Annotated in this window: 46 protein-coding genes (2 of these 46 cut by a window edge); 26 read left to right on the top strand and 20 right to left on the bottom strand. The window is 45.7% G+C overall.

All coding sequences use genetic code 11. The features are described from left to right. From VJL_RS06805 to VJL_RS06790, 4 genes are all read right to left on the bottom strand, one after another. A protein-coding gene (locus VJL_RS06805) for a LysM peptidoglycan-binding domain-containing protein (RefSeq protein WP_439654150.1) crosses the window boundary here: on the bottom strand, positions 1-657 show its 5' portion. It extends 1,755 nt beyond the left edge of the window; the window shows 657 of its 2,412 coding nt (coding positions 1-657); the start codon lies at positions 655-657; its stop codon lies off the left edge, out of view. 62 nt (positions 658-719) lie between these two features. After that, positions 720-1,313 carry a DUF4123 domain-containing protein gene (locus VJL_RS06800; protein WP_038876703.1) on the bottom strand — a complete coding sequence of 198 codons (594 nt, stop codon included), beginning with the start codon at positions 1,311-1,313 and terminating at the stop codon, positions 720-722. After that, entirely contained in the window at positions 1,295-3,553 is a 2,259-nt protein-coding gene (locus tag VJL_RS06795; protein WP_038876701.1) for a type VI secretion system Vgr family protein, read from the bottom strand. Before VJL_RS06795 ends, VJL_RS06800 begins: the two co-directional genes overlap by 19 nt. 404 nt (positions 3,554-3,957) lie before the next feature. Next, a complete protein-coding gene (locus VJL_RS06790; protein WP_050568824.1) occupies positions 3,958-4,827 on the bottom strand; it encodes a Vmh family MBL fold metallo-hydrolase in 870 nt (289 codons plus the stop codon). 160 nt (positions 4,828-4,987) lie between these two features. On the opposite strand from VJL_RS06790, the gene VJL_RS06785 reads away from it, so the two are divergent. Further along, positions 4,988-5,881: a LysR family transcriptional regulator gene (locus tag VJL_RS06785; RefSeq protein ID WP_038876694.1), complete on the top strand. Its 894-nt coding sequence runs from the start codon at positions 4,988-4,990 to the stop codon at positions 5,879-5,881. 101 nt (positions 5,882-5,982) lie between these two features. Here VJL_RS06785 and VJL_RS06780 read toward each other — a convergent pair whose 3' ends face one another. Continuing rightward, a complete protein-coding gene (locus VJL_RS06780) occupies positions 5,983-8,856 on the bottom strand; it encodes an MGH1-like glycoside hydrolase domain-containing protein (RefSeq protein ID WP_038876692.1) in 2,874 nt (957 codons plus the stop codon). Positions 8,857-9,085: 229 nt separating this feature from the next. Here VJL_RS06780 and VJL_RS06775 point away from each other — a divergent pair, with 229 nt between their 5' ends. From VJL_RS06775 to VJL_RS06765, 3 genes are read left to right on the top strand one after another with little or no spacing between them, the layout of a single operon-like run. After that, entirely contained in the window at positions 9,086-9,997 is a 912-nt protein-coding gene (locus tag VJL_RS06775) for a LysR family transcriptional regulator (RefSeq protein WP_038876690.1), read from the top strand. A gap of 19 nt (positions 9,998-10,016) precedes the next feature. Next, positions 10,017-10,391 carry an MmcQ/YjbR family DNA-binding protein gene (locus VJL_RS06770; protein ID WP_038876689.1) on the top strand — a complete coding sequence of 125 codons (375 nt, stop codon included), beginning with the start codon at positions 10,017-10,019 and terminating at the stop codon, positions 10,389-10,391. Between the two features lie 5 nt (positions 10,392-10,396). Then, complete coding sequence (locus VJL_RS06765) at positions 10,397-10,939, top strand: nucleotidyltransferase family protein (protein WP_038876687.1); 543 nt, start codon at positions 10,397-10,399, stop codon at positions 10,937-10,939. Positions 10,940-10,946: 7 nt separating this feature from the next. On the opposite strand, the gene VJL_RS06760 is transcribed toward VJL_RS06765, so the two are convergent. Continuing rightward, entirely contained in the window at positions 10,947-11,870 is a 924-nt protein-coding gene (locus VJL_RS06760; protein WP_038876685.1) for a LysR family transcriptional regulator, read from the bottom strand. 121 nt (positions 11,871-11,991) lie between these two features. Here VJL_RS06760 and VJL_RS06755 point away from each other — a divergent pair, with 121 nt between their 5' ends. The 5 genes from VJL_RS06755 (at position 11,992) to VJL_RS06735 (ending at position 16,121) form a co-directional block, all read left to right on the top strand. Beyond that, the gene (locus VJL_RS06755) at positions 11,992-12,660 is read left to right on the top strand and encodes an SDR family oxidoreductase (RefSeq protein ID WP_038876682.1); all 669 of its coding nucleotides are present in this window, start codon (positions 11,992-11,994) and stop codon (positions 12,658-12,660) included. A 101-nt stretch (positions 12,661-12,761) separates the two neighbouring features. Further along, the gene (locus VJL_RS06750) at positions 12,762-13,949 is read left to right on the top strand and encodes an MFS transporter (RefSeq protein WP_038876679.1); all 1,188 of its coding nucleotides are present in this window, start codon (positions 12,762-12,764) and stop codon (positions 13,947-13,949) included. A 79-nt stretch (positions 13,950-14,028) separates the two neighbouring features. Continuing rightward, on the top strand, positions 14,029-14,658 hold the full coding sequence (locus tag VJL_RS06745) for a GrxB family glutaredoxin (protein WP_038876677.1): 630 nt from the start codon (positions 14,029-14,031) through the stop codon (positions 14,656-14,658). A gap of 10 nt (positions 14,659-14,668) precedes the next feature. Beyond that, positions 14,669-15,760, top strand: a complete 1,092-nt coding sequence (locus tag VJL_RS06740) for an alkene reductase (RefSeq protein ID WP_038876675.1) — start codon at positions 14,669-14,671, stop codon at positions 15,758-15,760. A gap of 163 nt (positions 15,761-15,923) precedes the next feature. After that, positions 15,924-16,121, top strand: coding sequence for a hypothetical protein (locus VJL_RS06735; RefSeq protein ID WP_038876674.1), 198 nt, complete (start codon positions 15,924-15,926; stop codon positions 16,119-16,121). Between the two features lie 141 nt (positions 16,122-16,262). Here the strand turns inward: VJL_RS06735 and VJL_RS06730 are convergent, their stop codons facing one another. Genes VJL_RS06730 through VJL_RS06710 form a run of 5 tightly spaced genes read right to left on the bottom strand, consistent with a single transcriptional unit; the run spans position 16,263 to position 25,629 of the window. Next, positions 16,263-17,321: a toxic anion resistance protein gene (locus tag VJL_RS06730; protein ID WP_038865067.1), complete on the bottom strand. Its 1,059-nt coding sequence runs from the start codon at positions 17,319-17,321 to the stop codon at positions 16,263-16,265. A gap of 15 nt (positions 17,322-17,336) precedes the next feature. After that, positions 17,337-18,041 carry a phospholipase D-like domain-containing protein gene (locus tag VJL_RS06725; RefSeq protein ID WP_038876671.1) on the bottom strand — a complete coding sequence of 235 codons (705 nt, stop codon included), beginning with the start codon at positions 18,039-18,041 and terminating at the stop codon, positions 17,337-17,339. Continuing rightward, positions 18,042-22,904, bottom strand: a complete 4,863-nt coding sequence (locus tag VJL_RS06720; RefSeq protein WP_038876669.1) for a DNA repair ATPase — start codon at positions 22,902-22,904, stop codon at positions 18,042-18,044. A 58-nt stretch (positions 22,905-22,962) separates the two neighbouring features. Further along, positions 22,963-25,050 (bottom strand): flotillin family protein, encoded by a 2,088-nt coding sequence (locus VJL_RS06715; protein ID WP_038865062.1) that lies wholly within the window; start codon positions 25,048-25,050, stop codon positions 22,963-22,965. A 21-nt stretch (positions 25,051-25,071) separates the two neighbouring features. Continuing rightward, on the bottom strand, positions 25,072-25,629 hold the full coding sequence (locus VJL_RS06710) for a DUF1449 domain-containing protein (RefSeq protein WP_227741121.1): 558 nt from the start codon (positions 25,627-25,629) through the stop codon (positions 25,072-25,074). Positions 25,630-26,098: 469 nt separating this feature from the next. On the opposite strand from VJL_RS06710, the gene VJL_RS06705 reads away from it, so the two are divergent. Next, positions 26,099-26,620 (top strand): DUF2058 domain-containing protein, encoded by a 522-nt coding sequence (locus VJL_RS06705; protein ID WP_038876665.1) that lies wholly within the window; start codon positions 26,099-26,101, stop codon positions 26,618-26,620. 70 nt (positions 26,621-26,690) lie between these two features. On the opposite strand, the gene VJL_RS06700 is transcribed toward VJL_RS06705, so the two are convergent. The 3 genes from VJL_RS06700 to VJL_RS06690 form a co-directional block, all read right to left on the bottom strand. Continuing rightward, positions 26,691-27,140, bottom strand: coding sequence for a YHS domain-containing (seleno)protein (locus VJL_RS06700; protein ID WP_038876663.1), 450 nt, complete (start codon positions 27,138-27,140; stop codon positions 26,691-26,693). Between the two features lie 84 nt (positions 27,141-27,224). Then, on the bottom strand, positions 27,225-27,617 hold the full coding sequence (locus VJL_RS06695; protein ID WP_038876661.1) for a ribosome recycling factor family protein: 393 nt from the start codon (positions 27,615-27,617) through the stop codon (positions 27,225-27,227). 4 nt (positions 27,618-27,621) lie between these two features. Next, positions 27,622-28,491 carry a LysR family transcriptional regulator gene (locus VJL_RS06690; RefSeq protein ID WP_038876659.1) on the bottom strand — a complete coding sequence of 290 codons (870 nt, stop codon included), beginning with the start codon at positions 28,489-28,491 and terminating at the stop codon, positions 27,622-27,624. Between the two features lie 107 nt (positions 28,492-28,598). On the opposite strand from VJL_RS06690, the gene VJL_RS06685 reads away from it, so the two are divergent. Further along, positions 28,599-29,855: an adenylosuccinate synthase gene (locus tag VJL_RS06685; RefSeq protein ID WP_005439252.1), complete on the top strand. Its 1,257-nt coding sequence runs from the start codon at positions 28,599-28,601 to the stop codon at positions 29,853-29,855. 162 nt (positions 29,856-30,017) lie between these two features. Here VJL_RS06685 and VJL_RS27775 read toward each other — a convergent pair whose 3' ends face one another. Beyond that, positions 30,018-30,233 (bottom strand): hypothetical protein, encoded by a 216-nt coding sequence (locus VJL_RS27775; protein ID WP_080774341.1) that lies wholly within the window; start codon positions 30,231-30,233, stop codon positions 30,018-30,020. Positions 30,234-30,630: 397 nt separating this feature from the next. Here VJL_RS27775 and VJL_RS06680 point away from each other — a divergent pair, with 397 nt between their 5' ends. Together VJL_RS06680 and ansB are read left to right on the top strand one after the other, a co-directional pair. Further along, positions 30,631-32,184: an EAL domain-containing protein gene (locus VJL_RS06680; RefSeq protein ID WP_439654151.1), complete on the top strand. Its 1,554-nt coding sequence runs from the start codon at positions 30,631-30,633 to the stop codon at positions 32,182-32,184. 326 nt (positions 32,185-32,510) lie between these two features. Then, positions 32,511-33,575, top strand: coding sequence for an L-asparaginase 2 (ansB, locus tag VJL_RS06675; RefSeq protein WP_038876655.1), 1,065 nt, complete (start codon positions 32,511-32,513; stop codon positions 33,573-33,575). A 116-nt stretch (positions 33,576-33,691) separates the two neighbouring features. On the opposite strand, the gene VJL_RS06670 is transcribed toward ansB, so the two are convergent. Continuing rightward, on the bottom strand, positions 33,692-34,471 hold the full coding sequence (locus VJL_RS06670; protein WP_038876654.1) for an AraC family transcriptional regulator: 780 nt from the start codon (positions 34,469-34,471) through the stop codon (positions 33,692-33,694). A gap of 93 nt (positions 34,472-34,564) precedes the next feature. Here VJL_RS06670 and VJL_RS06665 point away from each other — a divergent pair, with 93 nt between their 5' ends. Then, a complete protein-coding gene (locus VJL_RS06665) occupies positions 34,565-35,782 on the top strand; it encodes an MFS transporter (RefSeq protein WP_038876653.1) in 1,218 nt (405 codons plus the stop codon). 141 nt (positions 35,783-35,923) lie between these two features. Here the strand turns inward: VJL_RS06665 and ppsR are convergent, their stop codons facing one another. Continuing rightward, on the bottom strand, positions 35,924-36,757 hold the full coding sequence (ppsR, locus tag VJL_RS06660) for a posphoenolpyruvate synthetase regulatory kinase/phosphorylase PpsR (RefSeq protein ID WP_038865048.1): 834 nt from the start codon (positions 36,755-36,757) through the stop codon (positions 35,924-35,926). A gap of 180 nt (positions 36,758-36,937) precedes the next feature. On the opposite strand from ppsR, the gene ppsA reads away from it, so the two are divergent. From ppsA to VJL_RS06630, 6 genes are all read left to right on the top strand, one after another. Beyond that, complete coding sequence (gene ppsA, locus VJL_RS06655; protein ID WP_038876652.1) at positions 36,938-39,307, top strand: phosphoenolpyruvate synthase; 2,370 nt, start codon at positions 36,938-36,940, stop codon at positions 39,305-39,307. Between the two features lie 183 nt (positions 39,308-39,490). Further along, positions 39,491-40,270: a lipid-binding SYLF domain-containing protein gene (locus VJL_RS06650; RefSeq protein ID WP_038876651.1), complete on the top strand. Its 780-nt coding sequence runs from the start codon at positions 39,491-39,493 to the stop codon at positions 40,268-40,270. 117 nt (positions 40,271-40,387) lie between these two features. Beyond that, a complete protein-coding gene (locus VJL_RS06645) occupies positions 40,388-41,209 on the top strand; it encodes a LuxR family transcriptional regulator (protein ID WP_038876650.1) in 822 nt (273 codons plus the stop codon). 81 nt (positions 41,210-41,290) lie between these two features. Continuing rightward, positions 41,291-42,547 (top strand): tyrosine--tRNA ligase, encoded by a 1,257-nt coding sequence (gene tyrS, locus VJL_RS06640; protein ID WP_038876649.1) that lies wholly within the window; start codon positions 41,291-41,293, stop codon positions 42,545-42,547. 372 nt (positions 42,548-42,919) lie between these two features. Then, a complete protein-coding gene (locus VJL_RS06635; RefSeq protein ID WP_038865039.1) occupies positions 42,920-45,496 on the top strand; it encodes an AAA family ATPase in 2,577 nt (858 codons plus the stop codon). A 313-nt stretch (positions 45,497-45,809) separates the two neighbouring features. Continuing rightward, a complete protein-coding gene (locus VJL_RS06630; protein WP_038865037.1) occupies positions 45,810-46,106 on the top strand; it encodes a Dabb family protein in 297 nt (98 codons plus the stop codon). Positions 46,107-46,175: 69 nt separating this feature from the next. On the opposite strand, the gene VJL_RS06625 is transcribed toward VJL_RS06630, so the two are convergent. Next, positions 46,176-47,651 (bottom strand): DUF1214 domain-containing protein, encoded by a 1,476-nt coding sequence (locus VJL_RS06625; protein ID WP_038876647.1) that lies wholly within the window; start codon positions 47,649-47,651, stop codon positions 46,176-46,178. Between the two features lie 132 nt (positions 47,652-47,783). Between VJL_RS06625 and VJL_RS06620 the strand changes: the two genes are divergently transcribed. Both VJL_RS06620 and VJL_RS06615 read left to right on the top strand, forming a co-directional pair. After that, positions 47,784-48,809 carry an AraC family transcriptional regulator gene (locus tag VJL_RS06620; protein ID WP_038876646.1) on the top strand — a complete coding sequence of 342 codons (1,026 nt, stop codon included), beginning with the start codon at positions 47,784-47,786 and terminating at the stop codon, positions 48,807-48,809. Positions 48,810-48,934: 125 nt separating this feature from the next. Then, positions 48,935-49,939, top strand: coding sequence for a DUF1214 domain-containing protein (locus VJL_RS06615; protein WP_050568823.1), 1,005 nt, complete (start codon positions 48,935-48,937; stop codon positions 49,937-49,939). A 62-nt stretch (positions 49,940-50,001) separates the two neighbouring features. Here VJL_RS06615 and VJL_RS06610 read toward each other — a convergent pair whose 3' ends face one another. Both VJL_RS06610 and VJL_RS06605 read right to left on the bottom strand, forming a co-directional pair. Beyond that, the gene (locus VJL_RS06610) at positions 50,002-50,916 is read right to left on the bottom strand and encodes a LysR family transcriptional regulator (RefSeq protein WP_038876643.1); all 915 of its coding nucleotides are present in this window, start codon (positions 50,914-50,916) and stop codon (positions 50,002-50,004) included. Positions 50,917-50,944: 28 nt separating this feature from the next. Continuing rightward, positions 50,945-51,304, bottom strand: coding sequence for a DUF6559 family protein (locus VJL_RS06605; RefSeq protein ID WP_038876642.1), 360 nt, complete (start codon positions 51,302-51,304; stop codon positions 50,945-50,947). Positions 51,305-51,433: 129 nt separating this feature from the next. On the opposite strand from VJL_RS06605, the gene VJL_RS06600 reads away from it, so the two are divergent. The 4 genes from VJL_RS06600 to VJL_RS06585 form a co-directional block, all read left to right on the top strand. Continuing rightward, positions 51,434-52,315: a LysR family transcriptional regulator gene (locus VJL_RS06600; RefSeq protein ID WP_020196069.1), complete on the top strand. Its 882-nt coding sequence runs from the start codon at positions 51,434-51,436 to the stop codon at positions 52,313-52,315. 103 nt (positions 52,316-52,418) lie between these two features. Continuing rightward, positions 52,419-53,501 (top strand): efflux RND transporter periplasmic adaptor subunit, encoded by a 1,083-nt coding sequence (locus VJL_RS06595; RefSeq protein ID WP_038876641.1) that lies wholly within the window; start codon positions 52,419-52,421, stop codon positions 53,499-53,501. 9 nt (positions 53,502-53,510) lie between these two features. Then, complete coding sequence (locus tag VJL_RS06590; protein WP_038876640.1) at positions 53,511-56,567, top strand: efflux RND transporter permease subunit; 3,057 nt, start codon at positions 53,511-53,513, stop codon at positions 56,565-56,567. Between the two features lie 2 nt (positions 56,568-56,569). After that, a protein-coding gene (locus VJL_RS06585) for an efflux transporter outer membrane subunit (RefSeq protein WP_038876638.1) crosses the window boundary here: on the top strand, positions 56,570-57,671 show its 5' portion. It continues 383 nt past the right edge of the window; 1,102 of the gene's 1,485 nt are visible here — the first part of the coding sequence; its start codon is at positions 56,570-56,572; its stop codon lies beyond the right edge, outside the window.

Raw genomic sequence — 57,671 nt, 5'->3', positions numbered from 1 at the left:
CTCGCTTTGAATACTTTTGAGGACTTGCTGTCTTAACGCCTCTGTCGAGCCTTCAGCAAAGAAAGTTGTCTTGTGGTATTTTTCAACAAACGCTTTACGCTCTTCTAGCGACTTCTTGGATGAACTCGCTCGCTTTGAATTGAAGTTTACTTGGGGCTGGCTTTCTCTTATTTGTGCCGCTCGTCGGCTTGCTGGATTATTCTGAACCTCTTCTGTTGCAAACATCCCTGCATAATTTGCATCGGCAAGCCAAGCTTCTTTTTTCCGTGTATGCGCTTCCATCGACTCACGAGTGATCTCGTCTCCTTTTGGCGCCGATTCTAGTAGTGTCTTGTAGTTATCCAAAAGAAGGTCCGTATTTTGACTTTCTTGTTCAAGTTCTTTGGCAGCTTTCTCATCTAATAACCAATACTCAAAAGGGCTGTCCCCAGTTAAGAAGATAACATCGTGAACATCAATAGGTTGACAGAGAGGGGGAGCGAATAAGGGGCTGTCCGAAGCCAGCTCTCGCATATCTGAAACTGGCTCTACAGGGTGCTCGGGCTCAACGACTTCTACCGGAGTGTCGTCTGGTAGCGTGAGCGCCTCGCCGATACGGATAAAGTCAGGGTTCGATTGGTATTGGGGGTTCAATTCAAGCAATGTTGTGAAGTCCACGTCTTGCTCAATCGCGATTTTAAGTAGAGTATCGCCTGCGTTGATGGTGTAAGTTTTGCTCATTAGGCGCTCACTCCTTGCCAATGGGCTGAGATTAAGTTCATGGTTTGTATTTGTGACGGCGTTAGATCCCAAGTCACTGGAATATTCTGACTCTTCTCTGGCGTTTGCCATGAAGCGCCCAACCACTGCCGGTCAAACCATTGGATTCGAGTCAGTAATGGGAAGAACTGCTGCCTTTGGTTCGAATTCAATGAACCAATGAACATGACAAGTTTACGAGGCTCATAAAACCGCATCATAGCTTGCGCTTGACCATGCCGGACAAAAAGACGATTTCGTAAAGATGTGGCAAGACTTTCTATATCTATCGAATTTGCGGTAACAACAAGGCAGCCAGAAGGCGTTGCTTCTAGGTGGTTTTGCACAGTCTCTAGCTTCTGTTTCTCGAGAGTTTCCACTAACAGAGGGCCATTACCAACGGCTGCGAATCGAGTTTTAGCAAAAAGTGGAACAGCTTCACTGTCGGATAACGATTCCTCCCACTCAGGCCATAATGTAGGTTCAATCAGCACGTAAAGCTTTTCGTCACCCGACGAGAATAATGGTGGAATAGGTTTAATATCCCATTCAGGGTTTAGCTGTGTAATTGGCATGTTCTTCCACTCCCACAATCACAAATTTCTTGTAGTAAACTGCCTTCCTCAACCAATCCGGCATACGCCGCGGGTGACATCACAGGCATCGGTTTCATCGCCAGCGATGGTTTCCTTGGTCTTCTTGTAGAAACCCTGTTATTACCGTTTGCCGCGCCGCCCGGATTGATGTCTACTTTTCCACCCGTTGCGGTGACACTACTCGCACCATCAATGGTAATGGAGGTGCCGTTTAAATGGATGTTGCCGCTGCTCTTTAGCACTAAGCTGGATGCACCAACGAGGAACTTGATTTCATCCGCTGAGACCACCGCCGTTTCGCCATCAGAGCGGATAGAGGTGTTACCGTTCACTTCGACACTGAGGGTATTGCCGATGCTATGTGTGTCGTCAGCCCCCACATCAATAGAGCGCGATGCCATGATTACCGTGTTTTGGTCTTGCCCTACATCCAGTGAATCATCTTTGCCAATCAAAGTTTGACGATTTTCGTCGATGTACAAATCTCGGTTGTTGGCTATTTTCTCGGATTCATTAGCGTTGTAAGTAACGTGAACATCTTCTTCAACTTGCTCCATAAAGGTTTGCTTAGTGATGGAGGTTTTATGCCCGTCAATCACTTCTTTACGGTCGCCTAAGATATTATTTTCTTGGTTGTTGCCGACTTTTAGCTCCTCATCATTACCGATATCCCGGTAACGGTTATTGAGCACTTTAGTCTTCATGTCTTTTTGAGCGCGGAAATGAACTTCTTCTTGGTTATTCTCATCTTCAAAGTACATTTCGTTGTAACCTTCGGCCTTGTGGCTTTGGGTTCTAAACACAGTGCGCGTTTTATTCTCTGGTAGCGGGTATGGTGGCGTGTGTAAACCGTTGTACACCGCCCCCGTCACTAACGGGCGGTCTGGGTCACCTTCTAGGAAGGTCACAATCACTTCATGCCCAATTCGCGGTAAATACACTGCGCCCCAGTTCGGTGCTGCCATTGATTGACTAACACGTAGCCAACATGAACTATGCTCATCGCTTTGTGCGTAGCGGTCCCAATGGAACTGAACTTTGATGCGTCCATATTCATCGGTGTAGATTTCTTCACCCGCAGGACCAACCACAACCGCAGTTTGAGGACCATCAACGACAGGTGACGCCATTTTAGGCGCACGGAATGTTACGTCTCGAGGTAAGCAGACAAACTGATTGTGATAAGTCGTAGGCTCATCGCTCGACTCTTCTTCGTGCACACGAGGGTTAAAGCCCGTGTGCATCACCGTCAACATGAGGTAATCACGGTTGATGCCTAAACGAGGATGCTGGCTGATATCGAAGCTGTAGCCTGCGGTGAGACGCATGATATCGCTCGCAGCTTCAATCTGATGGCTGTCCACCGTGTATTCGGACATCCACTCCGTTACACGCTGCTGCCCTAAGTCTGGTGAAGTATAACGGCCAAGATAGTCGTAGCGCTGCAAATCAAAGTTCGGGCCTTCATCGGCGCTTTTTCCTTGTGGGATTTTCGGCGTGAGATAGTTGTAATCGCCATAGCTGACGATGCCAGTGCGAGTACAATGCGCTTGTTCGAGGTCGAAGATGTGTTCTCGATCTGGCGTGCCACCACCTTGGGCATGATAAATCACAGGTCCTAGGTAAGAAGCATTAGTAGGTGAACTGATGAGCTCAGGTATCGCATCGTTGCTATCGACAATGACCATGGTATGTCCAGCCTCGTTATGCTCGAAATAATACCAAAGGCCGTGCTCTGCCATTAGTCGCTGTACAAAATGCTGGTCGTTCTCACGGTATTGAAGAACGTACTCTTTCGCTTCGTATTGCGCTGATAGTTCAAAGCGGTAATCGCTCATGCCTGCGTCATCAAAGACCTGACGAATGATGTCGGGAGCAGCTTGCATCTGAAAGATGCGACAGTCCTGACGCTGAGTGAGAAACCAGAGGTGTGGAACCAAGGTAATATGATAACGCGAGAAGCGGCGGCCAGAGCCTAAGTAACGAAGTTCAGAGATACTGCCGTTAAACTGGCGAGCCGTTCCTACACCTTGACCAAACAGGCTCAGGACGCCCATTTTTCGGCTTAAGGCTTCAAACGTGATGGCATCGTCGCCGGACAACACCGTCAGGTTCATTTCAAAGGGAGAAGAGACTGTTTCCGTAATCCGGAAGCTTTCGACTTTAAATGCACCGGAGAACCCAGAAACATAAAAGGTGAAATCCACATCATTTACCATACTGTTCGACTCTTATGACAATGAAGAAGTGTGTTAACACCCCTACAGGCACTAAATTGACCAAACTGTATCAAGTTATATGACGTCCATCACCGTGATGAATTAACAGATAATTTGCACGTTAGACTAGGTATTTATTGGGGAAAAATACACCAATCATCTGTGACACCAAAAATATGACTTTTTGTATGGTTATTTAATCGGTCATGTACCGATTTTGAATGTGTCAGTATGTGACGTAACTCGGCAAGAATTGTTCTGAAGCTTTGAACACGCCTTTAATTACTTACCACTCATCAGCAATCACATCGTAAACCACGTCGACAAGTGGCAAAGCTATTACGACAACAGCCCCTCACAATGAGGGGCTGTTTTTGGGTAGTATGGCAAATAACAGGCTTAGATTAATGCCACTCCATTTCACCACTTAGCACTTTCGCGCCCAGTTCTAAATCGCCTTCTGTGGCAGCAAACTTCGGGTACTTAGCCTTCATCGCTGCCGAAATCTCGCTTGATGATGGCTTGCTTAATTTTTCTAACGTCTGCTCGATGTCTGCGATGTAGTTTATAGTGAATTGAACACCTTCCACACCTTTCGGCATATCACCTAGGTAGTGTCCCGGAATGACGTTTTTTGGTTTCAGTGCTTTCATGCGCTCCAGCGATTGGGACCATTGAGCACGCTCTTGTTTCGACTGAGTGTCCGCCATCCAAACATGAACGCCACTGTAAACCGATACTCCACCAAATACCGTTTCCGCCGAAGGCACCCAAAGGTAAGCATCATGAGTATTGATTTCTTTTACTTCAATGCGCTTACCTTCAAGCGTCAAAGTCGTGTCATTGAGTACAATAGGCACAACAATTTTTGACGGTGCCCCCTCTTCCAAAATAGGTCCCCAGTACGCCAGTTTCGCGTCTTTTGTTCGCTCGATATGTTTAACAACCGCTTCGCTCGCAACCACTTTTACATCAGGGAAGGCCGCAACAATAGGCTCTAAGCCAAAATAATAGTCGGGGTCACCGCTGCTGATGTAAATCATCGACAGCTCTTTGCCACTCTTTTTAATCTGTTCCACTAACTTTTTTCCGTCTTTGACGTTAAATTGTGCGTCAAACAACATCAGCTCTTTTTCACCAGAAACAAGCACAGAGCTTGCAGGAAAGATCGCATTTTCACCGGGGTTGTAGTGGGTAATCGTTAAGTCCGCAGCCGACACATAGTTCGATGCCGCTAGTGCTGTGATCAGTAGAGTAATTGAACGCTTATTCATCATCTTATTCCGTATTAGAGAACCAACTCATGCGGCTCGTTTAGTGTTGAGGCCATCTTATTTGATTGGTTTTAGATGAAATAGACAGCAAATTAACTTTCACTATTGCAAAATCCGGACATATACTGTGACGGTAATTTTCTTAAGGTGAAGCAGCAAAATGGACAGACTTGAGGCAATGAATGTCTTTGTCACGATCGTAGAGCGAGGAAGCTTAAGTGCGGCCGCTGAGCATCTCGATCTTTCGCGAACTAAAGTGACACGTTATTTAGGTGAGCTCGAAAAGTGGATGGATACTCGTTTACTCCACCGCACAACTCGAAGCCTCAGCTTAACCAGTGCAGGGAAAGAGACGCTTGAGATTGCACGAGAGTTACTTGCACTTGAAGAATCCCTAAGCGGAATCCGAAACCAAAATCGAGTGAACCTAAAAGGTCAATTGCGTATTACCGCTAGCTATTCCATTGTGAGTAGCTTCCTCATTGATGCAATCACAAGCTTTGTTGAACAATGGCCTGATGTGGCGATTGATATTGTGTCGACAGATGAAACCGTAAACCTCGTGGAATCACGCATTGATCTTGCGATACGCATCACCAATGAGTTGCCTGCTAATGTGGTAGCAAAGCGATTAGGTGAATGCCGCTCGGTGATATGTGCGTCCCCCAAATATATCGAACAAAAAGGCGCACCGTTAAACGCCCAAGACCTAGGACACCACAACTGTCTGTCCTTTAGCTATTTTGGTCGTTCTGAGTGGATATTCTCTGGACCAAACGGTGATGAATCAGTCTCCATCAAAGGCAATATCAGCGCGAATACCCCGGAAGTACTGCTTGCTGCCGCTTTAAATGGTAACGGAATCAGCTTACAGCCCTTCCCAACCGTGAAAGATTTGATCACTGAGGGTAAACTGATTCAACTGTTACCGGAATGGCACCCAAAAACATTAGGCGTTCATGCCATCTATGGCACACGTAAACAAGTCACACCGTTATTAAGAGCCTTTATCGACCACCTCTCCATTAGCATGTCAGAATCCAAGCGCTGGTGAGCACTTTTCTGAACATTCACGTTAAAACGAACATCCAGTGGTTACTTAAATAGAAAGCCGCTGATCATCTCAGCGGCTTTTTCTTAGAACTTCAATTCACGTTATTGAAGCGGTGTGATGCGGATATCAGCAATCTGCGCTTCATTCATCTCGCCATCTACGCCACCTGAGTAAATGTAGGTTTCATTAGATTTCAAGTAACTCATATTGAAATGGTCTTTGAGAACCAGTCGGTATGATTTGCCTTGTTCCAAGGAAACTTCAATCGGTGTTGAGTAACGCATACCTTTGTTCTCACCAATATGGCCCATTTGAATGTAACCTTTACCAACTGACTGACCAGATTCGTCGAGAACTTCGAGCTCTTTCACTGCGTTAGTAATACCGGTGTTTAGTTGACCTAGGTTATTGTTATACCACGCCGCCAATTGGTATTGCCCGTTGGTAGGGACGGTGAAAGCACTCAGACCATTTACATCACCACTATCTTTGCTGACAGTGACTACCGATACATCGTCTTTTAGCGGTTGGTAATCACCCTCGAGTTTGACGCGAATATCTTCGCCAACACAAACCGGTTCACTTGGGTTAGAACGGAAGCCTTGTTCATTAATACTCTCAGCCAAATAACACGCAAAACCGCTTAAGGTATCGCTGTACTCTTTTCCGTTAACATTACTTTGGATCAGTTGACCATTGCGGTACAAGTTAATGTTGTAGTCACTAGTTACACCAATCGTCACATTATTGTTGGTGCGAGCGACATCGAGCTCAGGCTCTTTTGGAGAAAAGACTTTTTCACTTTCCGTTGCGTAAGGTTTGACTCCATCAACCACTTTTATACTGCTGTCGTCAGCAACAAGACTACCCAAGGTGACTTGGTAGTGGCCATCATCAACCGTCACCTCTTCCACTGGATAGTAACCGTTTGACTCACCTTGTACTTCTGGCAGGTGAACCGTCACAGAGTAGTTTTTCCCCTTGAAGCTAAAGTTCTCCAATGTAATCTGATCTGATTGAGCAAAAAGTTGATTGCGAACCCACCCTGTAATGAACGGTTTAACTTCCAATTGTCCTGTTTCAGTGTGTATACCAAAGATAGTTTCGACCACCATATTGAGGTAACCACCTACCGACCATAGCTGGCGCTGGGAGTTAATTACTGGGCCATCAAGAGAAGCATCTGCACCATGATCGCTATGAATAATGAACGATTTGCCAGACAACCACTCCAAGTTTTCCATATTTGATAAGTTCGTTGCGGTACCGCGAACTAAAGATTGAATCGCATTGTTCGCCGCTTCTACGTTTTGAGTTTGATGTGCAGCGCGCAAGCTATATGCGGTGACAAATGGCCAAATCGCACGGTTATGATACACAGGAACATCAGGTTGTTGAGGGAAGTAAACTGGCACACCAAACTTACTATGAGGGTAGTTTTCCATAATTTGCTTCGCCTGAGCATCACTGGCAATGCCACTTATAATTGCAAGCGCTTCCCCAAGCATGTCATATTTATCGACCGCAATATCCTGCCCATTGTCAAATAGGTAGCTGACGTACATACCGCGGTTCTCATTCCAAAAATGCGTATTAATTGATTGCTTCAACTGATTCGCCCAATCGGTATATTTTACGGCGTTTTTAGAGTCAAATTGTTCTGCCAACTTCGCCGCTAAGCGCATTGCTCGATAGTGAACCACGTTAGTAGACAACGCTTTGCTACTACCAATCGCATTAACATCATCAGGCGTCCACGTAGAGTATGTCTGCTCACGCCAGTCCAAGAACGACTGTTCTCCCGTGTAAAGGCCTGAGTCTTGATCAAACGCCGCTAAACGGTCGGCTTCTAGCGTGTTGCTAACTGCGTTGTAAGCGCGCTCTGCAAATTGGTTGTAAGCTTCGCCATCCAGTGCCGACAGTAAACGTTCTGCGCCTAGCGCCCAAGTTGTTCGATCGGTACTGATCGGCCAACTGCCACCAGTGCCTGTATCTTGGACGATTTGCTCGCCATCGTATTGTTGATCTGTTGAGTCTCGGAAGGCTGATAACTTGAATTCCAAACCGTTTTCAACGCGCGTAGGATTCATCAACGCAAGGGAAAGGTCGGCCGCATATGCCAAATCACGAGTCCAAACGTAATGCCACTTGGCACCTGTCTCAAACACTTCTGCCTTTATTGGTTTGTTGTAGTTGTAATTGCCGTCTTTGATTTCAGACACCGCAAGTTGATCGAGCTCTTTCATAGTCAAAGCGAACAGTGCATCAAACGCGAGATCGCCAGATACAACACGCGGCCCTTCTTTCTCCGTAATCACCATGCCTTGATCCAGAGCGTCTCGCAGTTCCGTCGTGGTAGAGATGCCAAATTCACGCAGATCTGCTTTAGGATCCTTGACTGAAAATGTCACTGTTTCATTGCTGTCATCATAGTTTCGGAACAGTTTTAGTTCTTTATTTTGATGCCCCTCATGCACCATTTCAGGATCCAAAATAGCATCTGAGTAATACTTCTCTGCCTCTTCCTGCGTGGCTTTTGTTACGGTCATCGTCGCGCTGCTTTCATCCGCAAAACTCACAGAGAACTTATAGTAACCTTTATCTTCAAACGTGATTTCCGAATTGCAGTCGTCATTCATACACGCTTCATTCGTTTCTGGTTTTGGTAAGTAGTCCTGAGCCTCATCAAACATCGCAGGCTGTTCAAAATGAGTGTATTGGATTTGCCAGCCAGGATCGGCAATCTTGAATTGATTACTACCTCGCGCTACACGCAGAACCGTCTCATATTCGTTGTTCCCTAAATAGTTCAGCTTCGCGTGTTCCGCAGTCCCCCAATCGCCATTCAATCCGCGCAAGTAAAGATCTTCCGAAATAATGGGTTTATCGACGATCTCCGTGGTATCAGAATCTGAACCACATCCAACTAATCCCATCGTTGCAGCAACAGCAAGCGCAATAAAACTTGGTTTCATGTTCATCCCTTAGATTGTTATTTTGGCGACAGTCTAAGGAACACGCTCTTCAGAGAAAAATAGGTAACAGCGCCAGCTTTATAGACAATATCTATATGTTGCTCACCAATAGTGATTTAGATCTATGAAACACTAATAAATTCAATTATGTCAGATAGCAGATTTGTGATTTATAAAAGAAATTGTGCACAATACCTTCAAGAAACCTTGTTTAAAAAAGGGAATAACAATGGACAAATCTCTACAGCAATTTTTACTGATTGCTCGCTGTCAAAGCATAAGTGCCGCCGCAAGGATGGCCGGACTAAGCCAACCGACAATGACGAGTAATTTAAAAAAGCTGGAAGAGTCTCTTGGCGTCACACTCTTTGAACGCCACCAAAGCGGCATGGTTCTGACCGAGTTTGGTCGTATTCTCTATCGTCATAGCGATGCGATGCAGCACGAATATAATCAAATGATGCAAGGCATTGAAGAAAGGAAGCAGTATCAAGTCGGCAAAATAAAAATAGGAACCGGAGATGCGTGGTGGCCTTTGTTCGTAAAACAAGCCTTAGATGAACATTTATCTCAGCAACCATCCGCATCTACACACGTCGAATTTGGCAATCATTTGGGTTTAATGGATTCTTTGATTAATGAGCAAATTGAATTCTTCATTGGTCATGAAATTGTAGGGTTGTCGTCAAAGTGTGATGTTACTTTTATTCCTTTATTTCAAACTGTTGACGCCTACTTTGTCTCTCCCAATCATCCACTTTTGGGTAAAATGGTGACGAAACAAATGCTCCATGAATACCCCGCCCTATCCGTCACCTATGATGCAAAAAAGTTTAACCATGTTTTAGACAACCCGATTCCCAAGCAAAACGAAAGGGAACGTCAGCAACTTGATAACCGTCCAACTTACGAAGTCGATTCGTTACTTGCGAGTATTGATGTACTAAAAAGCGGCATAGCCGTGATGTCTTATACCAGCTACCTGAGCGATTACTTACAATCGTTAGGGTTGAAAATCTTAACCGTGGAATCACAGCCTAAGCCGGGTACTGTCGGCATCTATCGTCATAGAAGGGAAACCTCAGAATCTCACTTGGCTTTGATTGCACACATCACTAAACTAGCCCAAAATTTAAGCTAATCACTATTGAGGTAACCCAATGACATACGATGAATTTAATCAATTCTGCGGCTCATTCACTGCCACTTCTCATGTTGTTCAATGGGGTGATGCGCACGTTTGGAAAGTAGGCGGAAAGGTGTTTGCTATTGGTGGCTGGAGTAAAGACAAGCAGCCTGCATTTACGTTTAAGACTTCCCCTTTAAACTTCGATTTTTTAAGCGATTATGAGGGTTATATTCCTGCCCCTTATTTCGCTAACCGAGGTATGAAATGGATTCAGCAAACGGAAACCTCCGGACGCCTAGACGAAGATCTAAAGTACTATTTATCAGAATCTTATCGTTTGGTTGCACTTGGCTTGAGTAAGCGAAAACGCGATGAACTAGGCATTGAACTGCCACCAGCGAAATAATACCGATGTTTGAAGAAAAACTTGCCCAGTTGTTGGCAGGAAATCCACTTCGCATTCAAGCATTGGAGTGTGTTCGATCACTGGCTTTGCCAGATTGCTACATTGCTGCGGGCTTTGTGCGAAACTTAGTTTGGGATAACCTTCACCAGAAGCAAAATCCAACACCATTAAACGATCTTGATGTTGTTTATTTCGATCCGAATGAGTTGGCCGAACAAACCTACCTCAAATACGAAGCGCAGCTAAACGCCTTAATGCCAGAGCTCAACTGGCAAGTGCGCAATCAAGCAATCATGCACCTAAGGAATGGTGATAAGCCATACCAAAGTACCTTAGATGCGATGAGTTACTGGCCAGAAAAAGAGACGGCGGTCGCTGCCAGATTGAACGAAAAGAACCAGATAGAGTGCATTTCAGCGTTCGGATTTGAGTCTTTGTTTGAAGGTCAGATTACTTACAACCCCAAGCGAACATGGGCGCTGTTTCAATCTCGGGTAGAATCCAAAAACTGGTTAATCACATGGCCTAGATTACGGGTTGCCGTCTAAGTCTTGCTTATTCCGGAAACTGGTTATGAAAACGCTCAATTAAGAAGTCCAAAAACAAACGAAGTCGCTTGGGTTGATACTGGCGGCTCAGGTAAATCACGTTCAAATCCGCGCCTGCAGAAGAGGTCGATGCGTTGAAGTTCTTCATATAGCCATTTAACACCGTCACTAAACGCTGCTGTTTGATGTCCTCTTGTACATCGAGAATCGATTTCAACGCAATACCGGCCCCATCTAACGCCCATTGACGAATCACTTCGCCATCATCAGAAAAACGCTTCGGTACGACAGTAACAACATTGTGCTGCTCTTCATCTTGAAAGTGCCATGTTTTCAACTCTTCATTGCTGCGAACCATGGCTAAACAATCGTGATGTGCTAAATCTTGTGGCGTGATCGGCGTGCCTTTCTTTGCCAAATACTGAGGAGAAGCACAAAGCACTCGGCGACTGGACGCCAGTTTGCGAGAGATAAGGTTGCTGTCGGCTAGCTCTCCATATCGGATAACAATATCCAAACCGGACTCCGCCAAGTTGGATAAGTTATCGTTCAAATACAGATAAGGGATCACATCAGGATAGAGCTGACTAAATTCCGACAGTATTGGCGAAATATATTGCTTACCAATATCACGAGGAGCCGAGATTTTAAGTGTGCCGCGCACTTCTTTGGTGCCAGTTTGGAGCAAGTTCTCCGTCTCTTTAACGCTGTCGATGATTTCCAAGCATGCCTGATGGTACATAGCGCCAGAGTCCGTCAGTGAAATATGCCTTGTACTGCGATTAAGTAATTTCACCCCATAACGGTCTTCCAGCGACTGCAATCTTGCCGTTACTGTTGCCGGCGATAAGCCGAGCTCTCTGCCAGCTGCCGCCAGCCCTTGGTTCTTCACTATGCTGACAAACAGCGTCATATCCGAAAACTTGTCCACATTCCCTCCTAAAACCTAATTATTCGACTGAACTGAATAATCAATTCAAATATTACCCAATTATCAAATTTCTTCCAATCAATATACTGGCTCCAACGAAACGAGATTGGAGAAACAAATCATGAAAACAGAAAAAACCGTTTATGTAGTACTCGGTGGCACATCAGGTATTGGTGCTGAACTTAGCCAACAACTTGCAAGCGACAATGCGGTTGTCCACGTAGCGAGCCGCAAAACAGGGTTAGACATCAGCGATGAACAGTCGGTTTACCACTACTTCGAAACCATTGGTGCTTTTGACCACCTGATCGTCACCGCAGGTTCTTATGCTCCGGCAGGCAAAGTGGTGGATGTAGAAGTTTCCCAAGCAAAATACGCGTTCGATACCAAGTTTTGGGGCGCAATCAACGCGGCGAAACATGGCGCACGCTACATCAAGAAAGGCGGCTCAATCACGCTAACTTCCGGCATGTTATCGCGCAAAGTTGTTGCTAACACCTACGTCAAAACTGCCATCAACGCGGCCATTGAAGCGACCACGAAAGTACTGGCGAAAGAATTGGCTCCTATCCGAGTAAATGCGGTCAGCCCAGGTTTGACTAGAACTGAGGCGTATCAAGGCATGAACGAAGACGACAGAAATGCCATGTACCAACGCACACAAAATAGCTTGCCCGTAGGCAAAGTTGGCGAAGCCAGTGACGTTGCAAAAGCTTACTTACTTCTGATTGAAAACAGCTACATGACCGGCGCCGTGATTGATGTTGATGGTGGCGCACTGCTTGGCTAACAACACCCGCTTAGCTAACCGCAAATAAAAACAAGGTGCCAGAGCAATAAAAAAGCATGGCACCAATGGGTTCAAACGAAATAAAAAAAAGAGACTCCCCCATGAATAAAGAAAAAATGCCGCTGCAGGTATGGATCCTAACGCTTGCAGCTTTTGCTATCGGTACCGCGGAATTTGTTATTGCTGGAATCCTTCCCCAAGTCGCCAACTCTTTGTCCATCACGGAAGGGCAAGCGGGTTACCTAATCAGTGCCTACGCACTTGCCATTGTGTTCGGCGGCCCACTACTTACGATTTACTTAGCACGCTTTAACAAGAAAGCCGTACTGGCTGGGCTAATGGTGCTGTTTATTCTCGGCAACGTATTGTCCGCTTTCGCACCTAACTACTTTGTGTTGATGGTCAGCCGAGTGATCACGGGCTTGGTTCAAGGCCCTTTCTACGGCATCGGTGCTGTGGTGGCGACCAATTTGGTTTCAGAAAAAATGGCAGGTCGTGCGGTCGGACAGATGTTCGCAGGCCTTACACTGGCTAACGTTTTAGGTGTGCCTGGCGGTACTTGGATTGGCTTGCAATTCGGCTGGCACACCACTTTCTTGACCGTTGCTGCTTTTGGTTTAGTGGCTCTGTTCTTCATCACTTCAGTGATCAAATCGACTGGTCATGGCGAAGCAAAAGATGTCAAAGCGCAATTGGCTGCGTTCAAAAACCCAATGCTACTTATCAGCCTTGCGATCACCGTATTTGCTTGGTCGGGGTTTATGGCTTTGTATGGCTACATCGCCCCTATCGCCATGCACATCACTGGCTTTGGTGAAAGTGCCGTGACTTGGATTCTAGTTATCGTTGGTGTCGGTCTGATTGTCGGCAACACCATGGGTGGTCGTTCATCAGATAAAAACCTACAAAAAGCGTCCATGTTCTGGGCTATCGCGATGATTGTGTCACTGGTACTGGTCGGCCTAGCTGTCGACAGCAAAGTTCTGTTTATTGCCACCGCCTTTGTATTTGGTATTGCGTCATTCGCTAACGTGCCAGCAATGCAGCTTCGAGTAATGAACCACGGTGGTGAAGGTCAAGAGTTAGCAGCGACGGCAAACATCTCTGCGTTCAACTTAGCCAATGCCTTTGGTGGTTTCTTAGGCGGCATGGTGCTCGATAGCCAAATGGGCGCAGGCATGATCCCTTACGCAGCCATCATTGTTCCATTGATTGGTTTGTTATTCATCGCCAAGGCGAACCGCAAAGAAAGCAAACAAACCGACTTAACACCAAGCTTCAACAACTAATTTCATCCCTACTGGTAGCCCTGACTTAACGCCTCCCGAACAAGCGGGGCTACCCAATACAAATCACCAGGAAAACACTATGAAACTCTACATTTACGAACATTGCCCATTCAGTGCTCGCGCCCGCTACGTTGCTGGCATGCTGAATATCCAACTCGACATCATCAATATTGCTTATGACGATGGCAAAACCACAACAGACCTGATTGGAACCAAGCAAGTACCACTTCTTATCAAAGACAACGGTGAAGCGATGGCAGAAAGCCTAGATATCATCGCTTACCTCCTTGAACTGGCTACATCAAGTGAAACAAGCCAACCATCTCAGCAAGCGCTGGATTGGCAAAAAATTGCGTTTCTTCCATTGCAGAAAGTGGGTTACCCACGTTGGTCAAACATGGATTTACCAGAGTTTGCCACTCAGTCTGCACAGCTCGCTTGGCGCGCGAAAAAGGAAACTGAAGCACTCAATTTTGATGCACTTCTGCAAGACACACCAAACATTGCCAAAGAGGTAGAAGTGCTCATCGAACGTGTGAAAAGTGTGTTGAATCTCGATTCCTACCAGCATGTGACGTTGGTAGACGAAGCGATCTTATTTTCTATTTTGCGCGGGTTCTTCAGTGCCGCAGAAATCCAATGGGACAACACCGTGAAAGATTGGATGGAATCGGTAAGCAACAAAACCCAAGTACCACTACTTAAGTAAGGAACCGATCATGAGCAAACTATTTGAACCAGCACAGCTGAAACAACTAACTCTGCAAAACCGCGTAGCCATGGCTCCAATGACCCGAGCACGCACCAGCCAACCGGGAAACATTCCAAACCAAATGATGGCGACTTACTACAAGCAGCGCGCTACCGCAGGGTTAATCATCTCTGAAGCGACCCAGATTTCAGACGATTCGCAGGGTTACTCATTCACACCAGGCGTCTACACTGATGAACAAGTGGCAGGCTGGAAAACCGTCACTCAAGCAGCAAAAGAGCAAGGCGCAGCTATGTTTTGTCAGTTATGGCATGTTGGCCGTGTATCACACCCGACATTCCAAAAAGGCGAACAGCCTATTGCCCCATCAGCACTAAAACCTGTAGAAACCCAAGTGTGGATTGCCGACGAACAAGGCAATGGCAACATGGTCGATTGTGTAGAGCCACGAGCCATGACTCAAGCCGATATTAACCGTGTAGTGAGTGATTTCGCCCATGCCGCGAAACGTGCGATTGAAGCTGGCTTCGATGGCGTTGAAATCCATGGCGGTAATGGTTACCTGATTGACCAGTTCCTACGTACCAATTCAAACCACAGAACTGATAACTACGGCGGAACTCGCGAAAACCGACTTCGCTTTTTGTTAGAAGTGGTCGATGCGGTGAGCGAAGCCATTGGTGCCAACAAAGTGGGAGTACGACTCGCACCTTTCATCACTTTCAAGGACATGAACTGCCCAGATATTGTGCCAACCATCCTTGATGCATCGAAACAACTTCAAGCTCGTGATATTGCGTACTTACACCTGTCTGAAGCGGATTGGGACGACGCACCAGTGATTCCAGAAAGCTTCCGCATCGAGCTGCGCGAATACTTCACCAATACGATTATCGTGGCTGGCAGTTACACCCAAGAGCGTGCCGACGAGGTGCTTGAGAAAGGTTATGCGGATTTAGTCGCTTTTGGACGCCCATTTGTGTCTAACCCAGATTTGGTGGCGCGCTTACAGCACCAACAACCTCTGGCAGAACTGGATAGCTCTACGCTTTTTGGTGGCAATGAACACGGTTATACGGATTATCCGGCGCTTGGTTGAAGGGCTTTACCCGCCTCTGATAGCGATTCATAGCGTGCCGTATTTCTCAAATTAATCAGTTGTTATCCCATAAAGGGAAAAGCGCAACGCAGCTCAACGTTTTCTTCAGTTTGAGTGTAATAAACTGGCTGCATATTCAGAATGCAAATTTAGGAGAACGCTCGTGTCTGATGAAACTACAAAACAAGAAGTGACGGTTGTTGATATTAAGATGCCATTTATGTCGATGGTGATCTTTATGGTCAAGTTCGCTATCGCTTCCATTCCTGCGATGATCATTCTAGGGATCATCTTCAGCATTTTAGGGATGATATTTGGCGGAATGTTCGGTGGCATGTTCCACGGTTCTGGTCACATGTAAGCGCAATCACCGCTGATGTGGTTCTGTAAACTCGGCATGAAACCACGCTGTCTCTTTTACCAAAAAATCACTCCCTATTTTCTATTACTCGTTAAAAGTAGATAAAAAATGAGTAAGGGAGTGATTTTTAGATGATTCACCTTACAAGGTTTGCTGAAGCGCTTGTTTAAGTTCCGCCTCTGCTCGCTCAATCACTTGCTGAGCCTGCTCGCGTTGCGCTCTGCCTTCCTTCACTCGAGATAGTGTATTGTTCAACGTTTCTATCGTCAGTTGATTCACGGTCTCTAGAGAATCGAGATCGAGAATGCCACGCTGGTAGTTTTCTGCAATTTGTTCTTCTAACGCCTTCAGTTTCTCCGCGTTTTGCACATATTGCTTATTGGTGTAATCCTTCACCGCGCGCGTTACCTTCAACGCTTTCTCTTTTTCGTAATTAGAGATCGCAATCAAGAATTGGCGCTTCCACAATGGGAAGGTGTTGTGAACGATATCTTGAATGTCTTCCATCAGCATTTTATTGCCTTCTTGAGACAATCGAATCTGGGGCGCAGTTTGGATAGCAGCAAGGCGAGTAAGCTCAAGGTTATGCACGCGCTTTTCTAAACGCGCAACGGCTTGGGTCGCATCCCGATATTTCTGGGCATCCAACGCGTCGCCACTTTGCTCAGATTGCGCCAGTAAGCTTGGTAACACATTCTGAGTAAGCTGATTTAACTTATACCTACCAGCGGCGATGTACTGCTCTAATCCGCCGAGCAGATCTAAGTTATGATCATAGAGTGTATCGAGCTGGGTAATATCATGAGCCAACTTCATCTCTTGTGCTTCTAAACGCCCTGAAAGCTGTTCCAATTGGCTTTTCACTGAATCAAAACTTGCCGAGAATTTTTTGAATGAATCAAAAAGCTCACCGACTAGAGGAAGTCTCGATAATAAGCTGGTTTTGCCTAGATTTGAGAATTCAGCGCTGTCCATGGACGATACCATTGCATGCAAAATATCGCCCGCTTCACCGCTGTCGCGAACACGGACTTGCTCTAACACTTCGTCAGAGAAAGCGGTGATTTTTTCTAGTGCTTCTTTACCAAAAGTGATCGTCGCTACACTGTCAAACGCATCAAATTGCTCTGCTAGCGCGACGATTTGAGGAGTAGCGTCCACCTCAAGTACCTGATGTTCAGAATTCATCAATTCGGTCATGGGATCTCCCTATATTTATGACGGCTTATGACAAGGGAACTTTTGCCATAACGTTTCAAATTGTCTTGAGAACGCAGAAACAAACCTGCGGTCGTCGGTAAGCGTAATATCTTCCTGATTGTATTTAGAAGCACTGCGTGTCCAGTTAAAGCTGCCATTGATCAACCGCTGTTGGTCGAATATCGCGAACTTGTGGTGCATATGATATCGAGTGGTATCAATTTTAACCGCCACACCTTGTGCTGCAAGATATTCAACATCACTGCCTTTATCGTACATTTTGTCGTTGTCGGTCACGATTCGGACCGCCACGCCTCTTTTATGCGCCGCAAGGATCTGATCGGTTAAGTCATTATCTGCAATCGTGAAAACGCAGATATCCACTGAATGACGAGCCAGTTTCAGCTGTTCAATAATGCCGGATGCGCACGCTCTACCCGGTGAAAACCAACTCGACGCGGTATCTGCCGAATTCGCACTCATTACATTGTCTAAGACTTTGACTACTCGCTCTAACCAGCGAACCAAAGCGGCTGAATCACCTTGGTTTTGTATTTCTTGTTGTACAAGCTTAAAGCTCAAATTCCGCAGGTACGAACGGTCTTCATGACTTAATACCGAATCCTGCAGCTCCGATTGGAGCTCTCTTCGCTCACTATCATCTAGGCGGTAATCTTGTATCGAGGCCTCCAACCATGCAGACCATTTCTGTCGATTCATTTAGTTGCCCTCCTGTTCATGGTTACCAAAGCGAGCAACGTGCTGATTCAGCATGGCAAGTTGCTGCACCACCTGTCCGGCTCTGTCTTCTGAATCACCCATCATTTGCTGACGCTGATACCCTTCTTTGATTTCAGACCAACGAGCTCGCTGTTCATCCGTCATGTCACCACGTAGCTCTGCAAGCTTAAGTAGGTTCTCTTCAGTGCCCGCAGCCAGCGTTTGCGCTTCACCCTGATAGTGATCTTGAAGCAGCGTGTTCATCTCTTGGTCGGTCATCACTGACGAGATTTTCTCCGCCAGTTTATTCATGTTTCGATACGAGCCTTGCAGCTTGAATGGCGGTTCGACACGATACTGATCCGCTGTTGCGGCTGACTTGATGTACTGCTGATTCACCTTCAGCACAATTTGCTGAGCCATGATCAGTTTTTGTAGGGTTGTCACGATCTCGCCAGATTCGATTGCTGAGTACGAATGGCTCATCTCACTCAGCGCGATGCTTTCTCCCTCTGCCATTCTGACAAAGCGGTACAAATCATTCAGATCTCGCGTTGCTAAAGGCGCAAGAACATTGTTGGAGGTGAGGGAGTTTTCGATAAAGCTTAAGTCGAAGATCGATTTTTGGTCAGACAGCATGTCACCGAGGTTGTAGATGTCCGCACGGTTAGCCAACATATCTGGGATTCGGAACGCTTCACCACTCTCGGTGTACGGGTTACCCGCCATGACGACGGCAAACTTTTTGCCACGCATGTCGTAGGTTTTCGTTCTCCCTTTCCATGTACCTTCTATGCGGCGAGTACCGTCACAGAGTGAGATGAATTTCTGTAAAAATTCAGGATGGGTATGTTGAATATCATCCAAGTACAGCAACACATTGTTGCCCATCTCGAACGCGAGGTTAATTTTTTCAATTTCACGCGCCGCATTTTGATCAGGGGCGTCGGCTGGATCGAGGGATGTCGCTTGATGACCGATGGATGGGCCATTGATCTTCATAAACACCAAACCTAATTTGTGCGCAACATACTCAATTAACGTCGTTTTACCGTAACCAGGCGGAGAGATAAGAAGTAGCATACCCATCAAGTCAGTACGCTTTTTATCGCCTAACGTGCCCATTTGCTTAGCAAAGTTGTCGCCAATAAGAGGTAAGTAACTCTCACTGATCAGCTTGTTGCGCACAAATGACGTTAATGGGCGAGGTTTAAACTCACTAAGACGGAAATCTTCTTTAGCAGAACTCAACAACTGAGTGCGCTGGGATAGATAAGCTTCAAAGCTCGGAACCACAGAGCTTCGGTGATGTTCGTTTCTTTGAATAAAATCATCCAATACGAGCTCTAAACTGCCTTTGCTAATTCGAGTGTGCTCTCCCAGTAATCCTTCGACATGACACACCAATGAAAAATCGATACTGGCTAGCCTTTTCTCTGACAAGGTATTCACCACAGCAACCGTCGCCGCTTCGCATGCGAATGCCTGACCGTATTGCTTTTTCGCAGTGTACGCGCTTAACCACTGATGATGATCGTTAAATGATTCGGTAAAGCTGAGCGGTTGAGGTTGCCAGCCCAAACTGCGTCTAAATTGCAAATAATCTTCACAGAGAGAAAGAGAATCCTGGCTCACTTCAATTTGCCAATCTTGCTCACTCAATAGCTGCGCAAGGTAGTCAGCGGCTTCATGTTGATCATCATTTAGGGAATCAACCAGTTGTTTTTGCAGCTCTTGATACGCTTGCGATGCATTTAAATGCTCTCGCAATAACTTCGCGTTTTGCGCCTGTTGTTGATAGTGAACTATTTGGTCAGCATCTTGCTCCAGTAACCACAAGATGGCTTTTGAGCGAGCAGTTTGGCTGTAACGCAGTAAACCCGCTTGCTGATAAACAGGCAGCACTTTACGTAAAATGTTGACTGCATCGTGGTCGTGGATACCTTTGACATACCCTTCTCGATAACGTGGCGCCGCAAAGCGTTGAACGAGTTCATTCAACTTATCTTCTTTCAAAGCTTCATAAAGCGTTTCTAGGCTCTGCCCATCTTGATTGATAGAAGCTTGATGCAAGATCAAATACGCCAGATATTCCGCTCGATAGACATCTTCACTTTCTGAGGCTACGTCTAAACGAGAAACGGTTTGCAAGTCGAGGAATGCTTTATCTTCAACTGCTTGGTAAAAATCCGTACCGGAAATGTGTAACGCCAATTCACCACTTTGATCGACCAAACTAAGGTCCAGTGGTTGCTGGTTCACACTGAACCTATGCTTGCCTAAACGCAGAACGGTTCCACCTTTCTCGAAGATGTCTTGGTTATCACGTAGCGCACGCAAAGATTGGTCTTGAAGCGATTTCAATTTTGCGTCAACACTGTCAGCTTTCACACTGTCGCCAAGCTCACGAATAGTCTGAGACAACTGTTGTAGCTTGAGAACCATTGCGTCGGTGGCAAAGTAGCTGTTCAGCCCTGCAACATCATCGAATCGTTCAACGCGCTTTTCTACGCTGCTCATAGTGACATTCGCCGCTTGGAGCAAGTTTTGAACTCGACGTTGTTGACCCGCTATGAGCTGTTGCTTGTGGTTATCCAGTGTCGATTGGATCTCATCACGCTTTGAATATATTTCGGTCAAAAACTGGTCGAAATCTGCAAAACGCGACTCTAACTTATCCAGTTGCCCAACGAGCTTAGCAAGCTGGGTATCACAATCATCTGGCGTTAACGCTTGCTCCATTGCACTGCTCACCGACTGGCTGAGTAGCTTAAATTGAGCACTAAATTCCGCTTGAGCTTCTTCGCTTTGTAAGCCTTGAGATTTTGCTCTTAGCTTGGCTGAAACAGTGTTAAGCAGCGACGTTACTTCTGTCGTAAGGTCTAAGATCCGAGTTGCTTGTGTCGGGTCTTCGGTTTCGATGTCTGTAACTTCTTCCGTCACTATTTGAAGCTCATGACGAAGTGTTTCAACTTCTTCGCTTAGTTTCTGAATCTCCGCAGTTTTGCTCACTTCTTCGAGTTGTAACTCGATTTTCTGAATTTGCTTCTTGAACGGGACATACGCTTTTTCGTCCTGAAGAAGAGTGAGCAAGTGTAGGTTAAGTGACTCACGCTGTGCCTGTAATTCTTCAAGCAAACGGTCAACTTGAACCTCATCAATATAATGCTGCTGACGGAGCGACATAGTCACGCCAACTTGCCCTTTTACCTCACTAAGTAAACTCAGTAGCGTGTTCGCTTGCTCTTTGGGTGCCAGTTTGATTTTCCCGATAAGCTCGGAAACCGCAGATTTTTGCTTATCAAGACTGCTTGCTGCATGTTTTTGTAGCTGTTGAACTTTGGCAAACTCATCGATGATCTTATCGGTAGTCCCCATGAGTTCATTGATCGCACTGCCTATTCCACAAGCGTAATCATGATTGAGCCAGGTGTAGTGATCGAGCGTTGAACGACACTGCTTTATCAGTACCTCATAGGCCGCTTGAGTCACCTCTTCACTCTGTGCTAATTGGCAAATCGAAAGTACAGAAGACAGTGCTCGCACTAGCTCAGTATTACCAAGATTGAACAGTGGACTGCTGCCTTGAGTTTGCGCATTGACCTTCGCATAGTGCTCTGGTGTAGAAAATGGCGTATCCCAAATTCTCATTGGGTGGATGGTAGACGCCTCTTCATTTTCTGACAGTTGAAACACTAACCAGCGGCCATCTGGGTATAAGCTGTAACCGTGGCTTTCCATTGGCGCTTCAAATTTCTTTTCAATCAAGTTGTAGGTGTAGGCGATGTAATAACCTTCAACGGCGTTGAAAAAGATATAAAGAATGTCTTCACCATTCGGTGACGTGATCTGTTGGAAAAACTTGAGCTGGTCAGCTTCAAAGGCGAACTGTTTGTCTTCGCCATTTGATAAAACATAACCATTAGCGTAAAGCACACCATGATCTTCAGGTAACGTTTTTGCACTTGCCCTTAATGCATCAGCCCTTACGACGGACTGATTCACTGAATTGTAGAGGAAGTATCGAGCGTGTTTTTCTCGGTTTGGCTTTACTCGAAGCGCGATTAAGTCTCCGACAAACGCGTAGTCGATCTGTGCATCAGCAACGCTTTGGTGAGGATCTTCAACGTCCTCTCTGTAGATACCTTTGCCATCTTTGGTGTTGTCTTCCACCTTGATGGTTAAGTCCCCACCCACACATTCAACAAACAGCTTATCTTGAATAGATACATGCGGATGATCGCCAAGCACATGATCATCTCGCGTTGTTGGGATCCAATCAAAATCATGTTGAGGAACACTGGTTAGCGCGTTTTGCCCCAAAGAATCAATGTACTCGATAGAGTGGGCGTTGATCTGAAAACGAAATACTTTCCTGTCTTCCGGGCGCATTCCGATTTGGAAGGCGAGGTAAAGCGTGCTTTCTTGACGAGAGATTTGAGAAAGCCTCGCGTCTCGGTAGTAAGTAAACAGTTCCGTCAATTCATGGGTAAAACGAGAATCCGATAAAAAACTGGATTCAAGTGGAAGGCGTTCTACACGGAACGTACCTTCATTTTCGTGAAGCTGATAAAGCCCGAAGACATCATCTAACGAAGGGGTCGCTTTCATCCCGACTTGGACATGATAACCGAACAGTAAATGCTGGTTTACCTGAGCCATGTCGATCGGAATACACTTGGCATCGGTTTGAACATTGACCTTGCCGATCAACTTGAAATCTTGACCGCCAAACGTTTCTTGACGTTGCTGATTGAAGGATTGGGAGAGAGACTTTAGCTGGCTGCCTTGCTGCAACAAACGCGTCTTTAAAACATCGTATGCACCAGCATCACTCACCGCTTTTTGAGTCATATCTGACATGCTAATACCTATAAATCCCGCTTACGATGAAGCGGGATTTTTTAGAGAGAATGAAAGGTTAAGATTTATCGCTGGTTGTTGTGTCTAATGAGCTTTGAATTTTCTTCATCAGCTCCGCGGCGCCACCTTGTGAATTCAGCAAACCCGCTAAAGCAACGTTACTCAAATCACTACTTTTCAGTTCCGTACTCTCTAACACGTCTTTGATGTCTTGCGGCAAGCTACGGTTGCCATTTACGTAATCTGAGACCAGTGGGTTAAGAACCTCTGATTCGTTAAACTTCGCATCAACGACAGCAGCATCCATGATAGTGCGGCGGATTTGCTCCATCCCTTCACCACCAAACAAACGGATATCTGCCTTCGATAGCGCCTCGCCCAAGGCTTGAGCATTCGCTCCGACCACAGTCTTCTGAGCATCAATACGCGCCAATTCAAGGTCTTTCTCTTGCTGTAACTGCATCACCCACTTGTCGTGTTCACGTGTGTGATCATCATATTGCTGAGCCGCCTCGAAACGAGCTGTCTGAGCTTCTGCTTCTGCCAGGCCTTTAGCACGTAGGGCTTGAGCTTCGGCTTCACCGGCACTTTGCAAGGTGTAAGCTTCTGCTTCACCCGTCTCTTTTATCGCAAGCGCACGCTCACGCTCTACTTCCACTTCAGCAAGACCTGTTGCACTAATCAACTCTTTCTCTGCTTGTGCCATGCGCTCTTTCGCTGCGGCTTCACGATCTTTCGCCACAAATTCTGCTTCCGCACGTTTGGTTGTGACCACCTGTTCCGCTTCAGCTTGGCGAGTCTTCACTGCCAACTCATTTTCCGCGTCACGAGTCTTCACTTTCATCTCAGCTTCGTTTTCGATCAAGATACGTTCAGAACGTTCACGAGCTGCGTCTTTCTCTGCACGAGCTGCAACCAATAGTTCGATCTGAGCAGATTCCGCAACCGCTTCTGCTTCCGTCAGCTTGATGCGTTTTTCACGGTTTACACGCTCATTCACGCGCAAGTTTTCCGTTTCTTCCTCTTCGCGCGCAATCTTACGTTCGATTTCAACGCGCTGAGAACGAGTCTCTGCGACAGACTTCATCGCTTCTTCAACCGTCGTCTCTTTCTGCATTTCTTTTTCAGCGACTTCCGCTGAAGTGCGAACTCGTTCAGTCTCGACGGAACGATTAAGCTCTTCTTGTTGAATTGCCACTTGGCGCTGATTTGCAATACGTGTCATTTCGACTTCCATCTCGACACTTTCGCGTTTCTTAGCAACTTCTTCCTCGGTTTCAAGTTCAGCTAGCTTAGTAATTCGCTCATATTCTTCACGTTTTTCAGCAGCCAACGCCTCTTCTTGCGCTTTGATAATATCGATTTCACGCTGAGTACGAGCTATGCTCTCTTTCTCTTGTTTATCAAGCTGGAGACGATTCGCTTCGGCCTCAACGTTTTTCTTCTTGATGGTCGTTTGCTCATCCTGACGAATCGCGTTAGTTTCCGTGTTCTTTTGCGCGGTAATAGCAGAGATTTTACGAATGCCTTCTACGTCGAGAATATTGCCTGGGCTGTGCGCATCTAAAGCCGTTTGGTCGACTTTATCGATCACAACATCATAGATTTTAAAGCCATCCATTTCGCTACCGATTACATCAACAACGGCATCACGAAACGCACGACGATTAGTTAACAGCTCTTCGAATTCAAACTGTTTTACCGCCGTTTTAAGAGCTTCAGAAAACTTAGGTTGGAAGTGCTCTTTTAAGCGGTCTAGGTTAGAAGCATCATGAGCAGTAAAGAGTTTAGCAACACGAACAATGTCTTCTTCTTCATGATTCACACCGATATAGAAATCGACTTTAAGGTCCGCACGAATATTATCTCGGCAATGCAGGCCCTCATATTCTTCGCCTTCTTGGTCTTTACGACCACTTCTAACGACAGAGATTTTTTTACGAGTAATATCCATGAACTCAAATTTATTGATCACTGGCCAAACAAAAGTACCAGTTAAAGAAGCGCGAGTAGCATGCAGTCCGTTTACAATAAGCGCGTCGCCTTCACCTCGAACTTTTTTATATCGGGTGGTAAGAAACACAAGAATAATCAAAAAAATCCCGATACCAATTCCAAGGAATATCAGACTTGGAGAAATCTGCATAGCTGCTCCTTAATTTTCTAGCTACTGATTAATAATGTAATATTTTTTTTGTTTATTTAGAGAAACGATTACGACATCGTTACCATATTCAATGGGTGCATCCGACTCTAATATTCGGGCATCCAGTAAGAATTCACTGCCATTATGATGGACAATAATTTCACCGCGTTGAGCATTCACTTCACCACTGTGCACTTTTGCTTTCATCCCTACAAAATCGACCTTTGCAAACGCCTTACTCTTATCAAAGAGTGGCGCTAATGGGCTTAATAGCTTGGCACTAATATACAAAGACAAATAGAAGTTAACAGGGATAGAAACGACTTTCGCAATCATCGCTGTAGTAGTGCTAATGTATTGATCTATAAAAGAAGAAAAATAGAAAGACAGAATAGTGGCAAAGAAGAAACTCACGCACAGGCCCACCGCTAGTGGGACTTTAGATAATATAGGGGGCAATAAGAGCCCACCACTAAATAGATTTCCCGATTCAAATAAATCGATATCTGCGACCGCCACATCTACAACATTAAAGATGAGATCAATGCACATAATCAAAAGAAGAAAAACAAACGGCACAAAGAACACATTGGTCGGAAAGGACAGCAATATATCGATCATTACAAATAATAGATTTCAACGATGAGGGTTATCGAGTTATGGTAAAGGATCATAAATTGAGTTTTTTTCCTCTGCCTTTTTTTTGTGACTGACATCGACAAAATTAAAACCAACAAAATACAAATCAACTACATCAATGATTACTAATATTATCAACCTCACAATAAATCAAAGAATAAATAACAATAAGCACACTAAAGTAAAGGCCGTTTGAATTATCTAATAATTACTCAATTATATTACAGAATGATAGTCTCTTTATTTTTACTATTTTTTATCGAATCAAGTTCTATATTTTAACCATTGCTCATTTCGATTGTTCTCCTTACCTTAGCGAACTCAATATCAATGAGAAGGACTTCTCCCTCTTCCTTTGCGTCTTCTGACTGGTTAAAATGCACAAAATTGCGCACTAACCGGATAGAACATGGCAAAACTTACCCTTCAAGAGCAGATGCTAAAAGCAGGCTTGGTTAACGAGAAAAAACTGAAGAAAGCTAAGAAAGGCTCTAAAAAATCACGCGTTCAAGCCCGCGAAGTAAAAGCGGCGGTTGAAGAGAACAAACGTCAGCAGTTAGAACGTGACAAGCAACTTAGCGAGCAGCAAAACAACGAGCGTTTGAGCAAAGAAGTTAAAGCGCAAATCATTCAGCTGATCGAAATGAACAAGCTTGATTTGAAAGATGGTGACATCAAATACAATTTCACTCACGGCACGCTAGTGAAATCTCTCTATGTCGATTCACTTGTCCGTGATCAGTTGATCAAAGGCATCTTGGCAATCGTCATCGTTGGTGAAAGCTATGTGGTCATTCCTCGTCCTGTTGCGAACAAGATTGCTCAACGTGACGAGTCTGTGATCATCGAACAGAAAGAACCAGAAGCGGATATCCCTGCAGAAGATGACCCGTACGCAGATTTCGTAGTACCAGACGATCTGATGTGGTAATGCTCCATTTCATGGAACCAAAATTGAAAAAGGTCGCAGTAATAGCGACCTTTTATCTTGTTAGACTTCGTTATTCTGCAAGTAACTTCAGCCAGTTTTTATCCCCGCTCGCAATATTGCCCGGAATGTCCTGTTGCCAAGAGGCTTGAACGGATTTGCTGTAGTTTAGGTAGAGCTTTCCATCGTGAATGTTCCACGCATTGGGGTCTATCTTGGCGGTATAGCCTTTGCTCACTGCCCAAGCACAATAGCCGCCATATTGCGGTGCAAATTTCTCAGGATTTTTCACGAATGCATCTCGATTTTCAGCCGATGAAAAGTACCATTTGGCATCATTCCAACGGTAAGTAAAGTCGCTGTCACCTTTGACTGGTTTTGATTGAGTGAAGTAGGCGACAGGGTCATAGCCACGAATCGCTTTACCGAGAAAGTCGCTATAAACAGGATCAAGAGCGAAAGCAGGAAGCGTCAAACTCCCCCAAATGAAGAATACGCTCAACAGTTTCAATATCAGCTTCATAACCTTCCCTCTCTACGTTATCCGATGTTTGATAATCAATCGCTTACCTATATAGACAGGGAATAGGAGAAGAAACTTTCAGGTTTATAGCATCTCTGCGTCGAAACGTGCCGTTCGAGCTTGGGCGATGGTACAGTTGGTTTCCGACATTAGCTCCGCCAAAGTAATGTTTGGATTCTCCAAGACGAATCGAATCAGCTTGGCTTCCAAAGGTTCAAGCTTATCGCGGTGCTTAGCCAGGCCAACTTCCATTTTGTTGATCACAAATCGCATCGGCTCAGATTCTTCTGCTTTGATATGGTCGAGGAACGCTTTTAAATCCAAAGCCTCTCCAGCGATTTGCCAATTACGCGAGCGTCGAATGCGCTTCAGTTCGCACTTGTTCTCTGCGGCTATAGCTTTGGCTCGCTTAGCATGGTCACCACCAATTCGATGAATCAAAGATGGTAGAGGGATAGTAATCGTTGTGTCTTGCATACCGTTAAACCTCTACCACAGACACATTCTCAGCTACCCATTTTAGGAGCTGTTTTGCGGCTTTGGACAGCACTTGGTTTTGGCGAACAATGTAGCCAAAATCGGTGTTGGGGAAGCTGGGTAACGGCGTCACTTTTCTTGATAGTTTCAATCTTGGATCGAGGGAGAAGTCCGGCACAATTGCGGTTCCGAATCCGGCTTCTGCCCAATCAATTTGAGCCTCTACACTGCCCACTTCCATGACTCTATGTTTTGGCAGGTTTAGCTCTGGCAGAGACGCGTCAATCAACTCACGCGTTCGGGTATCGTGACCGAGCAAAATCAGCGTTTGGTTTTCTTCGCTATTGTCTCGCCAATCAAAAATATTGTCACCGAAGGCACACCAATGAATCTGGGTCAGCGACGTAAAGTGCAGTGGTTGACTCTCTTTCTGCGCAATAACAAAACCGATGTCAGCACGAGCACTTTTTACCAAATCCACCGCTTGCGATGAAGTGGTGTTGAACAGTGCTAAGTCGATACCAGGATACTCGTTTTTGAACTGCTGGAATGGCTTGATAAGTAACAGACGCGAGACAATGTCACTCGCCGCAATCGAGAGCGTTCCTTGCGTTAAGTCATTAATGGCATTGAGATCGGATTGGCAGATTTGCAGCTCATTCAACATGTGTTCGGCAGTGTCTAATAACCGCTTACCCGCCTGAGTCAGTTGTACAGGGTTGCGCTCTATCAACTTGGTACGAGTGGCTTGTTCTAGTTGCTTGATGTGAAGACTGACATTTGGCTGCGTCATGTGCAGTTCAATCGCTGTTTTTCCGAAATGTTTTACTTCTGCCAAGGTGACAAACGTACGTAACCAGTTCAAATCCAACATAGAAAATTACCCGATATGACTTTCTTATCAAGTTAATGAGTATAATTAATTTCTCTTATTCATGCGAGCATCCTAAGATTTTCCGGTCTGTTTTTGGAGAATGAATTATGTCGTCTATCGTTGTTGTGGGTGCAAACTGGGGTGATGAAGGCAAAGGCCGCATCGTTGACTTTTTGGCAGAGCAAGCTTCTGCAAGCATTCGTTTCCAAGGTGGTAACAACGCGGGTCACACCGTAGTTAACGACCTAGGTACGTTCAAGCTGCACCAGCTACCAAGTGGCGTTTTCAACCCTGACTGTTTGGCAGTTTTAGGTCCGGGTATGGTTATCAGCCCTGCGTCGCTGTCTGAGGAGATTGCGGAAGTCGCGGAAGCGGGCGTTAAAGTGAACATGTGCATCTCTGATCGCGCAACACTGTGCCTACCTCTGCACGCACTAGAAGATACGCTAGAAGAACAACGCTTAGGCGACAAAGCATACGGTTCAACTCGTCAAGGTATTGCACCTGCATACGGTGACCGTGTGATGAAAAAAGGCATCCTAGTTGGTTGGTTGAAACAACCAGAAGTTCTAGTAGAACGCATCAAGTTCTGGATGGACTGGAAACTTCCACAACTACGTGCACTTTACCCAACGTTCGAATTCGAGCAAACCGCAGAAGAGATGGCGAACTGGTTGCTAGAAGTATCAGCTCCTTGGCGTGATGCTATCTGCAACGTAACGCTTCCACTAAAAGAGCTGCAAGCAAAAGACCAAACTCTACTGTTCGAAGCACAGTTAGGTGCGGGCCGTGACCTTGTTTACGGTGAGTACCCATGGACAACATCTTCAAACGTTGTGTCTATGTACGCAGGTATCGGTAGTGGTCTTCCTGCTCTGCGTCCAGAGCGTGTTATTGCAGTAGCAAAAGCGTTCAGCTCATCAGTAGGTACTGGTACGCTAATCACTGCAATGGAAGAGCAAGATGCATTCCGTGAACTAGCGGGTGAATTCGGCGCGACAACAGGTCGTCCACGTGACATGGGTTACTTTGATGCAGTAGCGACTAAGAACGGCGTTGAGCTTCAAGCAGCGACTGAAATCGCTCTGACCAAAGTAGACTGTCTAACGGGTCTTAAAGATCTAAAAATCTGTGTTGGTTACGAAGGCGAGCACAGCGAAAACCCAATTTGGCCTCAAACGGCTGCTCTAGCACCAATCTACGAGAAGATGGAAAGCTGGAGCGAAGACATTACTGGTTGCCGTAAATTCGAAGAGCTACCAGTTGCGGCACAAAAATACGTTCTACGTATTGAAGAACTAATGGGCGTGCCAGTGAAAATGGTTTCTGTTGGTCCTGGTCGCGAGCAAATGATTATGCGTTAAGACGTGGATTAACACGTCTATATCCAAGTCACATTAAGTACTTGGTTATATTAGCAAGCGGCTTTTTATCTTTTCCGGGGTAAAGCCGCTTTTTTTTAACTTATTTATCGTTAGATACATCGAACCAGTGTTGCAGAAAAGAATGCTTGTAGGTTTCTCGTATCAAATACCTAAATCACTCATCGGCCTGACAATCGAACCGTGTTGTTGAGCCAAAAAAGAAAATTCAACTTCCTGCCCACAGCCGCAGTGGAAGTCATATCCCTCCCCAACTAAGAACGGTGTAGTTCGGTCAATAAACCAATCTTTCGATTGTTGAGTATGCAGCTCACCACAGCACGGACAAGTCACTTTAACAGAGTAAATTTTCGCGATCATTTCTCTAACCTCTTGATAGTGGAATATCACACAACGAAAACGTTTGCCGAGACTAAATTAATCGAAGTTATTTGTGTTTTCGTTAGGACATTGTCAGAGCACTCGTGAAAAAATGTGCGTTTCCATCGCATTTTGTGTAAGTCATTTTTTGATGATTATCTACTGAATGAAATGGTAAAAACCGCTCTAAAGCGTTCATGCATGCACATGCATTAAGCTTTAAAAAAGGTGAATGAAATCGACATTTTTTATTTTAAAATAGTAACTTAGCTATATTTTATAAGATAGCGATCACAGTTTACGCTGACCAAATCCTAAAACTGAGACGGTTAAGATAGTTTTATGTCATTACCTGCTTGCACGATTTAATTCTGTGACCAATCAATTCTTTAAAACAATGTCTAAGAAGTGGAATAATAATTTTCAGTTGGTCGGTGTTGGCCTACTATCATTTACGATTTCAATGTTGGCTTTTATCCCCCTCGCAAATCAACATCATAAAAAGCTCACAGAACAAGCAGTTTCGGCGATCGAAACTGAGTTGCGCGATAATGTGCAGCAATTGCTCCCTTTGTTAGATGACAAGTACTTCCTTAAATCATGCGATGAACTAATTCATGACTTACGAACAAGCATCTTTAGCTTAGGAATGGCGAAAGATATCTCTACGTTCGATCAGAATGGCAATGCTCTATGTACCAGTAGTGAACGACATCCTTCTTTTCGTATCTATTCCAGCATATTGAATCGTTTGGGAGATAGCGACATACATGCTACGTTATCATTTACTCAAAGGGCACTTACCAACAATCAAGCCTTGATCCTTTTCTTCACTGAACAAAAAGATCGAGGTATCAGCGTCGTCTTTCCAAAACAAGTCTTGCAAATATTGGTTGCCGATATCTTCCGCTTTGGTGACATGCATTATCGTATCGACATCATTGATAGAACGGCGATAAACACCATCACTCAAAATGAACTTAGGCAAGAGCAAGCCACATCCAAACTATTACCATTTACCGTCTACTCAACAATAGGCTTTCCATTTTATTGGCAATACTTGGCAAGCAAACTCTGGATCGGACTATTAGGCATGGCTTGTGCTCTGGTCATACACCTATTTTTCTCATCAAAGAAGTTTGCCAAAAACAGTTTAGAATTCTCACTAACACAAGCTATAAAAGGCCGTAATTTGAGCGTGCACTACCAACCAATTGTCGATCAGCGAGATAGAACTGTAATTGGTGGAGAATCATTAGTCCGTTGGAACGATCCAGTACAAGGGTTTATCTCTCCGGGTATTTTTATTCCTTTGGCAGAGAAAGTCGGTTTGATAGACCAAATCACTTACTTGGTTTTAGACAATGCAATCACCATGATCAGCGAAAACAAAATCATGTTCAGTGAGCGCTATATCAGTGTAAACGTGAGTCGCTCTTTGATACTTCGAGGAGATTTTATTAATGAAGTCGAGTCTCGATTGAAGTATCACTATCTAGCTAGTGAACGTTTGGTGTTTGAAATTACCGAAGAGGCTATATTCAATGATGACGAATTCTTGACCTTGCGTGCACACTTGAACCGCCTATCAAGGCTCGGTATCCGAATTGCTGTTGATGATTTTGGTACCGGTTACTCAGGCTTAGATTTCATCACTCAGTACCCATTTGATATCATAAAAATCGATCGTGTCTTTGTGAACAACTTGAGTAACGGACATACCATCCAGCCTTTGCTCGAAGCCATTCATACTCTTTCGCAAACCTTAAATATGTCGGTCATAGTCGAAGGTGTGGAAGATCCTTCTCAACTGAGAGTGTTACATGAGCTTGAGTTCTATAACATTCAGGGGTTCTACTTTTCAAAGCCTATACCAAAACAAGACTTCCTTGAGTACGTACAATCAAGCCAGTCATCCCAATTGCAAAAACTTCAACCTGTATTTAACTGAAGCACAGACCATTAGAACTACACGGAACTTTGGTTAGGCGGAACTGCTCTACCACTTCCTGTTCCCGACCAGTGGTACAACGGCGCTTCTTTATTTACTAATGAATCAATTACGATTAATCAATTGTTGACCAGATTACTGGAAAGGCTCACTTGTTAATCAAGCACGTCGATTACGTTAACCATCTGATTTGATATTCTTTAAGTGCTTGGTTGATCACTATTTTTATCTGTAAATTGGTGAGGTTGTGCTCAAAAAATCTACCGTACTGTTTTTAGGATAGATAACGCTTCCCCCAACATCTAACCCAAAAACAGGTGATCCCTATGAAGAAAAATCTTTTCCGCCTCAGTGCGATAACACTTGGTTTGTGCTTCAGCTCTTTATCATTTGCTCAGTCGGATCTTCCGAATATAAAGATTCTTGCGACTGGTGGTACGATTGCTGGCGCTGGACAATCAGCCACTGAATCCAGCTACACAGCTGGTAAGGTCGGAGTAGATTCTCTGATCAACGCGGTGCCTAGCATGACAAAGATTGCAGATATCTCTGGTGAGCAAGTTGTCAGTATCGGTTCTCAAGATATGAATGACGAGGTATGGTTGAAATTAGCGAAGCGCGTCCATGAATTGCTCGCGCAAGATGATGTCGACGGTATCGTCATTACTCATGGTACGGATACATTAGAAGAGACAGCCTACTTTCTTGACCTCACCGTAAAAAGCGACAAACCCGTCGTCATCGTTGGCGCGATGCGACCTTCTACCGCGATGAGCGCAGACGGCCCAGTGAACCTCTACAATGCCGTTGTGACCGCAACAGATGAAGACTCACAAGGCCGCGGCGTTTTAGTCGCAATGAACGACACCATATTTGATGCCCGTGATGTCACTAAGACCAACACCACTTCGGTCAGCACGTTCCAATCACCGAACTTTGGTCCACTTGGCTACATTCATAACAGCGACGCGAAATATCAAAGAAGTCCAGAGCGCAAACACACTACTGAAACCACTTTTGACGTATCTAAACTTGATAAACTGCCTCAAGTGGGCATTGTTTATAACTACGCCAACGCGTCTAATTTGCCAGTCAAAGCGTTAGTTGATGCGAAGTTTGATGGTATTGTCAGTGCTGGTGTGGGCAATGGGAACTTATACCATAGCGTGTTTGATGAGTTAGAAAAGGCGAGTAAAGATGGCATCATGGTTGTTCGCAGCTCTCGCACGCCTACTGGCTCTACTACCCTAGATGCTGAAATTGACGACGATAAATATGGCTTCGTTGCATCTGGTACATTGAACCCTCAGAAAGCTCGTATTTTATTGATGTTGTCTCTGACACAAACTAAAGATTATCAAGCCGTGCAAAAGATGTTTGAGTTTTACTGATCACCTAAGTAAAAGGTCAATAGAAGCATGACATAATCTGCAACCAATGAGGGGGCGAATACTATGCCTCCTCAAGGCGTACTCACTATCTCGTTGATATGAATTGCTCTCTGACATCAACGGAAATCTTTCATATATTGAGCAGGAGGTTTACCTAATAATTTTTTGAAAAAAGTGATGAACGCACTAACCGACTCATAGCCTAAATCTTCGGAAATTCGCTGAACACTTTCTCCTTTCGACAGTTTTTGTATCGCGACAATCGCATGTAATTGCGCTCGCCATTGGCCAAACGTCATACTCAATTCTTGTTGAACCAACCTTGCTAAAGTGCGCTCGCTCATCGCCAATGATTTCGCCCATTGACCAATGTGTATTTGATTGTTCGGATCATCAATCATCCAATACGCTAATTTATTGAGTCTCGGCTCTCTCGGAATTGGAAAATCAAACCGCTCTGTCGGCATGCTAATAAGTTCATCGATTAAAACTTGAGCTAAACGCCCAACTCGTCCTGCTTCATCATAATCTTTCTCTTCGCTGGCAAGCTTTATGACTAACTCTCGCAATAAAGGAGAAACCGATAAGGTGCACGTTTTATTGGGTAAACCTTGAATAACCAGATCGACAAACAGCATGCAAATATCAGTATTTGCCGCAATATCATTATTGTGGGGAATGTGGCTCGGAATCCACACCGCGCAATGATTTGGCACCATCCAAATCGCATCTTCTATCTGACTCTTTACAAATCCGGTCAAAGGCATGATCAATTGCCCCTTGCGATGCTGATGGTAAGGCACTTCATCTTGCTCGATTTCATGCATCCGTAGCGCAACCACTTTTTGGTGATAGTCATCGGAGTCAAAGTAAGAGCTAGGAAGGGGGTTCGCCATATTTGTCTGTTTTTAGCAATAATATGTCAATATCAATAAATTCAGATTCTAATCGAAGACGTACTATGACGCCACTATCTAGGAGGCGACATTATGTCACATAAAAATAAAGTAAAGCTCAATCATCCTCTGCTCCTGATTCTTGGCATTATGCTTATCGCGAGCACGCTAAGAGCACCAATCACCGGGGTTGGTCCCATTCTTGATTTCATCTCTAAAGACTTAGGACTTTCCCCCACTTTCGCTGGCTTTATTACAACCTTGCCTTTGATCGCCTTTGCAGTATTTTCTCCAGTGTCGTCAGGCGTTGCGCGTAAAGTAGGGCTAGAACCAGCATTGATGTTTGCGCTCGTGGTTATCTCTCTCGGGATTATCCTACGCTCACTTGGGGCAGTTACTATGCTTTACCTTGGCACTCTGTTGATTGGCATTGGCATTGGCATTGCTTTTGGGAATGTACTTTTACCCAGCCTACTGAAAAGAGATTTTCCTCATAAGGTCACGACACTCACCTCTATGTATGTCTTGATGATGGGCGTCGCATCAACATTCAGTGCAAGCGCAGCGTATCCGATCATGGATTGGGCAACCAAATGGCATATTGACCAAATCCCACACTGGGGATTGTCATTGGCTAGCGTCTTGATTTTCCCAGTTCTTGCGATTGTGCTGTGGCTACCGCAAGTACACCAACATACTCGACCAACGGCAGATACCACCACATTGGAAGGTCATCATTACCTTTGGCGCACACTCGCAGCATGGCAGATCACGGCTTACCTCGCGCTTAATTCTTTTATGATGTACATCTTCGTAAGCTGGTTACCAAGCATATTGCTTGAAAAAGGTTATTCAGAAAATGAAGCCGGCGTCTTACATGGGGTGCTTCAACTTGCCACTGCTGTTCCTGCTTTGGTTCTTATCCCTCTTATGGCCAGAATGAAAGACAAACGCGGTTTAAGCAGCATGATTTCAGCTTGTGCTGCATTGGGGCTTATCGGGTTAATGCTATTGCCTCAGCTTGCTGTGGTGTGGGTCATTGCGATCGGGTTTAGTCTTGGTGGCGGGTTTATTCTTAGCCTGTCTTTTGTTGGCTTACGCACGCACGACGCACACCAAGCGGCTGCGCTGTCCGGTATGGCGCAATGCGTCGGGTATTTATTTGCCGCCACCGGCCCGATGATTTTCGGCTTTTTGCATGAATCCTTTCATTCTTGGCAAGAGCCTTTGATTTTCCTATTTGCGATTTCCTTGGTATGGACTGGCATCGCTTTCATTGCAGGCAAACCACAAATGATCAAAACCCGTTAAGGCTCCCAGCTTACTTAGTATCAACGCTATGAATTGAGGCAAGATCTCCATAAAAAGACACACCCATAAGAAAACAAGGTGCCGATATTGGCTATCGGCACCTTGTTAAGTTCTGTACTCAAGTAATATCCGGAAATGTCCTTAAAATAGGCGACGTTTCATTCCTGCTCTTTCTAATATACGCGTGGTGATTTCTTCCACCGACAGCGATGACGTGTTGATGTAAGGGATAGCTTCTCTTCTGAACAGCGCTTCTACCGTATCAAGCTCCAACTTACATTGCTCAGTGCTGGCGTATTCGCTGCCTGATAAGCGGTTCTCGCGGATTTCATTCAACCGTTCTGGGTTGATGGTTAAACCAAACAGTTTATGGCGATGGATTTCAAACTCAGGCAATAAACGCATCATCTTGACGTCTTCGGCGATAAACGGGTAATTCACTACGCGCATACCAAATTGCATAGCCATGTATAGACTGGTGGGCGTTTTACCACTTCTCGACACACCCAGCAAAATAATATCGGCCTCTTCTAAGCCTTTTAAAGTGATGCCATCATCATGAGCAAGCGTGTATTCAATCGCAGCGATTCGGTCGAAATAAGTATCAGAATCTTTACCAACACTGCGTGAACGTTGCAGCTTTGGTTGTGGCTTCATTTGAATGTCGTCTCCTACTTTCTGCACAATGCTCTCTAACACGTCATAACAATTTGCAGGGGCTTTGCGAAGCAATTCACGAAGTTCTGGTACCACAATTGAGAAGAATACCAATGGCTTAACGCCTTCTCGCTGGTAGGAAATTTCAATTTCTTTAATAACATCGGCAACTTTGTCTGGCGTTTCGACAAAAGGAAAGGTTTTTTCATTAGCAATGAAAGGAAACTGACCCAGAACAACATGCCCTAATGTCTCACATGTTATGGCCGTTCCGTCAGAAACATAGAATACATCACGACTTTGGCTATTTATTTGCATTTTTGTTTATTTTTTCAAATTCATTTGAGTAGGATGGTTTACATAATATTAATAAATCAATTTGGCTTGCAATTACGTTCCCCACAGCTTTGAAAATTCCTTGAGAATTTTTTTTAGCCAATACGTAATCGTTTGCCTTTAAGTCCCCCTACAATTGCTGCAATGTTTCTGGAGAAAGACATGCAAAAGAACACCCTCTGGTTCAATGGCCTATCCATGGATGATGTCGACAAAGTCGGCGGTAAGAATGCTTCACTTGGCGAAATGGTTTCTAACCTAGCCAATGTTGGCGTATCAGTACCAAACGGTTTTGCGACCACCTCTTATGCGTTTAATCAATTCCTAGACCACGAAGGTTTGGATGAACGTATTCACCAACTACTTGATGAACTAGACGTTGAGGATGTAGAAGCACTGCGTGAGACAGGTGCAAAAATCCGTCAATGGGTATTAGAAGCGCCATTCCCTGCGGATCTTGAACAAGATATCCGTGATAACTACAAAGAACTGACAGACAATCATCCTGAGATTTCTGTTGCCGTTCGCTCTTCTGCAACTGCAGAGGATCTACCGGACGCGTCATTTGCTGGTCAGCAAGAGACGTTCCTAAACGTAAAAGGCATTGATGCAGTATTAGAAGCGACCAAGCACGTTTACGCTTCTTTGTTCAATGACCGTGCAATTTCATACCGTGTACACCAAGGCTTTAACCACCGTGGCATTTCGCTATCGGCAGGCATTCAACGCATGGTGCGCTCGGACAAAGCCTCTTCTGGCGTTATGTTCACCCTAGATACGGAATCTGGCTTCGACCAAGTCGTATTCATCACCTCTTCTTGGGGCTTGGGTGAAATGGTGGTTCAGGGTGCGGTTAACCCTGATGAATTCTACGTTCACAAGCCAATGCTAGAAGCGGGTCAACACCCTATCGTTAAGAAGACCTTTGGCTCTAAGCAGATCAAAATGATCTACTCAGACCGTCAAGAGATCGGTAAGCAAGTTGAGATCATCGATACGTCAGTAGAAGAGCGCAACGCCTTCTCTCTGAATGATGAAGAGATCAAAGAGCTAGCAAAACAAGCGATGATCATCGAAAAGCACTACAAACGTCCTATGGATATTGAGTGGGCAAAAGATGGCATCGACGGCAAGCTTTACATCGTACAGGCACGCCCAGAGACAGTATGTTCTCAAAGCGAGCAAAACGTGATTGAGCGTTACGAGCTAAGCAACAAAGCAGACGTTTTGGTTGAAGGTCGTGCGATTGGCCAACGTATCGGCAAAGGCCCAGTGCGCTTAATCAACTCTCTAGACCAAATGTCATTGGTGCAAGATGGTGATGTGCTGGTGACAGACATGACTGACCCAGATTGGGAACCGGTGATGAAGAAGGCGTCTGCGATTGTCACTAACCGTGGCGGCCGTACTTGCCACGCAGCGATCATCGCACGTGAGCTTGGTATTCCGGCTATCGTTGGTTGTGGTGATGCCACCAGCAAACTGACGGACGCTGAGACAGTGACTGTGTCTTGTGCTGAAGGTGAAACGGGCTACGTTTACCAAGGCGAGCTGGATTTCGAAATCAAACGCTCTGCGGTTGATGAGCTTCCGCTGCTTCCAACCAAAGTAATGATGAACGTGGGTAACCCAGACCGTGCATTCGACTTCGCTCAAATTCCGAACGAAGGTGTCGGTCTTGCGCGTCTTGAATTCATCATCAATAAGATGATTGGTATTCACCCGAAAGCGTTGCTGAACTTTGATGCGCAAAGCGATGAGCTAAAAGCGGAAATCACTGAGCGTATTCGTGGCTACAAAGATCCAATCGACTTCTACGTTAGCAAGCTGACCGAAGGCATTGCGACTATCGCGTCTGCATTCTGGCCAAAACGCGTGATCGTTCGTATGTCTGATTTCAAATCGAACGAGTACAGCAACTTGGTGGGCGGTAAAGGTTACGAACCGCACGAAGAAAACCCAATGCTCGGCTTCCGTGGTGCGTCTCGCTACATTTCTCCAGTGTTTGAAGACTGTTTCGAGCTAGAAACTCAAGCAATCAAACGCGTTCGTAACGAGATGGGTCTGAAGAACGTTGAAATCATGATCCCATTCGTACGTACACCAAGCGAAGCGGCATCGGTTATCGACCTACTAGCCAAGTTCGACCTACGCCGCGGCGACCAAGGTTTGAAAGTCATCATGATGTGTGAGCTACCGTCAAACGCAGTACTTGCTGAAGAGTTCTTAAAGTACTTTGATGGCTTCTCTATCGGTTCAAACGACATGACTCAGCTTACGCTTGGTCTAGACCGTGACTCTGGCGACGTTGCTCACCTATTTGATGAGCGCAACCCAGCAGTGAAAGCCATGCTGCAAATGGCCATCGATGCGGCAACCAAAGCTGGCAAATACGTCGGTATCTGTGGCCAAGGCCCATCAGACCACGATGACCTAGCGGAATGGTTGATGGAACAAGGCATCAGCTCTGTGTCATTGAACCCAGATACGGTTATCGATACTTGGTTGAAGCTAGGTAAAGTGAGCAAGTAATACGCTCCTTTCCAACTCGCAATGCAAAGCCCTCAAGCCTCGGTTTGAGGGCTTTTTCTTTGTCTATCATGTCAAAGCTCTGTGAGTTCGTGACGACAATCCCAACCTAAACGGCGTGCTAATTTTCCCTCTGAGATTTTTCACCTAGAATGAAAGAATCTGATTTCATAAAAGAATGGACCTATGAAAAAGCCACTTGCACTTGTTGCCGCTTTAACGCTACTCGCCTCTCCGGCTTACGCAGATTGGGACGACATATCTAACAGTCTCTCAGACCTTGGTGACGCCGTCTCTGATACTGCAAAAGACACATGGGATGACACCAAGGCTTTCTCTAAACAAGCTTGGCAAGATTTCACTAACTGGTCTGAAGATGCGATCAACACCGCGGGTGAATGGACTGATGCCAGTATTGAGACCAGTAAAAAGTGGATCGACGATGCCGATAAGAAAATCGATGAATTGATGGAAGGTGATACGCCAGAAGAAGCGCGCCAAGCAATTGATTTAATGGCGGATAGCACTCTGCTAAAGCTCTTCAATGAGAAACCAGAAGCGAAAGATCTTTACGATAAAGCTTACGGTTATGCGGTGTTTGATTCTCGCAAACTGTCGCTGATGTTCCATACCAACTCCGGCTCTGGTGTTGCAGTGAACAAGTCGACGGACAAACGCACTTACATGAATATGTTTGGTGCGGGTGTTGCCCTTGGTGTTGGCGGTAAGTTCTACCAACAAGTGGTGTTGTTCGAACATGAAAAAGACTTCAACACCTTTGTCGAAGAAGGCTGGGAAGCATCGAGCGAAGCTTCTTTAGTCGCTGGTGAGGATGGCGAAGAGATGACAGCGCAATTCAACAGCGGCGTGGCCGTGTATCAGCTAAACGCCACTGGCTTGCTGGTTGATGCGAACGTTTCTGGCTCGAAATACTGGGTCAACAAAGAGCTGACCGATTCGCAGTAATCGCTTGGTTACAATGATTTATTGATGGGGAGCACAACGCTCCCCTTTTTGATCACTTTGGGATCATTGTCTGTTGCGTTATGCTTATCTCAACCTTTATCGCACACTCGAATTCCCATGCCTAACGACGCATTCAACACTCAACTTGCAGAGACAATTTCTGCCCTTAATTCACCAAGCTTTACGCCCAAACTGATGCGCGTTATAGCTTCGTTATTGAGTTTTGATTGCGCGGTGATCCTCGGTTACCGCGAAGGCAAACACCCTATCTATCTTTATGATTCGATTGAGAATGAGCGCGAGCTTTTGTTTCAGCGTTACCTCACCACCTCTTTTCAAAACGACCCGTTTTACCAGAAGCTTAACGCCAACAAAGAGCAAGGCATCTTTACGCTCAAAGATGTGGTAGGCAAAGACGTCGCGCGTAACGATCTCGATTACCAAGCCTACTGTCAGCAGTTTTACCATCAAACGGGCTGGAAGGACGAGCTCAGCATGCTGATCGAAATCGAGCCGGCACGTTGGGTGATGCTCTACTTCGGTTTTATGCAAGACGACAAACGCTTCACCAAACCTCAAGTCACCAAGCTCAAATCTTACTTCGCGATTATTCAGTCTTTATGCCAACAACACTGGAAACAAACCGAGTTTACACTCGCCGAACCAGTCTTCAGTTCTAACGCTTATTCAGGACAAATGCGTGCCGCGATTGAATCCGCACTGACATCTTTTGGCCAAACCGTCCTCACCAAACGAGAACAAGAAATCGCGGCATTGATCGCGCAAGGCTTTGACAGCAAAGAGATTGCAACGCATCTCGATGTCGCCGAAGGCACCGTTAAGAATCACCGTAAACGCATCTACGCACAGTTAAATGTCGCGTCGTTAAGCGAGTTCTTTCAGTTGTTTCTCAACCACCTGATCACTCAATCAAGATAACAAACTGTCCCTTTAGGGATATATCTCGATTCCGCATCGCCTTTTAATCTGAATGCAACCAAACCAGATAAAGATAAGACGATGACACTGATTGAAGATTTACAAGCTCGCGGTTTGATTGCCCAAGCGAGCGATTTAGACCAAGTTCAACAACTGCTATCTAAGCCACAAACCTTGTACTGCGGTTTCGATCCAACCGCAGGTAGCTTGCACATTGGCCACCTTGTGCCACTGATTATGCTCAAACGTTTTCAAGATGCAGGACACCAAGCCATCGCCCTGATCGGTGGAGCTACGGGTATGATCGGCGACCCAAGTTTTAAAGCCACTGAGCGAAGCTTAAACTCAGAAGAAACCGTAACGGGTTGGGTACAAGATCTGTCGAATCAAATTCAACAGTTGATGAATAACCAAGTCAGCAAGCCAATGATCATGGTAAACAATGCGGATTGGGTGAAGCAGATTAACGTGATCGACTTCTTCCGCGACGTAGGTAAGCATTTCTCCGTAAATACCATGATCAGCCGAGAGTCTGTTAAACAACGTTTACAACGTCCAGATCAAGGCATCTCATTTACCGAGTTCAGTTACGCACTGCTGCAATCTTACGACTTCGCAGAATTAAACCGTCAGTACGGCTGCCGCCTACAAATCGGTGGTAATGACCAATGGGGCAACATTGTTAGCGGCATTGACCTCACTCGCCGTCAAAATGGTGAGCAGGTCTTCGGTCTAACCTTACCTTTGATCACCAAATCTGACGGCACTAAATTTGGTAAAACCGAAGGTGGCGCAGTGTGGTTAGATCCAAGTAAGACCTCGCCTTACGCTTTCTACCAATTCTGGTTATCCGCGGAAGATGCCGATGTTTACCACTTCCTGCGCTACTACACCTTCTTGAGTTGCGATGAGATTACTGCGATTGAAGCACAAGACAAAGAGAGCAAAGGCAAACCACAAGCACAGCGTATCTTAGCGGAGCAAATGACGCGTTTTGTCCACGGTGAAGAAGGCTTAGCAAGTGCGGAGCGAATCACTCAAGCGCTATTTAGTGGCAATGTGCAGCAGCTAAGTTTGAGCGAGCTAAAACAGTTGGAACTCGATGGCTTACCGAGCATGCAAAGTGCTGAGCAAGACTTGGTCGAGCTTCTGGTTGAATCAGGCTTAGCCAACTCAAAGCGTATTGCTCGTGAACTGATTGGCAACAACGCCATCAGTGTGAACGGCGAGAAAGTTGACGCAGAAAACCCAAGCTTGAACTTCCCGCTGTTCGATCAGTACTGGTTGCTTCAGCGCGGTAAAAAGCACTTCTACTTGGTGAAACGCATCGCCAATTGATAAAAATTAGCGACCATAGTTACTTTCGCCATAAAGACTTTGGGAATTGTTCCACGTGTTTAAAGTTTGGCTGCATTATTTCTGGTTACCACTCAGCAAATACATCGCTTAGCGAAAAGTGGGAGGCGTTATGGCGATCTTTCGAATTTGTCACGTTTGAAACGCTACCTCTTACGTGCGACCAAGAACAAACAGATATCTTTAACGTTAGAGCTAGCCGCTTTAGTTTGACGAAATAGCCTCTGTCATGAGGCTGTTTTACTTTTTCCTCGAGCACAATGTGTCGCATTGCCACAGAATCAAGTGCAATCAATTGACTACAAATTGAATAGGCGTATAAGTTGTTGCTACACAACGCGTGTGGAGGATAATATGTCGATTGAAAGCGTTGTTAGCTGGGCTAACAAGTTAAAAAAGAACCTTTGGTGGCGTCATGCAATCAGATTGGCTGCTGAGAAAGGTGAATTAAGGACGAATGACTTACAGCTCCTTTTCACCGTTGCAAAGATGGAACATGGCCTAGAGGCGCAGAACGAATCTTATCCAGGCTACATTGCGCCGCTCGACCTTACAGGTTTTGGTGAAGAAGGACAGGCTGTAACCTTAAAGAGTGTTGGTAAAGTTAACCACGTCTCTGCTTTGGTATCAGATGCTCTTCTTGAATTTAACACGAGCGGATTAACAGCCGTTTACGGCGATAACGGTTCAGGTAAGTCGAGCTATTCGAAAATTCTGAAAAATGCTTGCCTAACTCGCGGGGAAACTCCAAACATCTTGTCGAATATCTACTCTGATGTTACCGGCAATCCTGAAGCTGAAATTTCCATTATTATTGATGAAAATCTGCACGAGATCACGTGGGCAAAAGGCAACGCTGCGCGAGAAGACTTGAAGTCTATTCGCATCTTCGACAATACGTCGGCAGCACACTACATTTCTGGTGAAGACACCATCGAATATAAACCTGCAGGGACTAAGCTCCTTTCGCAGTTAATTCGAGCATGTGAGTACGTCCGAAAGGAAAATGAGAGAGATAAACAGCCTTACAATATTTCTCACCCTATTCCTCCATATATGTCTGGTGGAAAAGTGGCGGCATTTCTTTCGACCTTATCTTCAACAACCAAACCAGAAAGTGTTGACGCTCTTTGCCTCACGCAAGAAGAAATTCAATCCATCGAAGTCCATCAAGCTGAGTTGATTAAGCTAAAAACTCAGACGCCAGAGCAGATTCGCAAGTCATACGCCGACCAGCGAAAGACAATGCAGCCTTTACTTGATCACTTTAACAAGCTTAAAGCGAAACTAGATCAAACACACTTTGATGCCATCAAGAAGTCTTATGATGATTACAAGACTAAACAAAATGCAGCTGAGCTCGCTCGCACTCAGGCTGTAGATGGACACGCAATCGAAGGCATTTGCTCACCAGAGTGGAAAGAGATGTGGACTCACATCAGGATTTTCGTGCAAACACATAATGCAAAGCATGTCTTTCCACCAGCTGCGGGGGAACCCTGCCCTACTTGCCTTCAGCCTATTTCTGAAGAGGCAGCAGAGAAACTGAAGTCTTTTAATGATTATCTAAAAGACCGAACTCAGGTTGAAGCAGATAAAGCGAAAGGCTCATTCGACGCTTACATACAAAATCTAAAACTACTTAGGTTTGACCTCCAACCATACGAATTGTCTCTTAACATGATCCGCGACTATAAGCCTGAATACGCCAACAAGATCATTGAGCTCAACAACAAGCTGGAGACCCTCTGCACCAATTTAGTCAAAACGGAGCCTGATTTTACTCAGTTGGAAATTGAGTTTAGTCCGATTGAATGGATTAACGGTCAAATTGAATCTTGGAAAAAGAACGAAGCTGCGGTTGCGACAGATGATGGCTTGACTCAACAGGTTAAACAACTCATTGATTTGATTACAGAGCTCGAAGAGCGCAAAAGCTTCACGGCGATTAAGCAGAACGTCATTAAAGAGATCGACCGCAAGGGGATGGTCATTCTGTTTGATAACGTGAGCAAGTCTTGCCATACAACATCTGTCACAGGTCAAGTTACTAACATCGCAAAGAGTGGTGCGATTGGCAATCTTGAAGCGGCATTCAGCAGCGAACTGAAAAAATTAGGCTTCCAGAACTTCGCTGTTGGCACGAAAACTAGAGGTTCCCAAGGTAAGCAGTTGCTCAAACTTAACTTAACTGGCAAAACAAACGGAATTTCTGATGTCGCGAGCGAAGGTGAACAGAAATGCGTAGCACTCGCCGGTTTTATGGCAGAGTTAACAGTTGATGACAGAAAATCAGCGATTATTTTCGACGACCCTATCAACTCTCTCGACCACAACTGGCGTCGCTTGTTCGCTGATCGTATCGCTCAGGAAGCTTTGGCGCGTCAGGTTATCGTGTTTACGCACGATATGGCTTTCTTGAAGATGTTGGAGGAGTCCACTGGAATAGCTCAAGCTGAATTGAACATAATTTCTATCCGAAAACTGGGTGATATAGCTGGTTATCCACTCCAAGAGCCTCCTTGGGATGCCAAGAATACAGGCGCTCGAGTTGGTGAATTAAAGAACCTTGCACCTAAACTCAAAAAAATGGAAGCATCAGGTGATTTCAGTTACGAAATGTACGTTAAACATGGCTATGGTTTAATGCGTGAAACCTATGAACGTCTTGTTGAAGAGTGGCTACTGAGAAAGGTTGTTGAGCGATTTGGCCGCGCGGTTAAGACTCAGAGTTTAAAAGAGATTGTCGACGACGTAACCTCTGAGGATAACGATATAATTAACGCTGCAATGTCTAAGTGCAGTACCTATATGTGTGGTCATGACAACGCGACAGGTTTAGCAGTTGATTGCCCTCGAGCGAGTGAGTTTGAGAAAGATGTGAATGATCTGGATGCATACTTCAAAGCATTGAAACAACGACGAAAATAATAATAACTAGAGCGCTTCGGCGCTCTTCTTTTAGGATAAGTTTTGAGTTGAAATCAGAAAAGCTCTAGATTTAATTCACGACAGGTGGAATGTTTGCATTAATTTGATGTTGATTGCTCTTGCAAGCGTCAAGGGTTAACGATTCCCATCTAACGACCTACGACCTCCGACCTAGCTAGACCAACAAAAACGCGAGCCAAAGTGCTCGCGTTTTTGATTCCCTATTTTGTGAAGCCAAAAGCTAACTTTAGAGTGGATGCCCGTTATAGTGTTGTTCTTCAAACACAACAAAATATAACAACAGCTCAAAACCATGGTCAGACACATTCTACTCATCAAATTTAAAGCATCTGCCACCAGCGAAAAAATCCAACAACTTCGAGAGCTATTCGAAGCCATGCCAACGAAAGTGGAAGGTGTAACCGACGTTGAATGGGGCTTAAACAACAGCCCAGAAGGAAAGAGTAAAGACTACACACACGCCGTGATGATGACATTTGCTGATGAAGCAGGTCGTCAGAACTACCTACCTCACCCAGAGCACGATGCATTGAAAGAGGTATTTAGACCACTGCTTGAAGACATCATCGTGTTTGATTACGAAATCTGACTCTCTCAGGTGAATGTTCGGACAATTAAAAAGCCACCACGACAATTTTCATCATGGTGGCTTTTCGGGTTATTTCACGTGTTTAAAGTTTGGCAGAATCGTTTCTGGTTTCTGCTCAACAAACGCCTTGCTTGGTGAGTAAGCGCGGAAATACACAAACCAGTTTTCATCTGGTCGAGTTTGTACCCAGTTTGCTTCATTCACACCTTTTGGCTTGGTTGGTGAAAAGTGGAACGTGTAGTTACCGTCTGCGTCTTTCACTGTGCCCGGAACGTTTGAGCCGACATCCGCACGTTGAATATCATTATCGATGATGGCGCGGTTTTCCACGTTGTACACCGTAATGGTCCAGAACAAATCGGCGTAGTTCACATCGCCATCTAATGTCAGCGTGTAGTGATTGCTACCATTTAGACCATAACCTTCGCCGTCACGATAGTTATCAAGGTATATCTGACCCCAGCCACCATTTTCAAAACCATGCATCGCAATGTCGTTCGTCACCGCTTCATAAAACCATGCTGCGCGACCATCGAGATCCATGCCATAAGCGCGATCTTGGTTTGGTGTTGATGCTGTTGCGACTTCCCAACGGTTCCCTTCAGGCCCATATTCCGATTGATGTAAACGACCCGTTTTGTTGAAGTCGATATTCTTAGTCATGGCCTCACCAAGCACTACCGCTTCTTTCATGATCTTCACTTGCTCGGCATTTGGCTCGAAAGGTTTACCCTTCTCAATACCCAATGGACGCAACATGTCATGCATCATGCGATCGCGCTCTGCGACAGGTTCTGTTTGAATGGCTTCGTTGAGCACTTGCCAAAACTCCATACCACGTGGGTGTTTCGCATCAAGACCTTTTTTCGGGAAGTTAACACCTCGATCGCTTAGGGGTTTGCCATCCAGATGCGTGATTGACATCGACTCCAAGTCCGTCATGCGCTGTTTCTCCGTTTTCGCCATTAAGCGCACACCAAAGAAGACATAGTTAGTATCCGATTCAAGTACCACCGCACCTTTTGGTAGGTTCTTTGGTGTTTCGCTGCCCTTAGCTTTTATCACGTATGTGCCTGGTTTAGTCATCTGTGCAATGCCAATCTGCCACATGGTATGCACCGCACCACGCAGTTCATCGGTCGGGATGTTCACCACAACGGGCTCTTTCTCTACGTTAAACCATGTAATCGCGTAGGGCGTTGAGGTGTTGTAAGTTAAGCCACCCAATTTAGATTGATGCGATGCCACATAAGTAATTTGGCCGTCTTCTGAGCCCATTTTTTCATACGCCGCCTTCCACGCGTAGTTAGACGTCAGCGGAATAGACCAAATGTAAGCTTGTGTCGCGCGCTGAAAATCCATCAGATTAAACAGTTTCTTTGAGCTTTCCTCTGTTGGAATGCCATTGAGCACACTGGTTTCAAAAGCAAAATCACCAGAGCGGGTGTGCATGTTCTCAATCTTGATGTTGTTGTCTGCGTATGCGCTGCTGGTTAAAGCGGCAAATATCAAACCAGAGATAAGGGTTTTCGTTACTTTTTTCATGTCTATTCTCTACTCGTCGTTTCAGGCGGTATCGGGAGGATGAAGTTGAAATCAGTCATTTCTTGACCAACTCAATGTGGCGCAGTATAAAAACAAGCCAAGACTGAAAATTGACATTTTGAGAATATTTGAGTGAAAAACGAATATCGATTGAGCGCGTTATACCTCTCTGCTTTCCCTAAATTGTGCAGACGATATGGTGTTGAGCCTCACACCTTAACCTCAAAGCTCAATATTCAAATCTCAACCTTACACGATGAAAACCAAGAGCTTAGCCATCAGCAATTTGCAGAACTGCTGAACTTGGCCGCCAAAGAGACTAAAGACCCGCTGTTCGCCCTAGAGCTCAGTACCTTGATTGACTACCAGTCTTTGGACATCGCTATGTTGCTGATTGCTAGCCAGGAATCTCTCGCAAACATCTATCCGGTTTTGTTTGGCCTGTACAGCTATCAGCAACGCGCTTCTCGCCATCAACTTGATATTCGTGAAGACATTGCTCGCCACTTTACTCAGTTCTTATTCGAACCCAATGTCGATACAAACCAACACGCTTTGCTTTCCATCGGAGGCATTATTACAACGTTCAAGATGATACTGGGCGAACGGTTGAAGTTGCATCAAGTCCATTTTAAAGCGCGCTACCAAGGTGAATCAGGAGCACAGCAGCAAACACAAATCGAACGTCTTGAACGTTTCTTTGGATGCAAAGTGATATTGGGTAGTCAGTTCGATGGTTTTGAGTTCCCCAAAGCCCTACTCGCAGAAAAGCCCGATTTGGAGATGGCTATCACCAATCAAATGCGACGCAAAGTCTCTCACGGTCTTCAACATCACAACACGCTGTTGGAAATCACCACCAACTCGATTCTGTTATTGCTTCCTCTCGGTGATATCAGCAAAACCTTGGTCAGCAAAATGCTCGGCATCCACCCCAGGACATTGCAGAACTTGTTGAACAAAAATAACCTCACCTACCGAGATATCGTGAATTCAGTCCGCGACACAGAGAGTAAGAAGCTACTCACCAACAGCGAATGTCCAATCCGCACCATTGCTGACATGCTTTGCTACGCTTCTGCCGATTCTTTTATCCGCCAATTCAAACGCACCAATGGCATCACGCCTTTACAATATCGAAAACAGCATCGCGTGTGACGGCTGGCAATCCGAACTTGCAATTCGATTTAGTTATTATCTGAATTACATCAATTCATTTCTGTCATCACTGGCATATCGATAAAGTGAGGTCATCTCTTAATGACGACCTCAAGGTAAGCGACATGAAAAAGACCATCTTAGCGACTCTTATTGCCATCACCTCTATGCAGACCATGGCAGCCGTTAAAGTGACCGACGAAAACTTCGCCCGCGCAGAAACTGATCTGTACTTCACTCAACAACTAGAGCGCCAACCAATCAATGTGTTTGACCAAAACCGAGACAGCGTCACCGTTGATAATCAGATGATCATTCGCTCAAACACCGACTTGCTCTACTCCACAGCCGTGGTCGATGTGTCGAAAGGGGCCACTTTCCGTTTAGCGAAAGGTGATGCTTACCAAATCATGCATTTCTTCAACAACAATCACGACAACCACATGGCGATTTATGGTGGTGACGAGATCTACATTGATTCGAAAATTGCAGGCTCGGATTACATTTACATCTTAATGCGTACCGCTACGACGGCAGGCATGGAAGAGGCACATCGCTTACAAGATGCCGCCGTGATTGATGCAAAATCCGCAAAACCATTTAAGCCAGCGCAAGATTGGGACAGCGCCTCTCGCGACGCGGTACGTGCGAAATGGGAGAAGCAAGTCAACACGATTAAGACAGAAGAAGCCTTCACTACTGGCATTACTGCAACACCAGATAACAAGCAATTTATGATTGGTACCGCTGTAGGTTGGGCTGGCTTACCAGCAGAATACGCGGTGTACTCTTCACGAGCAGGTACTGGCAAAGTTGAGTGTGCTGACATCACCTTCGATAAACCGTCACTGAGCTACGAAAAAGGCGGTTACTGGTCTATCACGGCATACTCAGGCAAAGGCTGGTTGATGACAGATAACAACAGCGCAGACTCAACCTCCGCTGTACCAAACAAAGATGGCTCTTACACCATTCACTTCGCACCGAAAGGCGAGACCTGTGGTGCCGCGAATAACGTAATTGAAGTGAACGATGCGGGCTGGAACTTTGCGTTGCGTGCTTACCGTCCAAGTGACAAAGCCAAAGCGATTGAAGAAATGCACAACTTCCCGAACGTGACGGCAAAGTAACGCAGAACAGGCTGAACCCCTTCAGACCAGTCCTATGAGAACAAGCCTCTCAATGGAGAGGCTTATCGTTTTTCTTGGATGATAACTTGAGAAGTGGTGATGATTTTTCGTTTGAGCCACTGATGCATGGGATGCATGCGCTTATTGTGCGATTCCACCAGCACAATATTTTTTAGCTCATCTGGGGTGTGATTAGGAAAAGAGGCATACTCAAACTCACCGTTCAAATAATGAGCAAGCTGCCGAGAGCAAGGCAAGATGATCTCACTCTGCTTAACCACATCGAGCAAGGTATGCAAATAGGAACTTCGTGCTTTTACTTTCAACACTTCACTTGAAAGGTGCTTAGCAATAAAGGGCTGAGTATCATTCCAACTCGGCACCACCAAACTGGCGTATTCTGCTTGATTGATTTCAGCTTGAGACAAGGTCTTTCCTGCCAAAGGGTGGTTGATTTTCACTAACCCAACAAAATCATCTTCACCAATCACTTGGTGGGTAAATTGCTTATTGGTGTCGATCGGCGAATAGTTGATGGCCGCTTGAATCTCACCATCGAGCAACTTTTTGAGTGTTTGAGAGCCCCAATTCACTATGTTTACTTGTGCGTTTGGTGCCTCTTCAATCACCGCGATACACAAACGTGCACCGAGCCAGTTGGAGATAAAACCATTAATCGCAATGGTAATGTTACCTTGGTAATCGGCAGGCTCAAACGTTGGCGAGTCTAGAATCACCTCATCCAAACTCTCCATGATCATCGGCAGCTTGTCACCCAGCTCAAGTGCACGAGGCGTTGGCTTTAAGCCAGAGTGAACACGAGTAAACAACTCATCATCAAAGTAATCACGCAGCCTTCCCAACGCTTTGCTGACTGCGGGTTGGCTCAACGCTAATTGGTCACCTGCAATGCGCGTGTTCTTAGTTTCGAGTAACACCAGAAAGATGCGAAGTAAGTTGAGATCCAGTTGCTTCATCGTGATTCGTTCCCTAATACAACCCTGTTTAGTATCGGCTATTCATTCCGAATCGGTGCGACATGTCATCGTCCATACGACCGCCTTTCCAACCACCCGAACCAAGTAGATTCAGTACATCTTGTGCGGTGTAATCACCACCATCGAAAAAGTCATTCGAGACATCGGCACGCAAGGAAGTAAGCTCAGCTCTAACTTCTGCGCTCAGTTCTTGAGGATCAGCATATAAGGCCAAAGCGATCTGTTGTTGGCGCTTGCTCAACTCGCTTGTGCTGCTTTGCACTTGTCCGATAGAGAAATACTCGCGACTTCCATAGCCCTTAATCAATCTGGCAGAAAGCAACTTAATGACCTTCTTGATCCGACGACGTTGAATAACTCTCAGCACACTAATTCCCTATTTCTCTTTTCAAAAAAGTATCGGTTATCAAAAGTCACGTTATATTTTGTGCATAACGTTATGATGCTTTAGAGTGTCACGGTTTAGTACAGTGTTCAATAAGCATGGAGCGCCAGTGTGAAAATCGACGATCTTAAACTCTTCATTAAAGTGGTCGAGCTAGGAAGCTTTACCGCCGCAGCAAACGCATTGGATCTGCCGCGCGCGAATGTGAGTCGACGAATTGGCGAATTAGAGCAATCCTTAGGCGCTCAACTTTTCCATCGCACCACACGCAGTTTATCGCTCACCAATAATGGCGAAGCCTACTACGAGAACCTGCAAAAAGCGCTGACGATGCTCGATTCGGCGAACGAACAAGTCAGCAACGATACCAATGAAGTTCGCGGCCGCATCAAACTTGGGTTATTGCCGGAAACCGATGAACTGGTTCGCCCAATTCTGTTTAACTTCCACGATAAATACCCACACGTTGAGTTGGATATTCGCAACATCAACAATGGCTTTAGTGACATGTTCCAACAGGGCTTGGACATCGCTTTCCATGGTGGTGCATTGTTTGATTCCGACATCGTTGCACGTAAGCTTTTGACACTCGACCGTTGTTTAGTCGCTTCTCCCAATTACCTTGAAACACACGGCATGCCAGAGAACCTAGAACAACTGAAGGAACACCAGTGTGTCTGTTTTCGTTGGCCAAATGGCGAGGTAGACAATGTCTGGCACTTCCAAGAGCAAAGTGTACAACTGCACCCGAAGCTTATTTCCAACAACATTGGCTTTATTAAGAACGCGACGATTTTAGATCGTGGCATCACCTTTATGCCCAAACTACTGGTGAAGCGTGAGTTGGAATCCGGCAGTTTGGTGCAGCTATTGTCACAATATTCTGTCACTGAAGAATCGGGATGGTTGCTTTACCCTCAGCCTAAGACATTGAGTCAGGCGAGCCGCTTACTTATTGACCACCTCATTAAAGAAGTCCCAAAACTCGTTTAGTTGAATACATTGTCTCGTTTTTTGAGACAGTGAGTCTCATTGCCGAGTGATTATCTGAACATTGTACAATTGTATGATGGCACCAAAATTATGGAGCCATCGTATGAATCGTCTATTCAAAACTACTGCATTAGGTGCCGCGACATTGGCACTGTTTGGCTGTAATCAAAGCCAAACCACGTTCACCGAACCAGAGTCCCCTCGCCCAATTCAAGTTGTTGAAGTCACGGGTGAAAACGCGGCATTGAACAAATCGTTTAGTGGCATTGTTCAAGCAAAAGAGACCGCATCCCTTTCTTTTCGCGTTCCTGGTACCGTTGACCGCGTTTTGGTGAAGAAGGGCGATCATGTCGAGAAAGGACAGATCATTGCTACGCTTGATCCACACGATTACCAAGTCTCATTGGAAGAGTTGCAAGCGCGTATGCTGGAAGCGAAGTCTGCGCATAAACTGGCAAAGGCTGAGCTAAAACGCGTGAAACAAGCCACCGATGATGACGCGATTGCCAGTGTGAATTTGGATAGAGCCATCAGCGGTTATGAGCGTAGTTTGTCTGCGGTTAAAGTGGTCGAGAAGAATATCCAACGCGCGGAAGATGCCTTGGCATACACTACACTGCGTGCGCCATTTTCTGGCAGCATTGGCGAAGTACGAATCGACGCATTCGAGCAGACATTGCCGGGCGTAAGCGTCGCCACTCTTCAACAAGACGGTCAGTGGGAAGTGGATATCGATGTGCCTGAGAACATGATTCGTCAGTTTAACCTTGGACAAACAGCGGCAATGTCTTGGTATGGTTCAGAGCAAACATACCGTGCGAACGTCGCTGAAATCGCGCCTAAAAAGCATCTCATCAAACAAACTTACCCTGTCACTCTAGCTATCGATTCAATTTCTAACGAGCTGTTCAATGGCAAAGCCGTTACGGTCACAACCTCATTTCAGCCCGATCAATCCAGTCATTGCTTCCCCTATTCTGCGATTTTAGGTGAAAAGAAAACGCTACACGTAAATGTCGTTCGTGACGCTATTGTGCATACCGAGCCAGTGACATTGCAATCCATCGACTCGCATCAAGCTTGTGTCTCTGGCGCTTTCAGTCAAGGCGACTATGTGGTCATCAGCGGCACTCATTATCTTCAAGCTGGCGACAACACGCCGAATTTAACCATCAAAACGCTATAGGTTCGAATCATGATCAATTTAGCTGAATTCGCGATAAGACAGCGCACTTTCGTGTTGTTCTTTATCGCATTAAGTGTGGTGGCAGGGCTGTATTCTTACTTTGATTTAGGCAAGTTGGAAGATCCAAGCTTCACGGTTAAAACCGCCGTCGTTGTCACCTTGTATCCGGGCGCCTCGGCGGAAGAAGTGGAACAACAAGTCACCGATACCATTGAGACCAAGCTGCAAGAAATGGCCGAGTTGAATCGCCTGCGCTCATTGTCTCGTCCGGGCATGTCAATGGTATTTGTCGACTTGAAAGAGAGCCTAAATTCCAAAGCGCTTCCGCAGCAATGGGATTTACTGCGCCGCAAAGTAAACGACGTAAAACTGCAACTGCCATCTACAGCGCAAATCAGCATTGTTCAGGATGAGTTCTCTGAAGTGTATGGCATGCTTTTCTCTATCCATAGCCAAGACGCCGCACCAGAAGAGTTACGCCGCTATGCAGAAGAATTACAACGCCAAATCAAAGCCGTAAAAGGCATTAAGAAGATTGAGCTACACGGCGTGCAACCACGAGTGGTCTACATTGATATGCCTGACGAACGTCTGGCTCAATATGGCTTGTCTGTCGCGCAGGTATGGAACCAACTCAGCACACAGAACATGACCTTTGAAGCAGGCAAGTTCGATGCTGGCACCGAGCGCATTCGCATCACTCAAACCAGTGAATTTCAATCACTAGATGATATTCGTAACTTGGTCATCAAAGGTGGCGTGAGTGAGCTAGGTACAGGCTTGATTCGCTTAGGTGACATCGCCGATGTATCCATGGGCTACCAAACACCAGCACTAACAGAAAGCCGATTTAATGGTGAGCCTGCGGTGACGCTAGCGGTCAGCCCTGTTGAAGGCATTAATGTGGTCTCACTCGGCGACACGATTCGTGACATCATCAAAAACTACCAACAAACACTGCCGCTTGGCGTTGATATTTCTACTGTGGCTTACCAACCTGAAGAAGTACAAAAAGCGATTGATGACTTCGTCGGTAACCTGCTTGAAAGTGTCGGCATTGTGTTTGTGGTGCTGTTAGTCTTCATGGGCTTTAAGAGCGCGACAATTGTTGGTTCGAGCTTATTGCTGACCATCCTGCTCACGCTGATCTACATGAATATCGCGGGCATTGATTTGCATCGAGTCTCGTTAGGTACCTTCATCCTTGCTTTAGGTATGTTGGTAGACAACGCCATCGTGATCACTGACATGATGATCGTAAAACTGGGCAAAGGCATCGAACGCACACGTGCTGCTATTGATTCAGTTAAGGAAACCGCCGTCCCTCTGCTTGGCGCGACCGTCATTGCCATCATGGGTGCAAGTCCGGTTCTGTTCTCCAAAACCGACTCAGCCGAGTTTGCGGGTTCAGTGTTCTACATCTTAGCGTCTTCGCTTCTTCTGTCTTGGTTGGTCGCGATGACCTTTACCGTGCTGATGTGTTGGATGTTCATCAAACCAACATCTATCGATGAAGACGCAAAGCCAAGCCGCTACAAGCAGTTGGTGTTTTGGACGGTTGATAACCCAATGAAAGCACTGACAGCATTGATTCCCCTGCTTTTAGTGACTGCCGTGACTGTGCCTTACGTGGCGGTGAACTTTATCCCGCAATCGGATCGCCCTATCGTGTTTCTTGATTACTGGCTACCGAATGGCGCCAAGATCGAGCAAACCTCAGCAGACATGCGCAAAGTCGAGCAGTGGCTACTCAAGCAGTCAGAAGTAGAAAGCATCTCTAGCTACATGGGCGCAAGTGCACCGCGCTTCTCGGTGACCGTAGAACCAGAACCACTTGATCCTGCATACGGGCAGATATTGATAAACACCAAGGATTACGAAAGCATCAGCCAACTTGTTGAACGTGGTGACAAGTGGTTGCAGAACACATTCCCAGACGCGGAACCTCGCTTTAGAGCATTAAAACTGGCGACCTCAGACAAGTACGCAGTAGAAGCGCGCTTCTCTGGCCCTGATGAAGCGGTGTTGCACCAACTGGCGGATCAAGCGAAAGCCATCTTTGCTACTCACCCTGATGCCAAATACGTTCGTGATGACTGGCGCCAAGAAAGCAAGGTGCTCAAACCCATCATCAATCAAGACAAGATGCGCCAAGCTGGCATCAACCGAGCAGACATCGCCTTTGCTTTAAAACGCGCTTCTGATGGCATGCCATTAGGTCAGATGAACCTTAATGATGAGTTGATTCCAATTCAGCTGCGTGGCACTTCGCAAAATATGGCGTCACTAGAAACATTGCCCGTGCGTTCGCTACTTGGCATGCACAGTGTACCTCTCGGCCAAGTGGTTGATGGCTTTGAGCTAGTTCCAGAAGAGAGCATGATCTGGCGTCGCAATCGCGTCAAAACCATCACAGCACAAGCAGGTGTTGAGCGTTCAACCACACCAGCAAGAGTACGCAACGCGGTGAAAGATCAAATCGAAGCGATTCCTCTGCCAGCCGGCTACAGCTTGGAATGGGGCGGCGAATACTACGATGAACACAAAGCCGTTACTGACATCTTTAAACAGCTACCAAAAGCCATGCTGATCATGGTGATCATTCTGGTCGCAATGTTTAACGGCTTTAAGCAACCGATCATCATTCTAGCCACACTGCCTTTGGCGGCTACCGGTGCCACCTTTGCTCTGCTTGGTTTTGATAAACCATTCGGCTTTATGGCGTTGATTGGTGCCATTACCCTGACAGGCATGATCATTAAAAACGGCATTGTGTTGATGGACCAAATTGAACTTGAACGTGCGAACGGCCGTCCATTATCGGATGCCATCAAAGAAGCCACCGTTAACCGCACCATGGCGATTTCGATGGGTGCACTGACAACCGCACTCGGCATGATCCCGCTGCTTTCGGATCTCTTGTTTGACCAAATGGCAGCCACCATCATCGGCGGTCTGGCAGCAGCGACCGTGTTGTCACTGTTCATCATGCCGGCACTGTATCGCTTGGCATACAGAGAAACATCACCAACCACGCAAACTGACGCTGAATTGAAGGAGGCGTAATCATGAGAAAGTTCGTTATCGCGCCACTGGTATTGGCAATAAGTTTATCCGGTTGTGCCGTTGGGCCAGACTATCAAACGCCAACCACCAGCATGGCAGAGACTTATTTGTATGCCGACCAGAATGGCGTCAGCAACAATGATGAGAGAGAAGCGTTTTGGTGGACAGAGTTTAACGACCCTACGTTGAACGATTTGGTGCTTGATATGCAAAGTCAAAACATCCCGCTTAAGGTCGCGGCAGAACGCATCAAAATGGCAGAGAGCTATAAGACCGTTGTCGAGTCATTCAAGGTGCCAACCATCAATGTTGGTGCCGGATACGTCAATTATCAGCTGAGTAAGAACGATTCACTGCTTGGCCCTGCGCTGAATCCGATTGGTGATTCCGCCGCAGGCCTGCCACCACAAATTGGCAATACAACCTTGTTGGACAACCAGCATGATGGTGTATTTGCCGGCGCAAGTATCGCTTGGGAATTGGATTTGTTCGGTCGCATTGATCGTCAATCCAATGCGGCGCAAATACGTGTTGAGCAAGCAGAAATCTATCAAAGCGGGCTGACGACTTTGCTTACTGCAGATTTAATTCATAACTACTTGCAGTATCAAGGGGCAAGCGAGCGTCTCGACTTAGCTAAATCAAACCTTGAAGACCAAAGAAAAACCATGGACTTGGTCAAGAAAGTGGTTCGCAGCGGTTATGGCTCGGATCTCGACTTAGCGCAGGCCAAAGCGACGCTTGCAGCGATGGAGTCAATCATTCCTCAATTGGAAATCGCGCAGCAAGTACACAAACATCGTATCGCGGTACTACTTGGTGAGCCTTTATCAAAAGTCGAAGTGCGACTTGCAGAGACTCAAGGTGTACCTGCAATGCAAAATGTCGTGCCAATCGGATTACCTTCTGACTTACTGCAGCGACGCCCTGATATCCGCTTAGCGGAGCGAGAAATTGCAGCCATCAATGAAGAACTTGCGGCAAGTATCGCCAATCAATATCCGAAGTTCTTCTTAACCGGCGCTCCGGGCGTGTCTGCTTCTAGCTTTGATGACCTGTTTAGCAGTGATTCTTTCGGCTGGGTTGGCGCGGCAGGCATCAGTT

This window comes from Vibrio jasicida CAIM 1864 = LMG 25398 (genome assembly GCF_000400365.1).
In the GTDB taxonomy this organism is placed as follows: domain Bacteria; phylum Pseudomonadota; class Gammaproteobacteria; order Enterobacterales; family Vibrionaceae; genus Vibrio; species Vibrio jasicida.
This window is presented reverse-complemented; position numbering and strand designations above follow the sequence as displayed.

What these genes read in the sequence shown, in the direction of transcription:
- VJL_RS06800 (WP_038876703.1), bottom strand. Translation starts at nt 1,313, where the DNA reads ATGCCAATTACACAGCTAAACCCTGAATGGGATATTAAACCTATTCCA.
- VJL_RS06795 (WP_038876701.1), bottom strand. Translation starts at nt 3,553, where the DNA reads ATGGTAAATGATGTGGATTTCACCTTTTATGTTTCTGGGTTCTCCGGT.
- VJL_RS06790 (WP_050568824.1), bottom strand. Translation starts at nt 4,827, where the DNA reads ATGAATAAGCGTTCAATTACTCTACTGATCACAGCACTAGCGGCATCG.
- VJL_RS06785 (WP_038876694.1), top strand. Translation starts at nt 4,988, where the DNA reads ATGGACAGACTTGAGGCAATGAATGTCTTTGTCACGATCGTAGAGCGA.
- VJL_RS06780 (WP_038876692.1), bottom strand. Translation starts at nt 8,856, where the DNA reads ATGAAACCAAGTTTTATTGCGCTTGCTGTTGCTGCAACGATGGGATTA.
- VJL_RS06775 (WP_038876690.1), top strand. Translation starts at nt 9,086, where the DNA reads ATGGACAAATCTCTACAGCAATTTTTACTGATTGCTCGCTGTCAAAGC.
- VJL_RS06770 (WP_038876689.1), top strand. Translation starts at nt 10,017, where the DNA reads ATGACATACGATGAATTTAATCAATTCTGCGGCTCATTCACTGCCACT.
- VJL_RS06765 (WP_038876687.1), top strand. Translation starts at nt 10,397, where the DNA reads ATGTTTGAAGAAAAACTTGCCCAGTTGTTGGCAGGAAATCCACTTCGC.
- VJL_RS06755 (WP_038876682.1), top strand. Translation starts at nt 11,992, where the DNA reads ATGAAAACAGAAAAAACCGTTTATGTAGTACTCGGTGGCACATCAGGT.
- VJL_RS06750 (WP_038876679.1), top strand. Translation starts at nt 12,762, where the DNA reads ATGAATAAAGAAAAAATGCCGCTGCAGGTATGGATCCTAACGCTTGCA.
- VJL_RS06745 (WP_038876677.1), top strand. Translation starts at nt 14,029, where the DNA reads ATGAAACTCTACATTTACGAACATTGCCCATTCAGTGCTCGCGCCCGC.
- VJL_RS06740 (WP_038876675.1), top strand. Translation starts at nt 14,669, where the DNA reads ATGAGCAAACTATTTGAACCAGCACAGCTGAAACAACTAACTCTGCAA.
- VJL_RS06730 (WP_038865067.1), bottom strand. Translation starts at nt 17,321, where the DNA reads ATGACCGAATTGATGAATTCTGAACATCAGGTACTTGAGGTGGACGCT.
- VJL_RS06725 (WP_038876671.1), bottom strand. Translation starts at nt 18,041, where the DNA reads ATGAATCGACAGAAATGGTCTGCATGGTTGGAGGCCTCGATACAAGAT.
- VJL_RS06720 (WP_038876669.1), bottom strand. Translation starts at nt 22,904, where the DNA reads ATGTCAGATATGACTCAAAAAGCGGTGAGTGATGCTGGTGCATACGAT.
- VJL_RS06715 (WP_038865062.1), bottom strand. Translation starts at nt 25,050, where the DNA reads ATGCAGATTTCTCCAAGTCTGATATTCCTTGGAATTGGTATCGGGATT.
- VJL_RS06705 (WP_038876665.1), top strand. Translation starts at nt 26,099, where the DNA reads ATGGCAAAACTTACCCTTCAAGAGCAGATGCTAAAAGCAGGCTTGGTT.
- VJL_RS06700 (WP_038876663.1), bottom strand. Translation starts at nt 27,140, where the DNA reads ATGAAGCTGATATTGAAACTGTTGAGCGTATTCTTCATTTGGGGGAGT.
- VJL_RS06695 (WP_038876661.1), bottom strand. Translation starts at nt 27,617, where the DNA reads ATGCAAGACACAACGATTACTATCCCTCTACCATCTTTGATTCATCGA.
- VJL_RS06690 (WP_038876659.1), bottom strand. Translation starts at nt 28,491, where the DNA reads ATGTTGGATTTGAACTGGTTACGTACGTTTGTCACCTTGGCAGAAGTA.
- VJL_RS06685 (WP_005439252.1), top strand. Translation starts at nt 28,599, where the DNA reads ATGTCGTCTATCGTTGTTGTGGGTGCAAACTGGGGTGATGAAGGCAAA.
- VJL_RS27775 (WP_080774341.1), bottom strand. Translation starts at nt 30,233, where the DNA reads ATGATCGCGAAAATTTACTCTGTTAAAGTGACTTGTCCGTGCTGTGGT.
- VJL_RS06680 (WP_439654151.1), top strand. Translation starts at nt 30,631, where the DNA reads ATGTCTAAGAAGTGGAATAATAATTTTCAGTTGGTCGGTGTTGGCCTA.
- ansB (WP_038876655.1), top strand. Translation starts at nt 32,511, where the DNA reads ATGAAGAAAAATCTTTTCCGCCTCAGTGCGATAACACTTGGTTTGTGC.
- VJL_RS06670 (WP_038876654.1), bottom strand. Translation starts at nt 34,471, where the DNA reads ATGGCGAACCCCCTTCCTAGCTCTTACTTTGACTCCGATGACTATCAC.
- VJL_RS06665 (WP_038876653.1), top strand. Translation starts at nt 34,565, where the DNA reads ATGTCACATAAAAATAAAGTAAAGCTCAATCATCCTCTGCTCCTGATT.
- ppsR (WP_038865048.1), bottom strand. Translation starts at nt 36,757, where the DNA reads ATGCAAATAAATAGCCAAAGTCGTGATGTATTCTATGTTTCTGACGGA.
- ppsA (WP_038876652.1), top strand. Translation starts at nt 36,938, where the DNA reads ATGCAAAAGAACACCCTCTGGTTCAATGGCCTATCCATGGATGATGTC.
- VJL_RS06650 (WP_038876651.1), top strand. Translation starts at nt 39,491, where the DNA reads ATGAAAAAGCCACTTGCACTTGTTGCCGCTTTAACGCTACTCGCCTCT.
- VJL_RS06645 (WP_038876650.1), top strand. Translation starts at nt 40,388, where the DNA reads ATGCCTAACGACGCATTCAACACTCAACTTGCAGAGACAATTTCTGCC.
- tyrS (WP_038876649.1), top strand. Translation starts at nt 41,291, where the DNA reads ATGACACTGATTGAAGATTTACAAGCTCGCGGTTTGATTGCCCAAGCG.
- VJL_RS06635 (WP_038865039.1), top strand. Translation starts at nt 42,920, where the DNA reads ATGTCGATTGAAAGCGTTGTTAGCTGGGCTAACAAGTTAAAAAAGAAC.
- VJL_RS06630 (WP_038865037.1), top strand. Translation starts at nt 45,810, where the DNA reads ATGGTCAGACACATTCTACTCATCAAATTTAAAGCATCTGCCACCAGC.
- VJL_RS06625 (WP_038876647.1), bottom strand. Translation starts at nt 47,651, where the DNA reads ATGAAAAAAGTAACGAAAACCCTTATCTCTGGTTTGATATTTGCCGCT.
- VJL_RS06615 (WP_050568823.1), top strand. Translation starts at nt 48,935, where the DNA reads ATGAAAAAGACCATCTTAGCGACTCTTATTGCCATCACCTCTATGCAG.
- VJL_RS06610 (WP_038876643.1), bottom strand. Translation starts at nt 50,916, where the DNA reads ATGAAGCAACTGGATCTCAACTTACTTCGCATCTTTCTGGTGTTACTC.
- VJL_RS06595 (WP_038876641.1), top strand. Translation starts at nt 52,419, where the DNA reads ATGAATCGTCTATTCAAAACTACTGCATTAGGTGCCGCGACATTGGCA.
- VJL_RS06590 (WP_038876640.1), top strand. Translation starts at nt 53,511, where the DNA reads ATGATCAATTTAGCTGAATTCGCGATAAGACAGCGCACTTTCGTGTTG.